The following is a 57,671-nucleotide window of genomic DNA, read 5'->3' on the forward strand; positions in this document are numbered from 1 at the left end:
GCTCACGCAGCGAGCCGTACAGAAGCAGGAACCTCGGCGAATGGGTCGACGGCGCCGCGGGCCGCAGGTGCGCGACGTCCGGCACGTGAAACAGCGTGGCGTCGAGTTGCGGCAGGTCTTTGAGGGAGTCGGTCATGGGGCGGTTCTCTCGTGATCTCGGGCCCGGCACTCGTACCAGCCCTTCGACCGGTTGACGATACGCACGACCAGCAGCATCGTCGGCACCTCGATCAGCACGCCGACGACGGTTGCCAGCGCCGCGCCGGAATGAAAACCGAACAGGCTGATCGCGGCCGCGACCGCCAGCTCGAAAAAGTTGGATGCGCCGATCAGCGCCGACGGGCAGGCCACGCTGTGCTTCTCGCCCACCGCGCGATTGAGCCAGTACGCGAGCGCGGAATTGAAGAACACCTGGATCAGGATCGGCACCGCGAGCAGCGCGATCACGAGCGGCTGCCGCAGGATCGCTTCGCCCTGAAACGCGAACAGCAGCACGAGCGTGGCCAGCAGCGCGGCGATCGACCACGGGCCGGCCTTCGCCATGGCGGCGTCGAACGCCGCCTGCCCCCTCGCGAGCAGCATCTTGCGCCACAGCTGCGCGAAGATCACCGGAATCACGATGTAGAGCACGACCGACGTGAGCAGCGTCGCCCACGGCACCGTGATGGCCGACATCCCCAGCAGCAGGCCGACCAGCGGCGCGAACGCGATCACCATGATGCTGTCGTTCAGCGCGACTTGCGACAGCGTGAACAGCGGATCGCCGCCCGTCAGCCGGCTCCATACGAATACCATCGCCGTGCACGGCGCCGCGGCGAGCAGGATCAGGCCCGCGATGTAGCTGTCGAGCTGATCGGCCGGCAGCATCGGCGCGAACAGATGGCGGATGAACAGCCAGCCGAGAAACGCCATCGAGAACGGCTTGACGAGCCAGTTCACGACGAGCGTGACGCCGATGCCCTTCACATGCCGACGCACCTCGTGCAGCGCGCCGAAGTCGACCTTGACCAGCATCGGGACGATCATCACCCAGATCAGCAGCCCGACCGGGAGATTGACCTGCGCGTACGCCATCCGGCCGATCCGCTGGAACAGGTCGGGCAGCACCTGGCCGAGCGCGATGCCGGCGACGATGCACAGCGCGACCCAGATCGTCAGGTAGCGTTCGAAGAAGTTGATGGAAGGCTTTGCGACAGCCTTGCCCGGCGGGGCGACGTTGGACGTGTTCATCGGACAGGTTCAGCCTTGAAGTCGTTGGCGCTCGCGCGTTTCGGCAGACCGCCGCGCAAATGATCAGGTTTGCGAGATCGCGGTCAACGCCGTCTGGAGTTCGGCATGGCTCATGCGGTCCAGCGGCAGCGCCAGCAACTGCAGCATGCGATAGCCGATCGCCTGACGCGTGAGTTCGAACGCGCGGCGCTTGCCTTCGTCACCGCCCGTCGCATTCGACGGATCGGCGTAGCCCCAATGGACTTTGATCGGGCTGCCGGGCCAGTACGGACAGGTTTCCGCCGCCGCGCTGTCGCACACGGTGATGACGACACACATTTCCGGCACGCCGTCGCCAACGAACTCGTCCCAGCTCTTGCTGCGGTATCCGGCCACGTCGACGCCGGCGTTCGTCAGCGCTTCCAGCGCGAACGGATTGAGGCGACCGCTCGGCGCGCTGCCGGCGCTGTAGGCACGCACATCCTTGCCGAGCTTCGCGGCCCAGTGATTGAGCATGCCCTCGGCCAGCACGCTGCGTGCCGAGTTGTGGGTACAGAGGATCAGGATGTTGGCGGTCATGGGCGATGCGCGCGAATGCGCGTCAGGATTGCCGGTTGCGGTTGCTCTTTGCCGACGGCGAACAGACGGAAACCGGCGAACACGGATTCCCGCCGCAACAGTTCTCCGTGAGATAGCCCAGCAGCCCGTTCATCGTGTCGAAGTTCGCACAGTAGAAGACGAAGCGGCCTTCCTGGCGGCTGGTGACGAGCTGCGCATGCGCGAGTTCCTTCAGGTGAAAGGACAGCGACGATGGCGGCACGTCGAGCAGCGTCGCGATCCGGCCGGCCGGCATGCCTTGCGGCCCCGCCTGCACGAGCGCGCGAAAGACGGCAAGCCGGGATTCATGCGCGAGCGCGGCAAGAGCGGCAATGGTCTGGTTCGTTTCCATTGTTCGATAATAATCGAAATATGGAAACCAGGAAAGCGACGCCGAACCACGGCGTCGCCGGAATGGTCTGCCCCCAAGACAATGCGCGCCGTGCGCCGTCAGCGCCCGATCAACCGCGTGTGACTCGGCAACGCGACCGTGAGATCGGTGTCGCCCGCTGCCGGCCGCGACACGTCACGCGTCGTGGCAAGCCATTGCGCGAACTCGGCGGCGGTCATGCCGACGGCCTCGGCCGAACTCGATGCGGGCGTGCCCGCCGGCTCGCTTGCCGCGTGTGCGGCCCGTTGCGCATGCGTTGCCGCACCACGAGATGGCGGGGCCGCCGGCGCGTTCGACGCCGCGTCCGGCGCCTTTTTGCCACGCGACATGGCGGCAGGCTTCGCCGCCGAACGTGCGGCGGCAGCAACCGGCTTCGCGGTGACCGGCGATGCGGGTTCGGCAGCCGGCGCCGCAGCTTGGGCCACGACGGCATCCGATGCGATCGCCATCGCCACGGCCACCGGCGCATCGCCCGACGGCGCGCGGCCGGCATGCAGCGCACGCGATGCCGCGGATGCCGCTTCCGCCGCCTCCACCGCGAGAGCCGCTGGATGGGCAACCTCGCCGTCCGCGGTCGTCGCACGATCGGCCGGCACGATCGCCACTTCCGCCGCCCTGCCGGTCGCCTGCGCCACCTGCGTCGCGGCAACGGCCGCCGTCGGCGCCGCCAGGATTGCCGCCGAATAGACGGCACCATGCTCCGCCGCATGCTGACGTTCATCGACGAAATGCGTCGCGAAAACGCACGTCGCGCCGAACAGCGCGCACGCCATCAGCGTGAGCCGCCAGTGGCGGCGCAGCGGGTGCGGCCGGACCCATGCCCGGTTATCCGAACCGAAATCCTCCGCACGCACCGCCTTCTCGGTCTTGCGCGACTTCGTTGCGCGAACAACCATGTCGGCTTGCCCGGCCGCGGGCATCGCCGCGCAGCGCGTGCCCTTCAGGTCGAACACGTTCGGTTTCGGCCGCCGGCTCGCCACGAACGGCCGGCGCCGCCGGCCGTACGGCGGCGGCACATCCGAGAACGGATGCGCGAGCGGAATCGCGTAATGGCCGGTGATGTCCTGCATGCTCATGATGTCGACGACGCATTGCGCGACATCCGCCGCGGCAATCCGTGCTCCCGTAGTTGAACGAATGACCCCGAGTATCGCCGTCGCGCCGGTTTCGGTAAATCGGACTGCGTTACCTTCGATCCGGACGGTAGTCGGCCTGGTCCTACCGATGCGCGACCGGCCCGGCGGACGGCACTTAGAACCGGCCGCGCAAGCCGATGAACACTTCGTTCGACGACAGCTTCGACTTCAGTTGTTCGTCGCGCGCGTTGACGCGGTTCGCGAACGTGTTGAAGCCGGTCTCGACTTATGTTTCCTGTCAGACCGGTCCCAAACACGCGCTTTCCGTGGCAGCGCCCTGCAGTTTCGGACTGGACTGATTTTCTTCAGACTCCGAAACGACCACAATCGGCCTGCTTGTTCTCCGTCTCCAGGAGATCAGGCTCCATAGTCGATACTTTTCCCGCCTTCTCCGGCGGGACTTTTTTTGGACGGCATCACACCACTCCCTGCCCGGAGCCTTCCGGCCATGATCCCGCTTCTTTCCCTCCGGTCGCGAACGCACGCCACCACCGCGCCGCACCGGCTTCGCCCGCCCGCACCGTGACCGACGCCCCTTCGACCGCGATCGCGATCCTGACGATCGACCATCCGAGCCGCGGCATGTTCGACGACCGGCTGCGCCGCGCGGGCCATGGCTACGATCGGCTGCGCATCGACGACATCCTGCGCCGCGCCGGCTACCGGCCGTTGCGCTTCGAATATCTGACCGATCTGCTCGCGGCCTGCGACACGCGCGCGTTCGATCTCTTCATCGTGCAATGCGAAACGGCCTGCCGCCGCACGACGGACGCGATCCGCGCGCTGCGCGCGCGTTTCGCCGACACCGTGGCGATCGTGTCGATCAGCCAGCGCGATGCGGATCTCGCGCAATCGGCGTGTTTCGTGGCCGGCGCGAACGAGCATCTGCCGTACGCCGCGTCGCCCGATGCGCTGATCGGCAGCATCGCGACGTGGCTGCGCTGGTCCCATCACCGTGCGATCCATCATCGCCACTGGCGGATCGGACAGTTCGAGTTCGATACGGCCGCGCGCAGCGTGACCGTCGCCGGCCGCGAGCACGTGCTGACCGAGAAGCACTTCCAGATCGCGACCGCGTTCTTCCTGAACATGGGCCGCGCGCTCGATCGCGCGCACGTGAGCCAGCTCGTGTGGGGCTCGCTCGTCGCGTCGCAAAGCCGGCGGCTCGACACGCACGTCGCGTATCTGCGCGACCGGCTCGAACTCGACGGGCGGCACGGCGTGCGGATGATGACGATGTACGGCTTCGGATACCGGCTCGTCACGTGCGAGCCGGACGAGCCGCCCGGGCCGGACCCGCGCCGGGCCGACGGCACGCGCGCCGCGCAACCCTGACGGGCAGCGTTGCGTACCGATCGGACTCCATTATCATGGGGGCACCTTGGCCGACCGCCCCCGCCCCGATGGACCACCGCGCCGCACCCGATCGATCCCGCCTCGCCGCCGGCCCGTCCGCCGATCCCACGCCGGCCGGCCGCCGCCAGCGCGCGCTGCTGTATGCCGGCGGCGCCGCCGTGACCGTCGCGATCCTGCTCGCCAGCGGGCTGATGCTGTACACGATGGCGAGGGAAGCGATCCAGGAGCGCTATACGGGGTTCGGCGTGCGGCATTTTCTCGTCCAGTTCGAATTCAAGCTGCGCACGACGGGCATGGACATGCTCACCACCCACGACGAAAGCGTATGGCACACGCGCACGGCCGATCCGGCCGCGGTCGCCGCGCTGGCCGCCGGAAACGGGCGGCTCGAACTGCGCGACAACCCGCGATTCCCGTCGATGCTCGTGCTCGCCGACCTGTCGCCCGAGCGGCCGGCCGCGTCCTATGCGCGCTATCTCGCGATGGCGAGCGACATGAGCTACCGGGTCGGCGCGTACGTCGCGAAGCAGGACGCCGGCCGGCCCGTGGCCGGCTACGCGTACAGCCCCGACCGCCGCTTCGCGATGGTGATCCCGAGCCCGGAACCGGGCACGGCTCCGGCCGAACCGGCGCCCGCTCCCGCGTCGGCGCTGCTGGCCCAGGTCGCCGCCGATCTCGATACGCCCGCGCCGCGCCGGTTCGTGTGGCATGCGCCGGCCTACGACCCCGTGCAGCGCCGCGACGTGTTCCGGATCGTCGGCGCCGCGTACGACAACGGCGTGCCGCTCGAAGTGCTCGTGTCGACGCTGCCCGTCGACGTGCTGCGCACGCGGCTCACGACTGAAGTCCCCACCAACGCGGCCATCATCGCGAATGCGCACGGCGACACGCTGCTGCGCGTGGGCGCCGCCGAGCACGACGCGGCGACGGTCTCGGCACTCCAGCGTCTCGCGGCACGCACGCGCCCGGCGGCCGGCAACGGCACGCGCGCCGCTTACGCCGACGGCCTGTTCGCGCTGAGCCAGCCGATCCCCGACACCGGCTGGACGCTCGTGCAGGCGTTCTCGCTGCGCTCGCTGCTCGCGGCGATCGGCGTGCGCGCGGGCGGCTACGCGGCGATCATGCTCGCCGCGATCGCGCTCGTCTGGTGGCTGCTGGTGCGGTTCGACCGCCGCGTGCTGAAGCCGGACGAAGCGCGCCGCCGCCGCGTGATCGACAGCGAGAACCTGAACCGTACGATCGTCGAGGCCGCGCCGTCCGGCATCGCGCTGCTGTCGCTCGCGGACGGCGCGGTGCTGCTGCAGAACGACACGATGCGCGACTACGACGCGCGCCGCGCGGGCGGTCCGTCGCTGCCGGCGCGGCTGCTCGAGCGCTTCGACCGCTCGGCCGATACCGACGCGTGGCAGTCGGGCCTGCATGTGTCGCTGCCCACCGCCGACGGCAACGCGGTCGATCTGCTCGTCAACCTCGTGCGCACGCGCTATCGCGACGCGGACGTCGTGCTGTGCAACTTCTCCGACATCACGTCGCAGAAGAACGTCGAACGCGCGCTCGACCACGCGCGGCAGGCCGCCGACGCGGCGAACAGCGCGAAATCCACGTTCCTCGCGACGATGAGCCACGAGATCCGGACGCCGCTGAACGCGATCCTCGGCAATCTCGAGCTGATCGGCCGCGAGCCGCTCGCCGATACGCAGCGCGAGCGGCTGCATACGGTCGAGGGCGCGTCGTCGGTGCTGCTCGACCTGATCAACGACATCCTCGACTTGTCGAAGATCGAGGCCGGCCAGATGACGATCGAGGCGATCCCGTTCGATCTCGCCGACACCATCCGGCAGACCGGCGCGATGTTCGAGCCGCTGGCCGCCGCGAAGGGGCTGCAGTTCGACGTGTTCGTCGACGATGCGCTCGCGCCGCGCTATCTCGGCGATCCGACGCGCATCCGGCAGATCGCCGCGAACCTCGTCGGCAACGCGATCAAGTTCACGAACCACGGCGAGATCACGCTCGAGGTGTACCTGCGCGACGACGCCGATCCCGCGTCGCCGATCGCGATCGGCGTCAGCGACACGGGCATCGGGATGACCGACGAACAGCGCGCGACGCTGTTCCGCCCGTTCACGCAGGCCGATACGTCGATCACGCGGCGCTATGGCGGCACGGGCCTCGGGCTCGCGCTGACGAAGCAGCTCACGCAGATGATGCACGGCGCGATCGACGTGAAGAGCGAAGCCGGCCATGGCAGCACGTTCGTCGTCACGCTGCCGCTGCGGGCGGCGACGAGCGAGCAGATCGCCGCGCAGGACGCGGCGCGCGCCGACGATGCCGCGTTGCCGGCCGTCGCCGCGCGCGTGCTGGTGGTCGACGATCATCCGGTGAACCGCAAGCTGCTGCAGGGGCAGCTCGTCACGCTCGGCTATGCGGCGGACGCCGCCGAGGAAGGCGCGGCCGCGTTGCGGCGCTGCACCGATACGCGCTACGACCTCGTGATGACCGACCTGAACATGCCGGGCATGGACGGCTATACGCTGGCCCGCGTGCTGCGCGCGCAGTATCCGGGCCTGCCGGTGGTCGCGGTCACCGCGCATGCGAGCGCCACCGAGCATGCGCGCTGCGCGGAAGCGGGGATCGTCGCGGTGCTCGTGAAACCGGTGCTGCTCGACATGATCGACCGCACCGTGCGGCGCTATGCGAAGGGGGCGGCCGCAAGCCGGCCCGAGCGGAACGCGCTGGTCGATCTGGCCGAAGGCCCGTTGCCGCCGGACGTGCACGAACTGTTCGGCGACACGCTCGAGCGTTCGCTCGCGGCGATCCGCGATGCGCTCGCGCGCGGCGACGTGCCCGCGCTGCGGGCGGAGCTGCATTCGCTGCGCGGCGCGTTCGCGACGATCCACGAGCATGCGGTGGCCGACGCGGTGCGCGACATGCAGGACGCCGTGCAGGCCGGCGATACGGCTGCGCTCGAACCGCTGGTCGACCGCACCGCGCACCTCGCGCGCGACACGCTCCGGCGACGCGCGGCGCAGGCGCCGCACGCACCGCAAGCCTGATCGGCCGCCGTCCGGCGGCTGTCTTTCCTCCTCCCGAGTCGTTTCGCGGCCGCGCGGGCGCGGCGGCGCGTTCGCGGGTGTAGGACACGCCCTACAAACATCGCATCTCGAATAAGTTTTGGACGACAGATTCGGACGAGTCCGATCAATACCATGGGCCCATCAACCTTACGAGCTGAAAGGATGGGGGCAATGAACAAGGCATATCGCAACATCTGGAACACGGCGACGGGCACCTGGACGGCCGTGGCGGAAACGGCGCGCTCACGCTCGAAGGGCGCCGCGCGCATGGCGCGCCGGGCCGTGGCAGCGCTCGCGCTGGGCAGCGCATCGATCGGCGGCGCATTCGCGGCCGATGCGTGCAGGACCGAGGATGGGAAAGGCTTGCTCGATGCGGCTGGCGTGTGCAACGTCACGGCGTCGCGCATGATCGGCGCGAATGCGATCGGCACGACGGCGACGCTCACCGATGACTACTTCAAGGTGAACGGCACCGGTACCGTGGCCAACGCTGCAACCACCAACTCCATTGCAATCGGCGTAGGCGCTGCCGCGAACGCCGCCACGGTAGTCGGCGCCGCCAATTCGATCGCAATCGGCTCCAACGCAGTGGCCAACGGCTCCAACTCGATCTCGATCGGGACGAGTGCGCGCCATTCAGGCTCCGGTGCGACGGTCGTCGGTGCCAACGCGGCCGCGATGGGTGGCGGTTCGGGCGTCGCCATCGGGAATAGCAGTTCAGCGGCAGGCAGTGGTTCGGTCGCGATGGGCCCGAACGCCACCGCTACCGGCGGGGGCTCGACCGCAATCGGCAGCCGGAGCTCGACCACGAACAACAACAGCGTGGCGATCGGCAATGGCTCCGCCGGCAGCGCGATCAATACCACCGCGATCGGCAGCAACGCCAAGGCCACTGGCGACAACGCGACCGGGCTCGGCCAGAGCGCGTCCGCGAGCGGCCTGGGGGCGATCGGCATCGGTTTCCGTGCGAATGCGCGGGCGGACCGCTCGGTCGCGATCGGCATGGATTCCGTCGCGAATCGCGACAACACCGTCTCCGTCGGCTCGGCCACATTGCAGCGCCAGATCGTGAACGTCGCGGCCGGCACACAAGCGATGGACGCGGTGAACGTCAGCCAGCTCCAGCCGGTCGTGACCGCGCTCGGCGGCGGCGCCGCCATCGATCCGACGACGGGCGCCGTGACCGGCCCGACGTACACGCTGACCAACGGCGGCACGCAAACGACGGTCGGTGGCGCACTCGGCGCACTCGATGGCGCACTCACGACCGCCAACGGCAACATCGCACGCAACACGGGCGACATCGCCGACCTGGCCAGCCAGATCGGCAGCGGCACGGTCGGCCTCGTCCAGCAAGCCGGCGCGGGCGCGAACATCACGGTTGGCGCGAACACCGACGGCGCGGCCGTCGACTTCACCGGCACGGCCGGCGCGCGCAAGCTGACCGGCGTCGACGCGGGCGCGGTCACGGCAACGAGCAAGGACGCGGTGAACGGCTCGCAACTGCACGGCGTGTCGAGCAGCGTCGCATCGGCCATCGGCGCCGGCTCCACCGTGAACGCCGACGGCTCGATCTCCGCACCGAGCTTCTCGCTCGGCGACGGCAGCGGCGGCACGACCACGGTTCACTCGGTCGGCGACGCGGTGACGAACCTCGATGGCCGCGTGACCGTCAACGAAGGCGCGGTCGCATCGCTGGCCGACCAGATCGGCAACGGCAAGGTCGGCCTCGTCCAGCAAGCCGGCCCGGGCGCGAACATCACGGTCGGCGCGAACACCGACGGTGCGGCAGTGAGCTTCGTCGGCACGGCCGGTGCACGCAAGCTGTCGGGCGTCGCCAACGGCGTGAACGACGACGATGCGGTGACGATCGCGCAGTTGAAGGCCACCGGCCTCATCGACTACACGGGCAAGGAAATCGCGGCCGTCACGTATGACGACATCTCGCTCGGCAGCGTGACCTTCGGGGGGACGGGCGGCACGAAGCTGCTCAACGTCGCGCCGGGCCTGATCGCGGCGGGCAGCATGGAAGCCGTGAACGGCGGCCAGCTGCACGACCTTCAGGAGCGGTTCGCGCAGGAGTACGCACGACTCGACGGCCGCGTCGGTAACCTCGAATCCGGCGGCGGTTCGGGCGGTGGCGGCGGTGGCGGCGGTGGCGGCGGTGGCGGCGGCAGCGACGGCAACGTCGGCCGCGGCACGGGCGGCGACGGCTCGCTCGTGGTCGGCGACGGCTCCGCAGCCTCGGGCGAGAACAGCTCGGCGGTCGGCCAGGGTTCGAACGCGTCGGGCAGCAACAGCTCGGCGATCGGTCAGGGTGCGGTGGCCTCGGGCGACAGCAGCACGGCAGTCGGCCAGGGTTCGAAAGCGACCGGCAACGGTTCGGTCGCGATCGGCGCGGGCTCGGTGGCGGATCGTGACAACAGCGTATCGGTCGGCTCGGCCGGTCACGAACGTCAGATCACGAATGTCGCGGCCGGTACCGCACCGACCGATGCCGTGAACGTGCGGCAGATGAACAACGCCGTCAGCAGCGCCCGCAAGGATGCAATGGGCGGGGTGGCCGCGGCAATGGCCGTCGCGGGCTTGCCACAATCGACGCTGCCGGGCCGCACGTTCGTCGCGATGGCGGGCAGCACTTACGGTGGCGAGGTCGGCTCGGCGCTTGGCGTGTCGTACATGACGCGCGACGGCAAATGGACCATCAAGGCCGGGGCAACCACCAGCAGCCGCGGCGAGTTCGGTGGTGTCGTGGGCGGTGGCTTCTACTGGTAAAACCCACGCCTCCGCCGGCGACACGGGCCAATCGATCGACTCCATCCGATACGGAGCATCGACGCGAAGCGGGAGAGCGATCTCCCGCTTTTTTTTCGCCGACGGCACGACGCCGTCGCGTCCGGCTTGCCTGCACGCCGTACGCTCATGCTTTCGCCCCGACCTCCCCTACACGGTACCCACCGCGACACGCTCCGGCGGCGCGCGGCGCAGGCGTCGCAAGCCTGATCAGCCGCCGTCCAGCGGCTGTCTTTCCCCCTCCCCAGTCCTTTCACGGCCGCCCCATCGCGGCGGCCCGTTCGCGCGTGTAGGACACGCCCTACAAACATCGCTTCGCGAATAGGTTTTGGACGACAGATTCGGACGAGGCCGATCCATACCATGGACCCATCAACCTGACGAACTGAAAGGAGTGGGTCAATGAACAAGACGTATCGCAACATCTGGAACACGGCGACGGGCACCTGGACGGCCGTAGCGGAAACGGCGCGCTCGCGCTCGAAGGGCTCGGCGCGCGCGGCGCGCCAGGCCGTGGCAGTGCTCGCGCTGGGCAGCGCATCGATCGGCGGCGCGTTCGCGGCCGATGCGTGCACGACCGAGGACGGGAAAGGAGGCTCGCTCGATGCGGCCGGCGTGTGCAAGGTCACGGCGCCGCGCACGATCGGCACGAGTTCGATCGGCACGATGGCCGCTCTTGAAGATACCTTCTTTAAAGCCAATCCCGGTGCTAGCGCTGGCGCAGCGACGGCTGACGGGAGTGGCGGAATCGCCGTAGGTGCGTTATCGCATGCGACTGGTGAGTTGTCGGTCGCTCTCGGCTACCAAGCAAATGCATTGGGTGAGCGGACGATTGCAATCGGCTCTGGCTCAGGCGTGAATGCTGCCGCACAGTACGGTATCGCCATTGGGCGTCTGGCCACGGTCTCCGACGCGGGCGTGAACAGCGTGGCCTTGGGGCAGGCCAGCGTCGCGGATCGACAGAACACCGTCTCTGTCGGTTCTACGGCCCTGCAACGCCAGATCACGAACCTCGCAGCCGGCACGCAAGCGACTGACGCGGTGAACGTGAGCCAGCTTCAGCCGGTCGTGACCGCTCTCGGCGGCGGCGCCACCATCAACTCGACGACGGGCGCCGTGACCGGCCCCACGTACACGCTCGCCAACGGCGGCACGCAAACGACGGTCGGTGACGCACTCGGCGCACTCGACGGCAACATCACGACGATCAACAACAAGCTGGCCACGGTCGTCACCGACGATTACGTGAAGGTCGACACGACGTCGGGCGCCACGGCCGCACAAGCCGGCGTCAGTGCACTCGCAGTCGGTGCAAACGCGCAAGGCACCGGTAGCCGAGCAACGGCCGTCGGCAACAACTCGGTCGCGAGCGACGCGAATAGCGCCGCATTCGGCATGGGCACGACGGCTTCGGGCAACGCGAGCACCGCCATCGGCGCATACGCGTCCGCCACGGGTTATCACTCGTCGGCACTTGGCGTGGCTTCCATCGCATCGGGATCGGAATCCGTTGCGATCGGCACCAACTCACGTGCCGATCGCGACAACAGCGTGTCGGTCGGTTCTTCGACACTGCAACGCCAAATCACCAACATGGCCGCCGGCACGCAGGGCACCGACGCCGTGAACGTGTCGCAACTTTCGCCGGTCGTGACCGCTCTCGGCGGCGGCGCCGCCATCGATCCGACGACGGGTGCCGTGACCGGCCCGACGTACACGCTGACCAACGGCGGCACGCAAACGACGGTCGGTGGCGCACTCGGCGCACTCGATGGCGCACTCACGACCGCCAACGGCAACATCGCACGCAACACGGGCGACATCGCCGACCTGGCCAGCCAGATCGGCAGCGGCACGGTCGGCCTCGTCCAGCAGGCCGGCGCGGGCGCGAACATCACGGTCGGCGCGAACACCGATGGCACGGCCGTCGACTTCACCGGCACGGCCGGCGCGCGCAAGCTGACCGGCGTCGACGCAGGCGCGGTCACGGCCACCAGCAAGGACGCGGTGAACGGCTCGCAACTGCACGGCGTGTCGAGCAGCGTCGCATCGGCCATCGGCGGCGGCTCCACCGTGAACGCCGACGGCTCGATCTCCGCGCCGAGCTTCTCGCTCGGCGACGGCAGCGGCGGCACGACCACGGTTCACTCGGTCGGCGACGCGGTGACGAACCTCGACGGCCGCGTGACGACGAACGAAGGCGCGGTCGCATCGCTGGCCGACCAGATCGGCAACGGCAAGGTCGGTCTCGTCCAGCAGGCGGGGCCGGGCGCGAACATCACGGTCGGCGCGAACACCGACGGCGCGGCGGTGAGCTTCGTCGGCACGGCCGGCGCACGCAAGCTGTCGGGCGTCGCCAACGGCGTGAACGACGACGATGCGGTGACGATCGCGCAGTTGAAGGCCACCGGCCTCATCGACTACACGGGCAAGGAAATCGCGGCCGTCACGTATGACGACATCTCGCTCGGCAGCGTGACCTTCGGCGGGACGGGCGGCACGAAGCTGCTCAACGTCGCGCCGGGCCTGATCGCGGCGGGCAGCATGGAAGCCGTGAACGGCGGCCAGCTGCACGACCTTCAGGAGCGGTTCGCGCAGGAATACGCACGACTCGACGGCCGCGTCGGTAACCTCGAATCCGGCGGCGGCTCGGGTGGCAGCGGTGGCGGTGGCGGCAGCGACGGCAACGTCGGCCGCGGCACGGGCGGCGACGGCTCGCTCGTGGTCGGCAACGGCTCGGTTGCTTCGGGCGAGAACAGCACGGCGGTCGGCCAGGGCGCGGTTGCGTCGGGCGACAACGGCTCGGCGTTCGGCCAGGGCTCGGCGGCCAGCGGTTCGAACAGCTCGGCCATCGGCCAGGGCTCCGTCGCATCGGGTTCGGACAGCACGGCCATCGGCCAGGGTTCGAAGGCAACCGGCAACGGTTCGGTGGCGATCGGCGCGGGCTCCGTGGCGGATCGCGACGACAGCGTGTCGGTCGGCTCGGCCGGTCACGAACGTCAGATCACCAACGTCGCGAACGGCACCGCACCGACCGACGCCGTGAACGTGCGTCAGCTGGATCAGCGTATCGGCGAAACGAACCGGATGATCAACGACGTCGCGAAGAACGCGTACGCCGGTGTCGCGGCGGCGATGGCGATGCCGAACCTGACGCCGTCGCAACCGGGCAAGACCGTCGTCGCGGCCGGCGCCGCGAACTACAAGAGCGGCTCGGCGATCGCGGCAGGCGCGACCTACCGGACGCGCGACGGCAAGTGGCTGATGAACGGCGCCGTGTCCGTCACGTCGACGGGCGACGCAGGCGTGCGTGCACAGGTCGGCTACGAGTTCTGACCGGACGGCTCCGCGTCGCGCGGAGCCTCTACCCGAAGCGGGGGAGCGATCCCCCGCTCGTTCGGCCGACGGCCGGTGACGGTTCCGGACGAGCCGCCACCGGCCGTCGGCGCTATGGCTTCGCGTGCGGCCTGCTTGCACGCCGCACGCGGATGCTCTCGCACCGATCTCCATCGCACGGCGCCCACTGCGCGCCGCAACATGCAGGTACACCGACATGCCAGGAAATTTCCCCATTCGCATCGTGATCGCCGACGACCATCCGGCGGTCGTCATCGGCGCACGCTACGAACTGTCCGCGACGAATACGCTCGCGGTGGTCGCGACCGCCGGCAACTCGACGGAACTGATGGAAGCGCTCGCGAGCCATCCATGCGACGTGCTCGTCTCCGACTACGCGATGCCGGGCACCGAATTCGGCGACGGCCTCGCGATGTTCACCGCGATCCTGAAGCGACACCCGAATCTGCGCATCGTCGTGATGACGATGATGGAGAACGCGGTGGCGCTGCGCGCGCTGATCGAACTCGGCATCGCGTGCGTGGTCAGCAAATCCGATATGACGAGCCACCTGACGATGGCGATTCACGCAGCCTATACGAACGGCCGCTACCTGTCGCCTTCGATGGACCGGATCCTGCGCGCCGCCGGCAACGCGGGCGGCAAGGCGCCGGCGTTGTCCGCGCGCGAGCTCGAAGTGATTCGCCTGTTCGCGTCGGGCCTGTCGGTCAACGCGATCGCCGATCAGTTGAGCCGCAGCAAGAAGACGATCAGCACGCAGAAGAGTTCGGCAATGCAGAAGCTCGGAATCGAGCGCGACGTCGATCTGGTCCGCTACGCGATTTCGTGCGGGCTCGTGTCCGATTACGGTTACGCGACGACGCTGCCGGCCGTCGACGACCATCCGCGCTGACGGTACGACGACCATTCCGGCGCACGGCCGGCCAAGCCCCCCGGCGCGGATGATCGCGCACCAGCTTCTGCCGATGCGCGCGGCACGCCGGTCAGTCCGGCTCGGCGCGCCCTTTCCCCTCTCCTTCCTGCTCCGCCGCCTTGCCCTCGCCGCCCGACGCGGCGACGATGCCGTTCTCCATCGCGTAGCGCAGCAGGTCGATATCCTTTTCCACGCCGAGCTTCTGCATCGCGCGCGCCTTCTGCGTGCTGATTGTCTTCTTGCTGCGGCTGAGCTTGTCCGCGATCTCGTTGACGGTCATCCCCGACGCATACAGCCGCACGACCTCGATCTCGCGGCTGCTCAGGCTCGGCGCCTGGTCGACGATCCGCGCGCTCGAATGCGCGGACAACGTGCGCACGACTTTCTCGACCGACGGCGAATAATAGGTGCCGCCCGTGGCGGCCGCATGCACGGCCGGAATCAGGTGATCGATCGCGTCCGATTTGCTGACGATGCACGCGATGCCGAGCCGCACGAGCGCGCCGACCACCGCCGCGTTGTCGAGCATGGTGAGCACGACCAGCTTGACGTCCGGGTAGTTGCGTTGCAGGTAGGAGAACAGCGCGATGCCGTCGCCGTGCACGTTGTCGGGCATCGCGTAGTCGGATACCAACACGTCGCATACCTTCGCATCGAGCAGCGCGATCAGCTCGGTCGAATTGCCGGCCGTGCCGGTGAGCCGGATCGTCGGCACCGACGACAACCCGTGCTGAACGCCGACGAGCAATGCCGGGTGGTCGTCGGCCAGTACCACACGTATCTGATAGCTTCCCATAGTCGTCCGAGTATTCACCGCTGTCGCGGGCGGCCGAACGGCTGCCCGATGGCCGGCGACGGCGCATGCGCGCCGTTCTTTCTGGATCGTGATTGGGCGCTAGTTTCGCATGAAACCGGGGCCGGCCGCCAAGGTCGGACGGGAGCCGCCCGCCGCGCGGCGCGCCGCCAATGAAAAAAGCCGCCGGCTCGGTCGGAGCGGGCGGCTTGGCATGCCTGCCGGGACAGCGGGGTGCGGCGGTCGATCGCGCCCCGCTCCTCCATCGGCTCGTGACCGACGAAGGCCCTGGCGGCGCCGGCGAACCGGCGCCGCGCGATACGTCAATGCGTCATTTCACGTCCAGGCGGATCTCGACGCGGCGGTTCTGCGCGCGACCGGCCGCGGTCGCGTTGGACGCAACCGGATCGGCGGCGCCGAGGCCTTCCGCGACGAACGATCGGGCCTGCAGCCCGTTCGCGCGCAGATACTCGACGACGGTGCGCGCCCGCGCTTCCGACAGCGCGCGGTTATGCGCGGCGCCCCCGGTCGAATCGGTGAAACCCGTGATCGACACGCGCGCGAATTCCATGCCGCGATTGGCCGCGATGAAGCGATCGAGATCGTTGCGGGCCTGCGTGGTCAGCGCCGCGCTGTCGGTCGCGAAATTCGCGTCGCCCTGCAGCAGCACCTGGCGCGGCTGAACCGGTTGCGGCGCCGGCTGCTGCGGCGCCGGTGCCGGCGCGGGCTGCGCGACGGGCTGCGGCTTGCCGCAGATGAACGTGATTTCGCGCGGATCCTTCATCGGCGCGCGGCTGTAGACGCGGTCGATCATCTCGAGCGGCGTGAAGCCCTGCCCGCGGCAGAACTCTTCCGCCGCGCGCGCGCACGCATTCGCGCTGCCGAGCAGCCCGTCGCAGCTCACGCGGAAGATGTTGTCCGGCTTGCCCGGCACGGATACCGCGCGAATGTCGTAGGTGAGCCCCGATTGCGTCGTACACGCACCGAGCGCCATCGCGAACGCGCCGATCGACGCGACGCGCAAAAGCTTTGAAGTCATGGTCTTGAAATGGCGTCCGCCCGCGGGCGGACGCGCTTGTCTGAGAAGGTTGAAAATCGGAACGGCATCGCACGGGCGGGGCGCTCGGCCCCGCCCCGCGCCTTACCACTGGTACGACGCGCCCACGCCAACCGTGTTGCCGCCGCTCGACAGACCCACGCCGGCCTTCATCTTCAGGTTCTGCGTGATGCGGGCCTCGCCGCCGAACGCCACCGCCTGATAGCCCTTGTAGGTCGCGCCGCCGACACCGAACGACAGCGTCTTGCCCGGATCCACGCCCGGGATCATCGTCAGCGCGGTGGCTGCCGCGATCCCCGAGTACGCGTTCCTCGACACGTCGTTGATCTGGCCCGTCAGACCGCCGACCGCACGGTCGAGCTGGCCCCGCGTCGCCGCGTCGTGCTCGTTGATACCGTCCGCGATGTTGACGATGCGGCGGTTGGTGCCGGGATCGGTGCCGTCGCCGAACGAGACGGTGTTCGCCTCGTTCGCCACGGCGCCCGAGCCGATCGCCACCGAACCGCTGCCGCTCGCGTTCGAGCCCTGGCCGATCGACGTCGCGTTCTCGCCGTTCGCGGCCGAGCCCGCGCCGATCGCCGTGCCGCCGCCGGCAGCCACCTTCGAGCCGGAGCCGATCGCCGTGCCGTCGTTCACGCCGGCGCCGACCGACGCGCCCGAACCTGCCGCCACGTTGCCGGTGCCGGTGCCGGGGTTCGCCGCCGACGAGCCGCCTGCGGTCCGGTCGGTCGCGCCGAAGTACGGGTTGGTACCCGTGCCGCCGCCATTGCCGTTGCCCGGGCCGGGGCGCAGCTCGAGGCCGCCGACGCGGTCGTCGAGGTTGCCGATCTTGTCGTTCAGCGCGCTCAACTGCCCGAAGTTCACCGCGTCGTACTGGCTCGTGCCGTCCGCGACGTTCGTCAGCTTCACCGGCGCGGGCGCCCCCGTTCCGCCGAGCGTGACGCTCGTATGGTTCAGGTTGTCATACTTGACCGCCATCGAATCCGTCACACTGGAGCTGGCCGCGGCCTGGATCGCGCCTTCGATCGTCTTGTAGCGATCGCCGTTGACTTCGATCGACGTGCCGATCAATTGACCGTTCGGGCCGACCGTCGTACCGCCGCCGATCGTGTCCGCGATGCTCTGCGCCGTGCCGTACAGCTGCGAACCGTTGATTGCGTCCGTGCTGGTCGCGTTCACCGCGCCGGCCTTCACGTTCGTCACCGTCGTGCCGTTCGTGCCCTTCAGCTTCACTTCGTCGAAGTCCGCCGATTCGTCAGCGTTCTGGCTGTACGTCACGGCGAGCGACGTCACGCCCGCACCCGGGTTCGTCGGATCGACCGGTGCGACGAGGCCAGCGTCCTTCAGCTGCGCGACGTTCACCGCGTCGGTGTCGTCCGTGCCGGCCGCGACGTTCTTCAACTGCACCGGGCCGGCCGACTTGCCGCCGCCCAGCGTCACCGCGTTGTAGTTCGGCGTGCCGTTCGCGTTGCGGTCGTACGTCACCGCGGCGATCGATTGACCCGTCACCGGATCCACCAGGCCCGAATCGGCAAGCTGGTTGTTGATCACCGTGATGTTCTTCGTGTTGGTCGCAACACGGCCATCGAGGTTGTCGAGCGCGTCGCCGACGTTGCGGTAGTCGACCTTCGCCGCGGCGTTGGCCGGATCGGTCAGCGAATACGTCGGCGCCGTCACGTTGCCGTTGGCGTCGACGGCCGAGCCGCCGCCCAGCGAATCCGCGACGCTCTTCGACACGCCGTACAGTTGCGAGCCGTTCACCGCGTCCGTGCTGGCCGCGTTCACCGCGCCGGCCTTCACGTTCGTCAGCGTCGTGCCGTTCGCGCCCTTCAGCTTCACTTCGTCGAAGTTCGCCGAACCGTCCGCGTTCGTGCCGTACGTCACCGCGAGCGATGCCAGACCCGCACCCGGGTTCGTCGGATCGACCGGCGCGACGAGGCCAGCGTCCTTCAGCTGTGCGACGTTTACCGCGTCGGTGCCGTCCGTGCCGGCCGCGACGTTCTTCAACTGCACCGCGCCGGCCGATTTGCCCGCACCCAGCGTCACCGCGTTGTAGTTCGGCGTGCCGTCCGGGTTGCGGTCGTACGTGACCGCGGCGATTGCCTTGCCGTCGTCGCCGATCAGGCCCGAGCCCTTCAACTGGCTCACGTTCACTGCATCCGCGTCGGCAACGCCAGCCTTCACGTTCGTCAGCGTCGTACCGTTCGTGCCCTTCAGCTTCACTTCGTCGAAGTTCGCCGAACCGTCCGCGTTCTTGCCGTACGTCACCGCGAGCGACGTCACACCCGCACCCGGATTCGTCGGATCGACCGGCGCGACGAGGCCCGAATCCTGCAACTGACCCAGGTTCACCGCGTCATCGCGGTTCACGCCGTTCGCCACGTTCGACAGCGTCACCGGGCCGGCCGACTTGCCACCGCCCAGCGTCACCGCGTTGTAGTTCGGCGTGCCGTCCGCGTTACGGTTGTAGGTGACCGCAGCGATCGACTTGCCATCGTCGCCGATCAGGCCCGAGCCCTTCAACTGGCTCACGTTCACCGCGTCCGCGTCGGCAACACCGGCCTTCACGTTCGTCAGCGTCGTACCGGCCGTGCCACCGCCCAGCGTGACCTTGTCCTTCGTCGCGCTGTCGTACGTCACTGCCAGCGACGTCAGGTTGCCGCTGCCGTCGTTGCCAACCAGGCCCGCGTCCTTCAACTGACCGAGGTTCAGCGCGTCGCTGTCTTCCTTTGCGTTCGCGACATGCTTCAGTTGCGTCAGGTTCGTGCCGTCGCCCAGCGTCACCGAACCGTAGTTCGGCGTGCCGTCCGTGTTACGGTCGTACGTGACCGCGGCAATCGACTTGCCGTCACCACCGATCAGGCCCGAGCCCTTCAGCTGGCTCACGTTCACCGCATCCGCGTCGGCAACGCCAGCCTTCACGTTCGTCAGCGTCGTGCCGTTCGTGCCCTTCAACTTCACTTCGTCGAAGTTCGCCGAACCGTCAGCGTTCTTGCTGTACGTCACTGCCAGCGACGTCACACCCGCACCCGGGTTCGTCGGATCGACCGGCGCAATCAGACCGGAGTCCTGCAACTGACCGAGGTTCACCGCGTCCTGACGATCCGTACCATCCGCAACGTGTTTCAGTTGCGTCGGGTTCGTGCCGTCACCCAGCGTCACCGAACGGTAGTTCGGCGTGCCATCCGTGTTGCGGTCGTACGTCACCGCAGCGATCGCCTTGCCGTCGTCGCCTATCAGGCCCGAGCCCTTCAACTGGCTCACGTTCACCGCATCCTTGTCCGCAACACCGGCCTTCACGTTCGACAGCGTCGTGCCGTCCGTGCCGCCGCCCAGCGTGACCTTGTCCTTCGTCGCGCTGTCGTACGTCACCGCCAGCGACGTCAGGTTGCCGTTGCCATCATCGCCGACCAGACCCGAGCTCTTCAGCTGGCCGAGGTTCAGTGCGTCGCTGTTTTCGGTTGCGTTTGCAACATGCTTCAGTTGCGTCGGGTTCGTGCCGTCGCCCAGCGTCACCGAACGGTAGTTCGGCGTGCCATCCGCGTTACGGTCGTACGTCACCGCGGCAATCGCCTTGCCGTCGTCGCCGATCAGGCCCGAGCCCTTCAGCTGGCTCACGTTCACTGCGTCCTTGTCTGCGACGCCTGCCTTCACGTTCTTCAGCGTCGTGCCGTCCGCGCCGCCAGCCAGCGTCACCGAACCGAGGTTCGGCGTGCCGTCCGTGTTGCGGTCGTACGTCACCGCGGCAATCGACTTGCCGTCGTCGCCGATCAGGCCCGAGCCCTTCAGCTGGCTCACGTTCACTGCGTCCTTGTCCGCAACACCGGCCTTCACGTTCGACAGCGTCGTGCCGTTCGTGCCGCCGCCCAGCGTGACCTTGTCCTTCGTCGCGCTGTCGTACGTCACTGCCAGCGACGTCAGGTTGCCGCTGCCGTCATCGCCGACCAGGCCCGCGTCCTTCAGCTGACCGAGGTTCAGCGCGTCGCTGTCTTCGGTTGCGTCTGCGACGTGCTTCAGTTGCGTCGGGTTCGTGCCGTCACCCAGCGTCACGGAACGGTAGTTCGGCGTGCCGTCCGTGTTACGGTCGTACGTGACCGCGGCAATCGACTTGCCGTCGTCGCCGATCAGGCCCGAGCCCTTCAGCTGGCTCACGTTCACCGCGTCCTTGTCTGCAACACCCGCCTTCACGTTCTTCAGCGTCGTGCCGTCCGCGCCGCCGGCCAGCGTCACCGAACCGAGGTTCGGCGTGCCGTCCGTGTTACGGTCGTACGTCACCGCGGCGATCGATTTGCCATCGTCGCCAATCAGGCCCGAGCCCTTCAACTGGCTCACGTTCACCGCGTCCGCGTCGGCAACACCGGCCTTCACGTTCGTCAGCGTCGTGCCGTTCGTGCCGCCGCCCAGCGTGACCTTGTCCTTCGTCGCGCTGTCGTACGTCACTGCCAGCGACGTCAGGTTGCCGCTGCCGTCATCGCCGACCAGGCCCGCGTCCTTCAGCTGACCGAGGTTCAGCGCGTCGCTGTCTTCGGTTGCGTCTGCGACGTGCTTCAGTTGCGTCGGGTTCGTGCCGTCACCCAGCGTCACCGAACGGTAGTTCGGCGTACCGTCCGTATTACGGTCGTACGTCACCGCGGCGATCGCCTTGCCGTCGTCGCCGATCAGGCCCGAGCCCTTCAACTGGCTCACGTTCACCGCGTCCTTGTCTGCAACACCCGCCTTCACGTTCTTCAGCGTCGTGCCGTCCGCGCCGCCGGCCAGCGTCACCGAACCGAGGTTCGGCGTGCCGTCCGTGTTACGGTCGTACGTCACCGCGGCAATCGCCTTGCCGTCGTCGCCGATCAGGCCCGAGCCCTTCAGCTGGCTCACGTTCACCGCGTCCTTGTCCGCAACGCCGGCCTTCACGTTGGTCAGCGTCGTGCCGTCCGCGCCGCCAGCCAGCGTCACCGAACCGTAGTTCGGCGTGCCGTCGGTGTTACGGTCGTACGTCACCGCAGCGATCGCCTTGCCGTCGTCGCCTATCAGGCCCGAGCCCTTCAGCTGGCTCACGTTCACCGCGTCCTTGTCCGCAACACCGGCCTTCACGTTCGACAGCGTCGTGCCGTCCGTGCCCTTGAGCGTGACCACTTCGAAGTTCGGCGTACCGTCGCTGTTCTTGCCATAGGTGACCGCCAGCGGATCGGTGCCGCCGCCCCCGCCGCCCAGATTGGCCAGCGCATCGAGCGCATCGCCCACGTTGCGATAAGTGGTGCCGCCGATGGTGTACGTCGGGTTCACGATGGAACCGTCCGCACCAACCGATGCATTGCCGCCGAAAGCCGCCACGGCCTCCTTCAACTGGCTCACGTTCACCGCGTCCGTGTTGTTCGTACCGCGCGCGACGTAAATGATCTGACGCTGCTGCCCCGTCGAACCCACCGACACCGAGTTCAGTCGATCCGCCACCGAGTTCGAGCCGAGTGCGACCGAGTTCGTCGCCGCCGCCTGCACCTGCGCAGCGCGGCCGATCGCGACCGAATTCGTCGCTGCCGAAGCGACGTTCGACAACGTGCCGAACGCGATCGAATCAGCGCCCGCCGCGCTGGACGTATTGCCGATCGCAAACGCGTTGGAGCCGGCCGCATTCGAATTCAGGCCAAGCGCCACCGCATAGTTGCCGCCAGCATTCGCACCGTTGCCGAGTGCCGTCGCGCCCGTGCCGGTCGCGTTGCTGTTGGCGCCGAAGGCCATTGCGTTGTTGGCCGTTGCCTTCGCACCGGCACCCAGCGCGATCGAGCTGGTGTTGGTCGACGTTGCGCTCGCACCGATCGCGATTCCGGTCGTGCCGGTCACGTTGGAATCGGCGCCGATCGCCACGCCATAGGATTTGTCGGCGACCTTTGCGTCGTCCGAACCGTCACCCGCGCCATCGACCTTCACATACGGGTTGTCGACGGTTGCGATAGCCTCGTTCAACTGGCCCAGGTTCACCGCATCGGTCTTCTCCGTACCGGCCGCGACGTTCGCGATCTGGCGCGCCTGCGCTGCCGATCCGACGGAAACCACGTTGGCTCGATCAGCCACGCTGCCCGTGCCCAATGCCAAGGCGTTCTGCGCAGTGGCGCTCGCACCATAGCCGATGGCCGTGGCGCCCACCGCCGTCGCCGCGGACCTTGCGCCCAGCGCAGTCGCGTTCGAGCGAACGGTATTCACGCCCGTCGAAGCCAGAGCCTCGGAGCCGATCGCCGTCGAGGACGATCCCACGGCGGAAGCGGACGAACCAAGCGATACCGCGTAGTCCCCCACGGCTTGCCCGGGCGCATTCAGGGAGTCGCTGAGCGCTGCATTACCAATGGCAATATCTCGATTCCCCGTTACCGATGCGGCCGTACCGATACCATTCACTTTGATATATGCATCGTCCAGGGCGGCCGTCGTACCGATCGAATCGGTCGAGAAACGCTTGTCGAGTGCGGCCACCTTGGTGTTCACTTCGTCGATAGCCGATTTCGTGCCGGTCGACACGCCGCTGACCAGTGCCGTAACCTGGCCGACCGTCGCCGCATCCGACGCGGCATTGCCGTCAGCCAGGTTGGTGATTCGACGCGTCAGGCCGGTCGACGAATTACCCACCGATATCGTGTTGATCTGGTCCGCCACCGAGCCGAGGCCGAGCGCAACCGCGTTCAGTGCCGTCGCTTGCGCGGCCACACCCGTGCCACGGCCGCCGATATACGGGTTGCCGTTTGCCACGCTCTGCTGCAACTGCTGCACGTTGACCGCGTCGGTCGCCGCGACACCCGCGGCCACGTTCGACAGCGTCACCGGGCCGGCCGACTTGCCGCCGCCCAGCGTCACCGCGTTGTAGTTCGGCGTGCCATCCGCGTTACGGTTGTAAGTGACCGCGGCGATCGCGCTGCCGTCGTCGCCGACCAGGCCCGAACCCTTCAACTGGCCCACGTTCACCGCGTCCGTATCCGCAACACCGGCCTTCACGTTCGTCAGCGTCGTGCCGTTCGTGCCCTTCAGCTTCACTTCGTCGAAGTTCGCCGAACCGTCAGCGTTCTTGCCGTACGTCACTGCCAGCGACGTCACACCCGCACCCGGGTTCGTCGGATCGACCGGCGCAACGAGGCCCGAGTCCTGCAACTGGCCGAGGTTCACCGCGTCATTGCGATTCACGCCATCCGCCACGTTCGACAGCGTCACGGGTCCGGCCGACTTGCCGCCGCCCAGCGTCACCGCGTTGTAGTTCGGCGTGCCGTCCGCGTTGCGGTTGTAAGTGACCGCGGCGATCGCCTTGCCGTCGTCGCCGATCAGGCCCGAGCCCTTCAGCTGGCTTACGTTAGCGGCATCCGTATCGGCAACACCCGCTTTCACGTTCGACAGCGTCGTGCCGCCCGTGCCGGCCAGCGTGACCTTGCCCTTCGTATCGTCGTCGTATGCCACTGCCAGCGGGTTCGCAGTACCAGCGTTATCGGCCACGTACTTCTTCAACTGGTCGACGTTCACCGCATCGGTCCCGGCCGTGCCGGCCTTGACGTTCGCGATCTGACGTTGCAATGCAGCCGAACCGACGGAAACGGTGTTGTCGCGATCCGCGACGGAATCCACGCCGAGCGCGACCGAGTTGACCCCCTGCGCATTGGCACGGAAGCCGAGGCCGACCGCTGACGCACCGCCTGCAGACGAACTCTGGCCGAGCGCTATCCCGTTGATGCCGGTGACCCGGGCGTTGCTGCCGACCGCGGTGGCATTGACGGCACTGCCGGCGGCGACGTTACCGATCACCACACTGTTGGCATTCGTGGTCGCGGCCTGGCTGCCGATTGCAACCGAGCCCGTGCCGGCCGAGGTGGCGTTCGGGCCCGTCGCGACCGAGGCACTACCGGCGGCAGAGCTGCCCGTGCCCACTGCCACGCCGGCGCCGCCGCCCATCGCGCTGGCATTGGAACCCAGAACCGTCGCACCGGAACCGATGTGTTTTGCATTGGTACCGATCGTGATCGTGCCGACACCACCGGCCGTTGCGCTATTACCGATCGCGATCGAGCCGGTCGCGCCTGAAACATCACCATCGATGACGCGGGCATTGGTACCGATGGCTACGCCGTTGGTCGGAACAAAACGGCCGCTCGCGACGACCCCGGCACCATCGCCGAGCGCCACGCTGCTGTCGCCAGCCGTCCTCGCCGACGCGCCGATCGCGACGGAGTGAAAACCGGCGCCCGTCGTTGCGGATCCGACCGCGACGGAACTGGAGCCACTGGACGTCACGTTTTGTCCGATGGCAACCGCATTGGCACCCGTCGCATTCGCGTGATTGGCGCTCGTGCTGTTGACCATGAAATACGGGTCGCTCGCGGCAATCGCGGCATTCAGCTGATTCACGTTGACCGCGTCCGTACCCGCCGTACCGGCCGCGACGTTCGTGATCTGGCGTTGGCTCGCCGCCGTGCCCACGGACACGGAATTGGCGCGATCTGCAAGGGAAAAAGTACCGAGCGCGACCGAATTTGTCGCATTTGCCGCCGCGCCACGCCCCAACGCCGACGAGTTCGATCCGGTAGCCGCTGCGCCTACGCCAACTGCGGTCGTTTCGGCGGCGGTCGCGCGCGCGAGCGTACCGATCGCCACCCCGTTCGTTGCGTTGGCCACCGTATTGCCGCCGAGCGCGACTGCCGAGATAGCCGTGGCGCTTGCATTCGCGCCGATGGCGGTGGCGCTTTCATTGGCGCTGGCCGCCACGTCCGCCGCATACACCCCGGTACGAATATTCACAAACTTGTCATCCGTCGCCGCGATCGCGGCGTTCAGCTGATTCAAGTTGACCGCATCCGTGCCCGCCGTACCGGCAGCCAGGTTCTGGATGCGATTGGTCCGCATGTTGACGTTATTGGCGAAATCCGCCGGGCCCGCGATATGCACGCCGGCGCCGCCATGCACCACGAGGTGGCCATCCTTGCTGCCGCTGATACCCGCCAGAGTAGCCGGCGTCGTGGCACCCACGTTTGTCCCGGCCGCCGTGCTGTTATTGCCCAGTGCAAACGAGATCGGGTGCCCCTGATAGAGGGCCGAATCCGGTGCCAGGTTACACCCGCTCACCGCGGCACCCACGCTGTATCCCGAGCCGAAACTCATCCCGGTTGTCGTGCCGCACAGCGCCAACCCGCCATTCCCGTTCGCGGCCGTCTGCGCACCGGCTTCGACTGCAAACCCGCTCCCGCCGACGCCCGCCATGACCGCGACCGCGGCCGTGACCGACGAACGCATCGTCGAGTTCGATTTCTTTCGCGCGCGCGCCGTTTCGGCCGCCGCGACCCATGTACCCGTCGTCGGATTCCAGACGGTGCGGTATGTCTTGTTCACGTTGATTGCCTCTATACGAAAGTGTGAGACGAAATTCGAGCTACGTGAGCCAATATATTTTTCGCAACGCCTTTCGATAATCAGACAGCCAGACGCGACCAAACTTATTTACTCAGACTGGTCCGAATATGACGATGCCTGACACTTCTGCGAGGAAAATGCGACGCGGCGCGCGCCCGAAACGCACGATCGTTTGACATGCGCGCCGCGCGCGCCGTATAAACGCGGCGCGCAGGCTCGCATCGAAAATAGGACCAGTCCTACCGCCGTCGCCGAATTGCTTCGGACTGCCCTACATACCGGCGGCCCTGCCATCACGATAATTGGCTCGTTCCCCGAGCCGGCAGTGCAATCGCCTGCCATTCCACACGGCTTACGGATATCGCTATGCGGCGCGCCTGGCCGACGGCATTCGCCGTCCGTCTCGCGCGCGGCCCCGATTTGCGCATTGACTTCACGGTATTCGTCCCATGCCCATCCGAAACCTGTTCGCGTCCCCGGTGGACGCCAACGCGCCGTTCGCGTCGATCGACGGCGAAGCGCGCGACCTGAGCCTGCTGCACCGCTACCAGCGCTTCACGCTGTACGGCGGGGCCGCGGTGCTGTCGCTCGTGATCCTGTTCGCGACGAGCGTGCTGCTCGACGGCTCGGTGCGCGACTACATCGCGAAGCGGCGCGAGCTGTTCGCCACGCACAAGGCGCTCGTCGAACTCGAGATCGACGCGAAACAGGCGTCGGTGCGGCGCTCGGTGATCAACGCGGAGCTGCTGTGGAACAGCCATCCGCGCCATTCGCGCAGCGCGGCCGAGGCGCTCGCGCGCGACGGCCACGTCGTGCTGTCGCCGTTGCGCAACGTAAGCGAAATCTTCGTCGCCGTGACGCCCGACGCGCTGGCCGGCAACGAAACCGACGAATACGTTCAACTGATGGAGCGGCTGACGATCTCGGTGGCGGCCGCCGAACGGCAATCTGGGATGCCGCTGTCGGGCTACGCGTACAGCCCCGACCGCAACGTGCTCGCGATCACGCCGCCGCCGTCGATGCCGTATCGCGACGTGCTCGAGCGCATCGGCGTGGCCGACACCCGCGCGCTGATCGACCGCCTCGCGTTCAACGTCGCCGACTGGTCGAACCCGGCCGTCGCCCGCTACTGGCGCGCGACGCGCCGCATCGCGTGGGAGCCGCCCGCGATCGACCCGCTCACCGGCAAGAAGGTGTTCCGCCTCGTCGAGCCCGCGTTCGACGGTCCGCGGCATTTCATGACCTTCGTCAGCGATCTCGACGTGAACGTGCTCGACGACCGGCTCAAGCAGGCGCCGGAAGACGCGGTGGTGATGCTGGTCGACCAGGCCGGCCGCGTGCTGCTGGACGAGGACCGCACGCGCGCGTCGATCGACGGCGCCGCGCTGATGCGTCACGCGCTCGCCGAGAACGGCTGGCGGCGCGGCCTCGACCGCTTCGACGAAAGCTATCTGCACGGCGTGTTCACGATCAGCGACCGGATTGCCGACACGGGCTTCGCGATCGTCTATGCGTACTCGTGGCGCACGATCGCGATCGCGATCTGGCCGACGATCGTGCGCGAAACCGGCGTGGCCGCGCTGATCCTGGCCGTGCTGTGGGCGCTCGTGATCGCGTTCGACCTGAAGGTGTTCGCGCCGGTGTTCCGCCGCTCGCGCCGCGTGTTCGAGACCGATGAAATGAGCCGCGCGATCATCGCGACGTCGCCGTTCGGCATCGTGCTCGTGTCGCTCGACACCGACGCGGTGCTGCTGCGCAACCGGATGCACGAGCTGTACGAAAGCGCGGCCGGCGCGCCGCCGCTGCACGAGCGCCTGCTCGCGCGCTACCGGCAGGGCGCGGGCAGCGCGCCGGTGCAGCTCGACGTGGAATTCCCGGTGACGCTCGACGACGGCCGCGCGCGCGACCTGCTCGTCAACTTCGTGCGCGTGCGCTACCGTGGCAAGGACACGCTGCTGTGCGGGTTCTCCGACATCACGACGCGCGCCGACACCGAGCGCGCGCTCGACAGCGCGAACCGCGCGAAATCGACGTTCCTGGCAACGATCAGCCACGAGATCCGCACGCCGCTGAACGCGATGCTCGGCAACCTCGAGCTGCTCGACAAGGCGCCCGACCGCAATCGCGAGAAATCGCGGCTGCATGCGGTCACGTCGGCCGCGCGGATGCTGCTCGACATGCTGAACAACGTGCTCGACATGACGAAGATCGAAGCCGACCGGATGACGCTCGAGGCGACCAGCTTCCGCATCGACGAGCTGGCGCGCGACATCGCCGAGCTGTTCGAGCCGGTCGCGCGCGCGAAGGGCGTCGCGCTGCGCGTGGACGTCGATGCGCAGGCGGCGCGGCCGTATGTCGGCGATCCGCTGCGGGTGCGGCAGATCGTCGTCAATCTCGTCAGCAACGCGATCAAGTTCACCGATCGCGGCGCGGTCGCGCTGTCCGTGACGGCGCCGGTGGCCGACGGCACGCCGGTGATGATCCGCGTCAGCGATTCCGGCATCGGCATGACGCCCGCGCAGCTCGAACGCGTGTTCGAGCCGTTCGCGCAGGCCGATGAATCGATCGCGCGCCGCTTCGGCGGCACGGGCATCGGCCTGCCGCTGAGCAACAAGCTCGCGGAGTCGATGGGCGGGCGCATCGCCGTGGACAGCGTGCCGAACGTCGGCTCGACCTTCGTCGTGTCGCTGCCGCTGCCGCTCGATCATCAGCACGGGATGCAGCCGGCGCCGGCCGGCGGCGACACGCCGGACCTGCGCGTGCTGTTCGTCGACGACAACCCGGTCAACCGCTCGCTCGTGCACGACCAGCTCGACGTGCTCGGCTATCGCGCCGACGTGGCGTCGAACGTGGCGCAAGCGCTCGATCTCGTCGAACGGCACGACTACGCGATCGTGATGACCGACCTCAACATGCCGGGCCTCGACGGCTATGCGCTCGCCCGGATGCTGCGCGAACGCGGCCGCGCGCTGCCGATCCTGGCCGTGACCGCGCATGCGGAGCCGGACGAGTTGCGGCTGTCGAAGGAAGCTGGCATCGACGAGATCGTCACGAAGCCGACGTCGCTGCGCTCGCTCGAACAGGCGATCGCGAAATATACGGGCCCGTGGCGGCCGGGCCGCGCGATCGCGGCGGCGCCCGCGAGCACGCGCGGGCCGCTGCCGCGCGACCTGGGCGCGGCGCTGGTCGATGCGACCAACCGGGCCAATGCCGCGATCGTGCGCGCGCTCGAATACGGCGATCTGAAGGCCGCGCGCGCGGAGATTCACAGCATGCGCGGCGCGTTCGCGATGATCGGCGAGCGCGACGTGTCGGGCCTCTGCGCGTCGCTGGAAGCGCTGGCGCTGGCCGGCGACGCGGTGGCGTTCGCGCGGGAGTTCGAACAATACCGCGGTTGCGCGCAAGCCGCGCTCGCGCGGCGCGCCGGCGCCCACGCGCAGCAGCGTGGCGATCCGCTTGCGGCCAGGGCGGCGGCGGCGGGCACGAAGCAGGGAGCATGAAGGAGGCGCGAAGCGGGAGGACGGCTCGCTTCGCGTCATCTGAACGATGAGCGGAGGACGTGCGCGGCAACCGCCGGCGGGGATTCGACGCTCGCATAAGGCAGCGTGAGGAGTAGTGCTACAACCAACGTAGCTTCGCGCAACGGCCGGGCCCAGCGACCGCCGTCGAATCCATGCCACGGCACCGCGCGAATCAAGCTTAACGTGGCCGGCCCCTGCATCCAATAGGACTGAACCGATTCGTGTTGGGATTTCTTCCCGTCGGTGGAAACGGTTCGTCAGGGTGCGTCGACGCGGTCGATCGACACGCTTTTCAACACATCGGTGAAGAAACGACGAATCGGCCGGCCGGCGCAGCCGCCGCGAAATCGTTGAGCAGCAAGGACGCGAGGCACTGGCCTGATGGTCAACGCGGCCGAAACCGCGCGCACCCCTTGCCCGCGGCCGTTCAATCTTGGCTACAGTAGTTGCACGTTTTCGCCTGGATGAAGTAACGATCGACATCCGCCGCGTCAACGAGCGCGGCCTGCGGGTGGGTAGAACACCTGCAGGCCGCTGACCACCACCAACTCAACAAAGGAGTTGACCATGGCTGACGCGAATCATAGCGCACCCATTCGTTTCCAAGACTGCTTCGTCAACACGCAAACATCCATTCAATCTCGCCGCGTCGTTCCGCATCTCAGGCTCGCCGATAGGGCGCCGCCCGTCATGCATGTGTGGATGAAGCTGTCCGGACGATGGATCGAGGCGGCGGGCTTCGCGCCCGACCAACCGCTGCGGATCGAGGTGTCGCACCGGCGGCTGGTGATTACGCCGCTCGATGCCGCGCAGTGTTCGGCGATCACGGGAGAAGCACGATGAATTACGACGATCAGGATGACTACACCGGCGCCGTGCCGGCCGATTTCGATTTCTACGACGTCGGGGAGCTGGAGGCCAAGTCCGTCCTTGCACTGAAACTCAACGCGCTGATTGCGTCGCGCGGCCTGAGTGACGAAGAGGCCGCGGCGCTCGCGGAAATGGCCCGGCCGGTGGTCACGCCCGAGCAGCGCGAGCGGCTCAGGAACGTTTCGCTGGATCAGCTGATGCTGACGCTGGCGGCATTTGGCCAGCATGTGGAAATCGTGGTGCGGGCGGCGGGAGAATCGGGCCCGGCCGGCATCACGGCGACGGTCTGACCGCGTCGCGCAACGACGAACGGGGCGGCAGCCGAAGCGTGCCGGTGCACGTACGAGGCAGGCGCCCCTTTCGATTCGACGTCGCCGGTTGTCGCGTCCGATCGAGTCAGGCCTGAACCGTCGACGTCTCGCGTGCATTCATCGTCACGGCGAGCGGCGGAAAGGTGGCCGCGCTGCGCATCGCGCCGTAGAACTTGTTCATCACGATGTCGATGCCGTAATTGTCGAGCGTCCGGCCCAGCCCGTACGAGTACAGCGTCTCCGGCCGCAGCGGAAAGCAGCGATCGAGCAGGAAGCGCGCGCCGGCCGGCGAGATCGTGTACGCACAGATCCCGTAGAACTCGAGCAGGTTCATCACCAGCACCGGGCCGCGGTCGTTCCGGAAATCGCCGATCGCATCGTCGAGCGCCGCTTCGTCGAAGCGCATCGTCACCGGCGCGCGGCTGTTGAAGATCGAACCGCGCAGGATCGAATCGAAGTTGTAGCCCCATGCGATGAAATCGTGCCGGCCGCGATTGTCGCGCAGGAATTGCAGCGTGGCGTCGTGGAAATCGGGCCGGAAGATTGCATCGTCCTCGGCGATCGTTACCCGCTCGCGGCCCGACGCGATGTCGCTCCACAGCCGATGCGTGGTCATCGCAATGCCGAACGCACCGCGCGTGTACGGCAACCCGGGCGCGAACAGGCCGGATGCGGCGATTGCGGCGTCCGAGAGCGCGTGTCCGTCGATCGCGTCGACGAATTCGAAATCCAGATGCGGGTTGTTCGCGCGGAACGCGTGCCGGCGCGCGTGGCTGCGGCGCAGCGAAATGACCTTCACGGTCGGGCGCACGACCGGGTCCGCCGCAAGCAGGGTGGACGCGTTCGTCGCCATCATTGCCAGCCCGTCACGACCGAAATGCCGAATACGATGCCGAGCACGATACCCACCGCACGGCCTTGCAGGATCGGCTTCAACGCCTCGGGCTCGAAGAACGGATCGATTGCGTCCATCCGGTTGCGCCATGCGGCGAACGCAGGCGGCACGAGCAGCACGAACGCCATCAGCACCGCCGAGACCAGCGTCACCGCCAGGCCGCCGGAGCTCCAGCGCGTGCCGGCCTCGATCACGAAGTGCACGAGCGCGACGGTCGCCGCGCTCGCGATCGTGCCGACCACCGCGCCCTTGACCACATTATCTGCATCACTCATCGATTGTCCTCCATCGCCAGTTCATGCCGCTTGATATCGGCGGATGCTGCGTATTACAGGCGAGTCGGACGCGAATCTCTATCGGACGGGTCTTATTGTCCGGCGGCGGGGTGCAGGAATCGGACCAGGCCTACACGGCGTGCGGGAGCCTATGTGGCCCGCTTCCCGGCCGGCGGCCCGCCAACACTCCTCGTGTCGGCGCTTTTAAGACTGGGCCGATTGAGTGGCCAACGGCGTGCCCATAAAGTGGAACGCGTCACGGCGCAAGACCGTCCGCGGCAACCGGCATGACGCCCGCGACGCCCTTGCATCGCGAACGTCTCGACACGAACGTCCTGACGGCGCTTCCCCGAAGCAACGTTTTTTCCCAACCGCGGCATTCGCCGCACGCAATCGGACGACACCATCATGAAACAACGCGCCACCGTCCTGTGCCGGCGCGGCGACCGGATTCTGCTGGTCGCCCGACCGCACGCCCGCTGGACACTGCCCGGCGGCCTACCCAAACCGGGCGAATCGCTGAGCGACGCCGCGCGCCGCGAACTCGCGGAAGAAACCGGGCTCGTCTGCCGGAACCTGCGCTACCTGTTTCGCGCGGCCGGCAAGCACAAGCTGCATCACGTGTTCCTGGCGGATCTCGATGCGCACGCGCGAGCACGTCCGTCCGCGGAAGTCGCGCACTGCGCGTGGTTCGACCGGATGGAGATGGCGTCGATCGATTGCAGCGGGCCGACGCCCGCGATCGTCGAACTCGCACTCGACGGGACGCGCGTCGCCGGGCCCGTGGCCTTCATGATTCACGTCGAAGCGGAGACCGCAGTGGGATGACGTCGTTGCGGTTGGCGCACGGCGTGGTTCCGGTGGCGGGAAAAAGGCGGCCGATTGCCGGCGAAACGACGCACCGAAGAAAAAAGCTCGGCGGGCTCACAGCCCGCCGAGCCTCGTTTTCTTCGGCGCCTGTTACTGCTCGATCGTCGCCTGCGCGGCCAGCTTGTCGACCAGCGCGGCCATCGCGTTTTGTCGCGCCTGCTGCTCCAGTTGCTGTCGCAGCACCGGTTTGGCCTTGTCGAAGCTCGGCACGACCACCGGGCGCTTGTCGGCGAGCTTCACGAACGCATACGCATTGCCGATCTGCACCGGGCCCGACACCGCGCCCGGCTTCAGCGACGTCATGGCCTGCGCGAGCGGCATCGGCAGCCCGGCCGTGTGGCCTTCGGCAAGCGGCGTCTTCAGTTCGCTCCACTCGGCCACGCCAGCGTTCGCGGTCGTGTTGTACTTCTTCGCGACCGCGTCGAAGGCCGCGCCCTGCTTCAGCTCGGCTGCCACCGCATTCGCCTTCGCGACATCGGGCACGGCCACCACTTGCGCGCGGTATTCGAACTGCGCGGCATTCGCGACGATGTAGTCGTAGCGCGCCTTCACCTGCGCATCGGTCACGCGCTGCGCGCCCAACGCATCGCGCAGATACAGATCGGCCGCCGCGCTCGCACGCGCGCGCGACACGATGCCCTGGACTTCGGGCCGGCTGCCGTAGTTCGCCTTGTCGGCCGCCTGCTCGATCAGTTGCCGCACGATCAGGTCGCGCTTCACCGCATCGCGCAACGCCGGCGTATCGGGCTGGCCCGACGCCTTCACGATGGTGTCCACGTCGCTCTGTACGATCGGCGCGTTGTTCACGACCGCGACGATGCCTTTCGGCAGCGGCGCCGCGCCGGCTTCGGCGGCGACCGCGCCCGTCATGCCGGTGGCGCAGACGAGTGCGATCACGGCGGGAATGGCTTGAATACGAGTCTTCATGATGGAGTCCTTGATAATTGACCGCGCACGAAGGCTGCGCGTATGAACGATGAAACGCGATGGCGCCGACGGCGTCGCGCGCTCGAGGGTGTATCGAAATCGCCGACGACGTCGGGCGTATTCCCTGTCTGCCCGCGGCGCGCCACGTTCGTTGCCGTGCGTCGAACACGGAAAAAGGACGCCGCCCCACCTCGGGCGGCGTTCGGAACGAAGACGAGCTTCGGATACGAGGTATCGAACGGATCACCATGCAACCGTTCGACCGGCACATTGTGGGCAGACGCAGACGACGACACAATCGGCCTGGTCCTACATCGGCGCACGTTTGCGTTGCACGCTCGATCCGCACGATCCACACGAATCGCGACGTGCCGCATGAATGGCGCTTGAATCAGACGAGTCTGATTGGAACGCATCGGGCCGATACGAATAATGAATTGATCCCGGCTTTCGGTCGCGCATGCATCTCGCGCCGGCCGCGAGCGATTTCATTTCATCTTCCCGTATCGAGGATCCCGTTTGAATCATCGAATCAACCTGACGCAGGTCGTCACGGCAGTCCGGCGCGCGGCGCTGCCGCTGTTCGCCGCGGCAATCGCGAGCGGCGCGACCACGGCCGCCGCCGCACCGACGCAGGACCCGCGCGACTTCGATTATGCGCATCAGCAGGCCTGGCAGATCGAGTCGGGCGATTCGCAATCGCCGATCGACATCCGGTCGGGCACCGTCGTGCAGGCCGAACGCATGCCCGGCGTGAACGACGCGATCGTCGTGCACGTCGCCACGGGCGGCGCGACCGTCGTGGACAACGGCCACACCGTGCAGGTCGTGCCGAAGCAAAGCGACGTGATCATCCGCGGCCGTCACTTCCGGCTGCTTCAGGCGCACTTCCACGCGCCGGCCGAGCACACGATCGACGGCCGGCGTTATCCGCTCGAAGGCCATTTCGTGTTCCGCGCGCAGGACGGCCGGCTTGCCGTCGTCGCGGTGCTGTATCGCAACGGCAACGAGAACGCGCAGTTCGCGTCGATCGTGCGCGCGGCGCGGCGCGGCGTCGCGTCGCCGCTGGCGTCGTTCGACGTGGCGGCGCTGATGCCGGACGATCTCGACAGCTATTACCACTACCTCGGCTCGCTGACGACGCCCCCGCTCACCGAGAACGTCGAATGGTATGTGCTGCAGGACACGATGGAGCTGTCCGCGGCGGACATCGACGCGTTCACGCGGCACTACTCGCACAACGCGCGCGCCACGCAGCCGCTGAACGGACGCCCGCTGTTGAAGTACCAGCGGCACTGAACCCACGCAACATCGCTCATCCAAGGAGAATGTCCATGTCGAACCCATCGAAGTGCCCGTTCAACCACACCGCAGGCAGCGGCACGACGAACAAGGACTGGTGGCCGAATCAGCTGAACCTGAACGTCCTGCATCGGCATTCGGCGCTGTCCGATCCGATGGACCCGGATTTCGACTACGCAGAAGCGTTCAAGAAGCTCGATCTCGCCGCGGTGAAGCAGGACCTGCACGCGCTGATGACGACCTCGCAGGACTGGTGGCCGGCCGACTTCGGCCACTACGGCGGCCTGTTCGTGCGCATGGCGTGGCATAGCGCCGGCACCTACCGCACGGCCGACGGCCGCGGCGGCGCCGGCGGCGGGCAGCAGCGCTTCGCGCCGCTCAACAGCTGGCCGGACAACGTCAGCCTCGACAAGGCCCGCCGCCTGCTGTGGCCGATCAAGCAGAAGTACGGCCGCAACATCTCGTGGGCCGACCTGCTGATCCTGACCGGCAACGTCGCGCTCGAATCGATGGGCTTCAAGACCTTCGGCTATGCCGGCGGCCGCGTCGACACGTGGGAGCCGGACGACGTCTACTGGGGCTCGGAAAAGATCTGGCTGGAACTGAGCGGCGGCCCGAACAGCCGCTACACCGGCAAGCGCGAGCTCGAAAGCCCGCTCGCCGCGGTGCAGATGGGCCTGATCTACGTGAACCCGGAAGGCCCGGACGGCAACCCCGACCCGGTCGCCGCCGCGCACGACATCCGCGAGACGTTCGCGCGCATGGCGATGAACGACGAGGAAACGGTCGCGCTGATCGCGGGCGGCCACACGTTCGGCAAGACGCACGGCGCCGGCCCGGCGTCGAACGTCGGCCCCGAGCCGGAAGCCGCGGGCCTCGAAGAGCAGGGGCTCGGCTGGAAGAGCACGTTCGGCACGGGCAAGGGCAAGGACACGATCACGAGCGGCCTCGAAGTCACGTGGACGTCGACGCCGACGCAGTGGAGCAACGATTTCTTCAAACACCTGTTCAGCTACGAATGGGAGCTCACGAAGAGCCCGGCCGGCGCGCACCAGTGGGTCGCGAAGGATGCGGACGAAGTGATTCCCGATGCGTACGACGCGTCGAAGAAGCATCGCCCGACGATGTTGACGACCGACCTGTCGCTGCGTTTCGACCCGGCCTACGAAAAGATCTCGCGCCGCTTCTACGAGAACCCGGCCGAGTTCGCCGACGCGTTCGCACGCGCATGGTTCAAGCTCACGCACCGCGACATGGGCCCGCGCTCGCGCTATCTCGGCCCGGACGTGCCGGCGGAACACCTGCTGTGGCAGGACCCGATCCCGGCCGTCGATCACCCGCTGATCGACGCCGCCGACGTCGCCGCGCTCAAGGCGAAGGTGCTGGCCACCGGCCTGTCGGTGTCGCAGCTCGTGTCGACCGCATGGGCGTCGGCGGCGACGTTCCGCGGCTCGGACAAGCGCGGCGGCGCGAACGGTGCGCGCATTCGTCTCGCGCCGCAGAAGGACTGGGAAGTGAACCAGCCGGCGGCGCTCGCGGCGGTGCTCGAAACGCTCGAAGGCGTGCGCAAGGCGTTCAACGATGCGCAGACGGACGGCAAGAAGGTGTCGCTGGCCGACCTGATCGTGCTGGCCGGCGCGGCGGGCGTCGAGCAGGCGGCGAAGAACGCGGGTGTCGCGATCACGGTGCCGTTCGCGCCGGGCCGGATGGATGCGTCGCAGGAAGAAACCGACGTCGACGCGATGGCCGTGCTCGAGCCGGTGGCGGACGGGTTCCGCAACTACCTGAAGCACGCGTACAAGACGCCGGCCGAGGCGCTGCTGGTCGACAAGGCGCAGCTGCTGACGTTGACGGCGCCGGAGATGACCGTGCTGGTCGGCGGCTTGCGGGTGCTCGGCGCGAACGTCGGCGGCTCGAAGCACGGCGTGTTCACCGATCGTCCGGGCACGCTGACGAACGACTTCTTCGCGAACCTGCTCGACATGGGTACGGAGTGGAAGCCGGTGTCGGGCGCGAACGACGTGTTCGAGGGGCGCGACCGTGCGACGGGCGCGGTCAAGTGGACGGGCACGCGCGTCGACCTGATCTTCGGCTCGCACTCGCAGTTGCGCGCGCTGGCCGAGGTGTACGGCAGCGCGGATGCGAAGGAGAAGTTCGTGCGCGACTTCGTCGCCGCCTGGAACAAGGTGATGAACCTCGACCGCTTCGATCTCGCGTGATCGACGGCTTCACGCCGCTCACGTAGCAAACGAAAACGGCCAGTCTCGCGACTGGCCGTTTTCATCATGGGTTCAACCTGACGTCAGTCCGCCAGCCGCGCAGCCAGCGCCTCAACGCGCTGCGGATCCGCATTGACCGCCAGCGCGATCCTGCGGCCGTACTCCGGATCGGCCTTCTGGAAATACGACAGCATCGTGTACTTGACGTTCTCGTCCTTCACCTGCCCGAGATCGCCCGCGAGATTCGCGATCAGATCCTTGCGCTCGTTCTCCGGCAGCGATCGATAGAACGCACCGGCCTGCGCGAAGTTCCGCGTCCGCGCGATCGCCGCCTGCTGCGTCGTGCCGGTCAGCGGCAGCCGGCTGTACTTGTACCGCGCATCCGCCGACAGATCCTTCGCCGCGCTCGGCTCGTAGTTCACGGTGCCCTTGGTCATGCCGCCGTTCATCGCGCCGTCCTGGTTGTGGTTCGCCACGTCGGCGCGCGGGCGATTCACCGGCAATTGCAGCCCGTTCACGCCTACCCGATGCAGCTGCGTATCCGCATATGCGAACAGGCGGCCTTGCAGCAGCCGGTCTTCCGACGGCTCGATGCCCGGCACCAGGTTCGACGGTGCCATCGCGGCCTGCTCCGTTTCCTGGAAGATGTTCGCCGGATTGCGGTCGAGCGTCATCGTGCCGATCTTGATCTCGGGAACGTCCGGCCAGATCTTCGTGGCGTCGAGCGGATCGAACTCGAAGCGCGCGAGCTGCTCGGGCTTCAGCACCTGGATATACAGATCCCATTTCGGGAAGTTGCCGGCGGCAATGGCCGCCTGCAAATCACGCGTCATGTGATTGAAGTCCTTGCCCTGAATGCGCTCGGCTTCCTTCGCGTCGAGATTGTGCTCGCCCTGCAAGCTCTTCCAGTGGAATTTCACGTAGTGCACGTCGCCGCGCGCGTTGACGAACTTGTACGCGTGCACGCTGTTGCCGTCCATCTCGCGATAGCTTCTCGGCGTGCCGTAGTCCGAATAAAGGCGCGTGAGCATGTGCGTCGCTTCGGGTTGATGCGAGAAGAAATCGAAGAAGCGGTTCGGATCCTGGATGTTCGTGTCCGGCGCCGGCTTCAGCGAATGGACCATGTCCGGGAACTTGATCGCGTCGCGGATGAAGAACACCGGCAGGTTGTTGCCCACCAGATCCCAGTTGCCTTCCGACGTATAGAACTTCGTCGCGAAGCCGCGCGGGTCGCGCAGCGTCTCCGGCGACGTGCCGCCGTGGATCACGCTCGAGAACCGGACGAACACCGGCGTGTCGGTGCCCGGCGCGAACACCTTCGCCTGCGTGTAGTCGGAAATGTCGCGGGTCGCGATGAAGTGTCCGTATGCGCCGGTGCCGCGCGCGTGCACGACGCGCTCCGGAATGCGCTCACGGTCGAAACGCTGCAGTTTCTGGATCAGGTTGACGTCCTGCAGCACCACGGGGCCACCGGGGCCGGCCGTCTGCGAGTTCTGGTTGTCGCCGACCGGCGCGCCGTTGTCGCGTGTCAGTGTCGATGCGCTCGCGTCGAAGGTCAGGACGGTCGCGCATACCAGCAAAGCGGTACGCCATGCGGCTTGCGTGTTGTACATCTGTCGACTCCATGTTTGAAATGGGGCCTCACTGTAATTCGCATGTAAGCCGGCCGTGAATTGACTTATTCGTATCGGCTCGATTGGCGATCGCTATCGTCGTGGTTCGCGGCGGCACGATCGGCGAGTGAAAAAAGTGCGCCGGCTCGGACCGGTCCGAGCACCGGCCGATTTTCAGACTGGGCCGATTCATTTCACGCAGCCGCGCATTCGACAATGCCTGCACCCTGCCCGATCCGCTTGCCGGTCCCGCCGGCCGGGAACTCGACCACTCAGGAGCAAGCACCATGAACGATGCAGGATCGCCCATCCGCCATGCCGCCGACGTCGCGGCCGATACGCCGCACGATGCCGGCGGCCACACGCTGCAACGCGGCCTCAGCTGGAAGGACGCGTTCTGGGTCACGAGCGGCGTGCCGGCCGGCGTGCTGTTCACGATCGGCGGCGTGTCCGCGACGATCGGCCACCCGGCGTGGGCCGTGTGGATCGCCGCGATCACGATGGGGCTGATTCAAAGCGCGACCTACGCGGAGATTTCCAGCCTGTTTCCGCATAAATCGGGCGGCGCGTCGGTGTACGGCGCGATCGGCTGGGTTCGTTACAGCAAGCTGATTGCGCCGGTATCCGTGTGGTGCAACTGGCTCGCGTGGTCGCCGATGCTCGCGCTCGGCTGCGGCCTCGCAGCGAGCTATGCGCTCACGAGTCTCTTTCCCGCCGATGCGGCCGTGCTGCACTGGCAGCTCAAGGTTGCGGACCTCGGCTTCATCAAGCCGGGGCTTTCGCTGCGGATCAACGCGACGTTCATCATCGCGACGATCCTGCTTCTCGTCACGTTCAAGCTGCAGCACAGCGGTGCGTCGAAGGCCGCGCGTACGCAGCGCATTCTCGGCATCGCGTCGCTCACGCCGCTCTTGATCGTCGGCATCGTGCCGTTCGTCACCGGCGACGTGCCGATGTCGAACCTGCTCCCGTTGCTGCCGCTCGGTCACGACGCGCAGGGCAACCTTACGGCCGCGACCTTCGGCTCATGGAACGGGCAGGGCGTGACGATGGCGCTCGGCGCGATGTTCATGGCCGGCTGGGCGTCGTACGGTTTCGAGACGGCCGTCTGCTACACGCGTGAGTTCCGCGATCCGCGGCGCGATACCGCGAAGGCGATCTTCTGGTCGGGCGCGCTGTGCCTCGTCGTGATGACGCTCGTGCCGATGGCGTTCCAGGGCGCGCTCGGCACCCAGGCGATGCTCGATCCGTCGATTCGCGACGGTAGCGGCGTGGCGGCCGCGATGGCAAAGATCGTCGGCGGCGGCGCGTGGGTCGCGAATGCGGTCGTCGTGATGCTGATGCTGTCGATCCTGCTGATCGTGATGACGTCGATGATGGGTTCGTCGCGCACGCTGTACCAGGCGTCGGTCGACGGCTGGCTGCCGAAGTACCTGTCGCACGTGAACGAGCACGGCTCGCCCACGCGCGCGATGTGGACCGACCTCGGCTTCAACCTCGTGTTGCTGATGATGTCGGACTACATGACGGTGCTGTCGATCTCGAACGTCTGCTACATGCTGTTCGTATTCCTGAATCTTCAGTCGGGCTGGATCCACCGGATGGATCGCGGCAACTGGGATCGGCCGTTCCGCTGCCCGACGTGGCTGCTCGTCGCGGGCTCGATCTGCGGCTATGCGAACCTCGTTTATGCGGGCGCGGGCGCCGATCTGCAAGGCGAAGGCACGCTGCGCAACGGGTTGATCGCGATGTTGCTGATCGTGCCGGTGTTCCTGTATCGCCATTACTGGCAGGACCGCGGCCGCTTCCCCGCGCAGATGCAGCGCGACATGGAGCTCGCGGTGCCGACGCGCAGCATGTGGCTGAATCTCGCGCCTTACGCGGCGCTGATCGGCGCGGTGCTGGCGGTCGCCGGTTCCCATTACTTCGCGTGGGGCCGTTGAGCATTCGTTGCCGGCTTCCGGCCGGCGGCGATACGCGCGGCCTGCCGGGCCGACCTTCGCCGGGACAAGACCCGGGAGCGGGCGTTCGATGGTGGCCGGTGGGCGCGGCCACGTCACGATTCACATGCTGATCGTGCTGCATGCTCCAAAACGCTGCCAGATGCGAGCATCGAGCGCCCGCCCCCGGGTCCACACGCGCGGACGATACCGATCTCCGCACGATGCTGTTTCATCGCGACGGCACGACATCGCAAACCGGCCGCACAGAACAGGACCAGTCCGACCGGCAAGCGCTGCCGATCTTCCCGTTGCCTGATGGTCCCGCGCATTCCTCGTCAATAGAATGAATCGAACGAATCCGATTCGCACCGCGAATCATTCGTCCGATCTCGAATAACTTGACGTGAACCACCCGAGGCGCCTCCACACGCGTATCTCCATGCGGGCCGCATGGGCAAAGCCGGCATGTCGTGAGGCGACGTGAAATGCTGAAAAAACTGCTCAGAAACCGGGCGCTCGCCGTGCTCGTCGCCGACATCGCGATGATCGTCACGATCGCGGTCGTGATGCTGGACGAAACGACCATGTCGCTCGCGGCGCTGCGAACGGAAACCGTGCTCGTCGCGACGAGCGTGCTGTGCGCGACCTTCCTGCTGGGCCTGATCGACCGCGACCTGAGCGACAACGGCGCGCGCATCGCGCGTTATCTGCTTCGCGCGCTCGCGCTATGGCTGATCGCGCAAGGCAGCGTGTTCGTCATGATGATCGCGATGGCCGCGGTCAATGTCGCGTCGTTCGCGTGGTTCGTTCGCTGGACGCTGGGTGTCGCGGTGTCGCTGATCGCGTTTCGCATCGCGCTGTTCGTGTGGCGGTGCCGCCGCGTGCGCGCGCCCAAGCGTTATCGCGCGATCGCGCTCGCGGGGACCGACGAGCGCATCGCGCAACTGGCTTCCGCGGTGGAACGCATGGCTTCGCCGTACCGGTTCGTCGCGATCTATCGGGTTTCGCCGGACGCCGGGGCGAGCGCCGGCGAGCTTCCGGTGCACCGCGACCTCGCGACGTTTGCGAGACACGCGCGGCAGCTTCGCGCGAGCGAGATCTGGATCGCGTTGCCGCTGAGCGAAGAGCGCGCGATCGTCGACGTGATCGAGGAATTCCGTCACGACTTCGTCGATCTGCGGCTGCTGCCCGACGTGAGCCAGCTCGCGCCGTTCGGCAGTCAGGCCGACGAAGTGCTCGGCCAGCCGGCCATCTCGCTCGCCGTGTCGCCGCTGACGCCGCGCGCGCGAATGCTGAAGGCGGCATTCGACCGTACCTTTGCCGCGGTCGCGCTGATCGCGCTGATGCCGCTGCTGCTCGTCATCGGCGTCGCGGTGAAGCTGTCGTCGCCGGGGCCCGTGTTCTTTACGCAGAAGCGGCGCGGCGCCGACGGTGAAACCTTCGACATCTACAAGTTCCGCACGATGAAGCTGCACGTCGAGCGGGATGGCACGGTCGTGCAGGCGATGCGCAACGATCCGCGCGTCACGGCCGTCGGCGCGCTGTTGCGACGCACGAGCCTCGACGAGCTGCCGCAGTTCATCAACGTGCTGCTCGGCGACATGTCGGTGGTCGGCCCGCGCCCGCACGCGGTCGAGCACGACGCGCAATACCGCACGATCGTCGACGGCTACATCCATCGCTACCGGATCAAGCCCGGCATCACCGGATGGGCGCAGGTCAACGGGCTGCGCGGCGCGACCGAACGCGTCGAAAGCATGCAGTCGCGCATCGAGCATGACCTGTACTACCTGCGCAACTGGTCGTTCGCGCTCGACCTGCGCATCATCGGCGCGACCGTGCTGAAAGGGATCGTGCATCCCAACGCCTACTGAGCGGCCCGCCGCGTTCGCGTGACCGGCGAACGCGGCGCGCACTCACCCGAACCCCGCTCGCGCCCGGCTACCCCGGGCCGGGCGCGCGCGGCCGCCGCACCCCGGCGCCGCCATCAAGGAATGATCAGATGAAGACCTCGAACGTTTCGACCGCGGCCGGCGCACGCCGGCGTGCGGTACACGCGATACGCACGGCGTCGCTTGCAGCGCTGGCCGGCCTCGCGCTGTCCGCGTGCGCGCTCGCGCCCGGCATGCGAATGGACGATCACCCGTTCGTCCAGGAACTGCGCGCGACGCGCGCGCCCGATGCGGCGCCGGGCATCGCGCGCGCGGACGCACCCGCGCATCCGGCCGACGACGGCGCACCCGCACGCGCGGACGCGTCGCCTGCGCGCCTGCCCGTGCCGATCGTGCAGATCGACCCGCAGCTGATCCAGCGCCAGCGCGCCGAGAAGGCGGCCGCGACGGCCGCGCTGTCGGCGCTCGACGCCCCCGCCGCTTCGCGCTATCGGATCGGCCCCGGCGACGTGCTGCAGATCACCGTCTGGGACCACCCGGAGCTGGCCGCCGCGCAGCCCGGCTCGCCGCAGACGCCGCCGCGCGCGGCCGATCCGGTTGCCGGGTTCGTCGTCGACGATCGCGGCAATCTGACGTTTCCGTATGCCGGCAAGCTGAAAGTCGCGGGCCTGAGCGCCGCCGACGCCCAGGCGCGCGTCACGCAGGCGCTCGCGCGCGTCTATCGCGACCCGCAGGTGACGCTGCGCGTCGCGTCGTACCGTTCGCAGCAGGTCTATATCGACGGCGAAGTACATGCGCCGGGCGCGCAGGCGGTCAACGACGTGCCGATGACACTCGCCGACGCGCTCGCCCGCGCCGGCGGCTTCACGCCGGCGGCCGACCAGAGCGACGTGACGCTCGTTCGCGACGGTGTGCCGGTGCGCATCGACGTCGCGAAGATGATTCGCGAGCACCGCAATCCGGCCGACATCGTGCTGCGCGGCGGCGATCTGCTGAAGATCGCCGCGCGCGACGACAACGGCGTGTACGTGATGGGCGAAGTCAACCGCCCGCTGCGCGCGCTCCCGAAGCGCAACGGCCGCCTCACGCTCGGCGACGCGCTGCTGCAGGCCGGCAGCATCAACTCGAACACGGCGGATGCCGCGCAGATGTTCGTGATCCGCGGCGATGCGCGCGGCACGCCGACCGTATTCCATCTCGACGCGCGCTCGCCGGTCGCGATGGTGCTCGCGAACGAGTTCGAGCTGGAACCGAACGACACCGTCTACGTCGACGGCAACGGCCTCGTGCGCTTCAGCCGCGTGCTCGCGCTGCTGTTGCCGAGCGTCAACACGGGCGCCGCCGCCGCGCTGGCAACCAAATGAGCGCGCGCCCGTCCCTGCTCGTCGTGTGCGAAGGCAATCTGTGCCGCAGCCCGATCGCCGCCGCGCTGCTGGCGGCACGGCTGCCGCACGCGACGGTCCGCTCCGCCGGCCTCGCGCCGCGCACCGGCCATCCGGCCGATCCGCTCGCCCGCGCCGTCGCGCGCGAGCTCGGTCTCGATCTCGACGCGCACGTGGCCGGCCCCGTCACGGCCGACCTGTGCCGGTACGCGGACCTGATCCTCGTGATGGACCGCGCGCAGCAGCGCGATGTCGAAGCGCGCCACCTGTTCACGCGCGGCCGCGTGTTTCGCCTCGGCGAGCACGCGATCGCGCCCGGCGGCACGCGCGCCGGCTTCGACGTTCCCGATCCCTATCGCGGCACGCGCGCCGACTTCGTGCGCTGCGCATCGCTGATCGCCGCCGCCGTCGACGGCTGGCGCCCGCTCATCCTCGCGCGCTGGCCCGACCGGCCGGCCGCCCTTTCCCCGTCGACCTCATCATGACCGCATCGCCTTCCCGCGAACCCGCTGCCGAAAGCGAGTTCGATCTCGTTCACGCGCTCGACGTGCTCGGCGGCGCACGCTGGACCATCGCCGCCCTGACCGCCGCCGGGCTCGGCGTCGGCGCGCTGTACGCCTTCCTCGCGCCGCCGACCTATCAGGCCGACCTGATGATCCAGACCGACGACGGCGGCGACAGCGCGGCGAAGAACCTGCTCGGCGACGCCGCGTCGTTCTTCAACGTCAACGCGCCGGCCTCGGCCGAAGCGCAGATCCTGTCGTCCCGGCTCGTGGTGACGCGCGCCGTGGACGATCTGCGCAGCTACATCGTCGCGAAACCGAAGCGCTTTCCGCTGATCGGCGATTTCGTGTCGCGCCTGAACGACGGCGTCGTGCAGCCGGGCCTGCTCGGCATCGGCGGCTATGCATGGGGCCAGGAACGCGCGAACGTCACGCGCTTCGACGTGCCGAGGCGCGCGCAAGGCGACACGTTCAGCCTCACGCGCATCGATGCGCGGCGCTATCGGCTGTCCGGCCGGGATCTGCCCGATGACGCGATCGGCCACATCGGCCGCGCGGAAACCTTTGCCACGCGCTACGGCCCGCTGTCGATCGAGGTCGCCGGCTTCGACGCACTGCCCGGCACGCGCTTTCGCCTGATCCGCAACGGCCGCGCCGACACGATCGACGCGCTGCGCACCGCGCTCGACGTGCAGGAAAAGGTCAAGCAGTCGGGCGTGCTCGTCGCGACGCTGCGCGGCGACGATCCGGCCGCGCTGGGCGCCACGCTCAACGCGCTCGCGCAACGCTACGTCGAACAGAACGTCGAGCGCCGCTCCGCGGAGGCCGCGCACTCGCTGGCGTTCCTCCGTGACCAGTTGCCGACCGTCAAGCGGCAGCTCGAGGAGGCCGAGCAACGCTATGCGACGCTGCGCAGCAGCGGGCATTCGATCGACCTCGCCGAGGAAGGCAAGCTCGCGCTGCAGCAGGGCGCGGACCTGCAGACCCGCGTGCTCGAGCTGCAGCAAAAACGCGACGAGCTGTCGCGGCGGTTCCTGCCGTCGCATCCCGACATGGCCGCGCTCGACGCGCAGCTCGCGACGCTGCGGCATCGGCAGGCCGCGCTCGACACGGATCTCGCGCGGCTGCCGCAGCGGCAGCGCGACGAAGTGCGCGCGCAACTCGACGTGAAGGTCGGCACCGATCTCTACACGGCGCTGCTGAACAACATCCAGCAGCTCGAACTGGTCAAGGCCGGCAAGACCGGCAACGTGCGCGTCGTCGATACGGCCGTCGCGCCGGACGATCCCGTGCGGCCGAACCGTCCGGTCGCGATCGGCGTGGGCGCGCTCGTCGGGCTCGCGCTCGGGATGCTGATCGCGTTCGCCCGCGACTTCCTCTATGGCGGCCTGCGCAGCGTCGACGAGATCGAGCGCCACGCCGGGCTGCCGGTGCTGGCGGTCGTGCCGTCCGCCGCCGGCCAGCGCGCGATGATGCGCGCGATCGAGCGTCAGGACGCGGGCCCGCACCTGCTCGCGCTCGCCGAGCCGTACGAGCCGGCGATCGAAAGCCTGCGCAGCCTGCAGACCGCGCTGCATTTCTCGCTTGCACAGGACGCGCGCCCGGTCGTGCTGATCACGGGGCCGGCGCCGGGCGCCGGCAAGTCGTTCGTCGCAGCGAATTTCGCGGCGGTGCAGGCGGCCGACGGCAAGCGGGTGCTGCTGATCGACGGCGATCTGCGCAAGGGGCGCCTGCATCAGTATTTCGGTGTCGCGCGCGACAACGGCCTTGCCGATGCGCTCGCGGCACACGCGGCGCACGACGGCATCGTGCATCGCGCGGTCGAACCGAATCTGGACTTCATCGCGACGGGCGCGTTGCCGCACGCGCCGGCCGCGCTGCTGCAGCGCGCGAGCGTCGGCGCGCTGATCGGGCAATGGCGCGCGCAGTACGACATGGTCGTGATCGACGCGCCGCCGGTGCTTGCCGCCGCCGACGCCAGCTGGCTCGGCAAGCACGCCAGCGCGATCCTGCTGGTCGCGCGCGCCGGCCAGACCAAGGCCGGCGAACTCGCCGAAGCCGCGAAGCGTGTCGCGGGCCACGGCGGCGTGGCGCCCCGTGTCGTGCTGAACGGCATCGACGCGCGCGGCGGGCGCTGCGCGTACGGCACGAAATACGGCGGCTACCGCTACACCGAATACCGCTATGCGAACGAACCCGAGGACGCGTCCGCGCGCGGCTGGCGCGCGGCGCTGCGCCGCCTGACCGGGAGAGCGGCATGACGGTCGCCGATCTGGCCACGCCCCCCTCCCGACACGCGGCCGCCCATGCGCCCACGCGCGCACCCGAGCGCGCCGGACCGCCATTGCGCATCGCGATGGTAGTCGAGGCGGCCGGCGGCGGCGTCGCCGTGCATCTCGTCGACCTGATCGCCGGCCTCCACGCGCGCGCGAACGTCGAGATCCATCTGATCGCGCCGCGCGGCGCGCGTTTCGACGAAGCCATCCTGGCCGACACGCCCCTGCGTTGCGCGTCGTTTCATCGGCTGCCGTTCCGCCGTTCGGTCGGCCTGCACGACGTCGGCGCCGCACGCGCGCTCGCCCGGCTGCTGCATGAGATTCGGCCGGACGTGGTCCACAGCCACAGTTCCAAAGCCGGCGCGCTCGCGCGCCTGTGCGGCGGGCCGTGGAAACAGATCTACACGCCGCACGCCGTGTATACGCTGAACCCGACGCTGTCGGCCGTGAAGCGCCGCGTCTACGGCGGCATCGAGCGCTGGCTCGGCAATCGCCGCTCCGACGCGGTGATCGCCGTCTCCGGCGACGAAGCCGACCACCTGCACGCCCTCGGCATCGCGCGCGACCGGATCCGCACGATCCCGAACGGCGTGACGCCGCCCGCGCTGCTGCCGCGCGAAGCCGCGCGCGCCGCGCTCGGCGTGCCGGACGACGCGTTCGTCATCGGCTTCGTCGGCCGCTTCGATGCGCAGAAGGGCGTCGACCGGCTGGTGCGCATCGCGCGCACGCTCGCCGCACGCGACGACGGCCGGCTGCACATCGTCGCGATCGGCTCCGGCGACTTCAACCGCGCCGCGGGGGCCGAAGCGGACGACCTGCCGCTGAACCTGCGCGTCGCGGGGCGTATCGACAACGCGCGGCGCTACTTCTCCGCGTTCGACGTCTTCGCGCTGCCGAGCCGCTACGAAGGGTTCCCGTACGTATGCATCGAGGCCGTCGCCGCGCAGGTGCCGATCGTCGCGACCCGCGTCGCGGGCGCGGCCGAACTCGTCGACGGCCACCAGGTCGGCCTGAGCGTCGCCAACGACGACGACCCGCGCGAATTCGCCGCCGCGCTCGCGCATCTCGCCGGCTCTCCGGCACGGCTCGCGAGCATGCGCGAGCAGTGCGCGCTCGCCGCCCGTCATTACTCGGCGGACACGATGGTCGAGCGCACGCTCGCCGTCTACCGCGAACGCCTCGAGGAGGTCCCCCGATGAGCGCCCCCGTTCATGTCGCGCTGCTGCACGCATATAGCACGCGCAATTCCGGCGACGGCCTGCTCGTCGACCTGTCGATCGGCCTGCTGCGCGACGCGTTCGGCCCGCACGTGCGGGTCACCGTGGTCGCCGCCGATCCGGCATCGTTTGCGCATCTGCCCGACGTGCATCCGGCGCCGGTGCTCGCGGCGCGCGGCGCGGCCCGCGTCGTGCAGGCAAGCGCGGCGCCGCTGCCGGTCGCGCTCAATCCTTCGCTCGGCGCGCTCGGCCACCTGCTGGACGGCGTCGACCTGATCGTCGGCGTGGGCGGCGGCTACCTGCGCGCGCGCACCGCGATCGAGGCGCTGAAGCTCGAAGCCGGCCACCTGCTGCAGATGCGGCTCGCGCGCGCCGCGCGCAAGCCGACCGTCTACCTGCCGCAAAGCATCGGGCCCGCCGCGAACCGGCCGTGGCTCGCCGCGCATCTGCGGACGATGCTCGGATCGTTCGACGACGTGTTCGTACGCGACGACCGGTCGGTCGCCTTCCTCGCCGGCAACGCGAACACGCGCCGCGCGCCGGACCTGGCGGTACTCGAGTTCGCGCGCCGCCACGCCGGCGTCGCCGCGCGTCGCCCGGCGGCGGACACGCGGCCCGCGCATATCGCGATCGTGCTGCGCAAGCCGCCCGCGTGGAACGACGCGCAGCGCGCGCGCTATCACGCGTCGACCGTCGCGCTGATCGCGCTGCTGCGTCCCGCGTGCCGGCTGACGTTCGCGGTTCAGAGCACCGGCCGCGGCAACGACGACAGCGCGTACTACCGCACGCTCGGCATCGACGCGCCGAGTTCACTCAAGCATGTCCTCGCGCACGACACCCCCGACGCCGTCGTATCGGTGCGCCTGCACGGCGCGCTCGAATCGATCCTGCACGGCGTGCCGGCATACCACCTGAGCTACGAACGCAAGGGTTTCGGCGCATACGCCGATCTCGGCGTGGCCGACTGGGTCGCGAACGCGGCGGATTTCGACGCGGCGGCCGTCGCGCGAACGCTGCTCGCCCCCGGCGCGCTCGCGCGCTTTCGCGACGCGACGCACGGCGGACTGACGCGCCTGCAGTCGGCGCGCGACGCCCTCGTCGCGTCGCTGCGCGACGCCGTGTCCCGGCCGGCCGCGCGATGACGGCGCTCGGCTCCCGGCTCGCGCTGCGCATCGCCGCGCTCGCGATGAAGTTCGCGTTGACGCTCGCGGTCGCGCGCACGCTCGGCTTCGATGCCGTCGCCGCCTACGGCTTCGCCGTCGCCGTGTCGGTCGTCGCGTCGAAAGTGCTCGGGCTCGGCTTCAGCACCGAGCTGAACCGGCGGCTTTCAGGCGATGCGCCGGCGGATGCGATCCGCACCGCGACGCGCGTGTTCGCGCGCTACGGCGTCGTATATGCGGCGCTCTGCGCACCGCTCGCGGTGCCCGGCTGGGCGGCTCGCGTGCTGCACGTCGCGGCGCTGCCCGACCTGCCGCTCGTGCTCGTTGCATGGATCGCATGCGCCGAACACGCGGCGCTCGAAATCAATACCTATCTGTTTTCGCTGCATCGCGCCCGCGTCGCGTCGTGGCTGCTGTTCGTGCGGACCGGCGCGTGGGCCGGCGTCGCGATCGCGGCGCTCGCGGCCGGTGCGATCGGGTCGGTCGAAGCGCTGTTCGTGCTGTGGCTGACGGCCGATGTCGCGGTGGTCGCCATCGGCTGGGCGGTCATCTCGCGCATCGCGCGCGCTCAGCCCGCGTCGCGCACGGCTGCCCGCGCGCCCGCGGGCAGCCTGGCGGCCGTGTGGCGCGACGGCCTGCCGTTCTTCGTCGCATTGCTGCTGATGTCGGTCCTGCAATATCTGGAACGCTTCGTCGCGGCCGGCGCGTTGCCGGCCGCGGAACTGGGCCGGTACGTGTTCGTCTGGTCGATCGCGAATGCGATCCAGACCGTCGCGGCGGCGACCGTCGTCGTGGTCGCCGCGCCGCGCTTCGTGAGCGCGCTCGGCGCGGCGCGCGCCGCGTTCCGACGCGAACTCGCCCGCTCGATCGGCGCATCGTTCGCATTGACGGCCGCCGCCGCCGTCGCGATCGCCGCGCTGCACGGGCCGGTTTTCCAGCTCGCGCACCAGCGCGCCGGGACACTGCAGACGGCCGGCCTCGCGATCCTGTCGACGTCGTTCGTGCTGCGCGCGCTCGCCGACGTGCTGTGGGCGGCGGCCGTCGCGCTGCGCGCGGGCCGGCCGGTCGCGCTCGCGATGGCGGCGCTGACGCTCGCCTGCCTGCCGGTGTCGATCGCGCTGGTTCGCGGCCTCGGCGCGCTCGGCGCGGCGTACGCCCATCTCGCCGCGAGCGTCGCGATGACGGCCGCGCTCGCGTGCATCGTCGCGTCGCGCCGTGCCCGCACGGCCGGCGCGTTACCGGGAGCCGCCGATGCTTCGTAAGCTGATGGCAAGCGGGCCGCTGCTGAGCCGCCGGCTCGTCGATGCGATCGCCGCGTGCGTCGCGCTGCTGTATCTCGCGGTCTATGCGAACGCACGGGCGCTGCTGCCCGAGTTCATCTTCCGCGATGCCGACAAGATCGATACGCAGATCAGCGGCGGCGCGACCTACGACGGCACGTCGTTCGATGCGGTCGGCCGCTTCTATCGCGCGCTCGGCGGCGCGGGCACCAGCGTGTTCGTCGCCGCGCTCGGCGTGCTGTTCATCTGGCTCGCGCTGCGGCAGACGCGTCGCGCCGGCTCGCTGTTCGCCAACCTCGTGCTGATCGCGCCCTGCCTGTTCTTCAACCTGTTCGTCGCCAGCAAGGACACGCTCGTCGTGCTGATCGCGGTGCTGGTCGCGCTCGCCGCGCGCCGGCTCGGCACGGTGCGCACGCTGGCCATCGCCGTCGTGCTGTATGCCGGCTACGCGGCGCTCATCCGCAGCTATTTCGCGCTGATCGTGCTGTGCGCGGGCAGCGCGTGGGCGTTCCGCCGCGCGCCGTTGCCGCTGAAGGTCGTCGCGCTGCTGCTGGCCGGCGCGGCATTCGTCGCGCTGCCCGATTCGGTCTACACGCTGCTTCAGCACCCGCGCGACGTGGCGGTCGACTATCTCGTGTACGAATCGCCGTTCGGCGCGCGGACGAGCTTCTACAATCCGTATCCGCCCGATTCGTTCCTGCATTTCGTCGGCAACTACGCGTACTCGGTCGCGCGGCTCAACCTGCCGATCCTGTTCTCGTTCGACGTGAAAGGCATCTCGATGCAGGGCTTCATCGCGCTCGTGCTCGCATCCGCGTGGCCGCGCGTCGCGCCGCCGGCCGACACGCGCGCCGCGTCGCTGCGCGGCGGCGACACGCTCGCGTGCCTGATACTCGCGCACGTCGCGGTGTCGATGCTGTTCGAACCCGATCTGGGCAGCTACACACGGCATCTGTCGAGCGTCGCGCTGTTCGCCGCCGTGCTGTGGCCGTTGCGCACGGCTCGCGCGGCGGCCCCGTCCGCGCCGCCGGCCGCGTCAGTCGGGCCCGCGTAGCGGGCCCCGGCGATCGCGCAGCGCCCGCGCCACCGCGTCGAGCGCCGGCTTGGGTGTCCCGTCCGCGCGGACGAGGCCGTAGTTCCGCTGCGCGGCATCCGGCCCGTTCGGCGTGTCGGCCCATTCGTAGATCGAGATCAGCGGCGTCATCGATTCATTCGACGCGGCGAGCAACGTCGTCAGGCGTTTCGCCTGGCGCGCGTCGCCGGCGGGGCCGACCGACGTCGCGCCGTCCTCGGTGATCGCAACCGGCAGCCCATAGCGCGCCTGCACGTCGCGCGCGGCCGCGCGAATCCGCGCCGGCGCCATGCCGTACGCGTGGTACGAAATCGCGTCGACGCATCCGGCCAGCGACGGCACGAGCGGCTTCAGCAGCCGATCCGGCACCGAGCCGGCGAACGGCGCGCGCGAGAATGCGAAGCCGATCACCGGCACATGTGGGCGGCGCTCGCGCAAACGCACGCAGACGGCCCGCATGAACGGCGCGAACGTCGAATCGACCTCGCCGGTGGGCCAGTATTTGTCGAGATCGGGCTCGTTCCACAGCTCGATGGCCAGCAGTTGCGCGCGGTATCGGTCGGCAAGCCGCGTCACCGTGTCCGCCAGCGTCGCGCCCGCTTCGGCGAGCGCAGCCATGCGCCGTTCGGCCGGCGCATCGCGCGGCGCGAGCGGTTCGAGCGTGCGGATGGTCAGCAGCACCGGCAATTGCGCGTCGTGCGCCGCCGCGATCGCGGCATCGACTGCGCGGCGATACGCGGGCCGATCCAGCCGGTCGGTCCAGACGCCGATCCGCACGAAATCGAAGCCGGTGACGCGGATGCGCCGGGCGTCGTCCGCGGTGAACGACGGCAACTTGACCTGCACGCCCACGAGCGGCGCGCCATCGTGCGACGGCGCCGGCCAACGCACGCGCTCGCCGGCGCACGCGCATCCGGCCGCCAGCGCGAGCGCGGCGATCAGCGGATAGCGAAAGACGGCATGCATGGATGTCCTGCGATGAAGCGCGACGTGCCGATGCACGAACACGCGGAAGCGGAAAAAAGGCGTGTCGCCGCGGCCATCGCGAGCCCGGCGGCGAAGGCCGTCGGCGCCGCATGGATCGCGATCGCCTTCCAGGCGATCGGCCGCCTCGCGGCGAGATCGGACAGCGACATGATCGCGCACGCGAGCGACGCGAACGCGACCGGAATCACGCAGATCCGGATCAACGGAATGAAGGGTCCACCGAGCGGCTGCGGCGCGGCGGCGTCGGCCCGGTACGGATGGTGTCGTTCATCGAGCGTCCTTCTCGCGAAGAAACGACCGCACGGCGGCGGCCATACGCGTCGAACGCGCACGCGCGAATGCCCGGTGCTCGCATCTGGCAGCGTGATTTTCCGAACGGAAGCCGACATGAAACCGGCTTGCGGCCGCGCCCACCGGCCGCCACGGGACACTCGCGCCTGCACACTCGTCGTGCCGGTGAAAAAAGGGCCGCCCGTTACAGGCGGCCCAACCCAAATCACCACCGGCGGCCCACCCGCCGCCGACGAATTCATTATTGCGTAACGGCCCGACGACGTGAATCAGCCGGGTCCTATTTCCGCGCGATGCCGTCGCTCAGAGCAGCAACAGCGCACCCGTCGCGACCAGCGTCGGCCCGATCGCCGCGGCGAGCAGGCCGGCCACGCTGACCGATTCGTCCGCGAAGCCGCGTCGCACGATCGCGAGCCCGGCGGGATTCGGCGCGTTGGCGATCACCGTCAGGCCGCCGCCCGCGACGGCGCCCGACACCAGCATGTATTTCGCGCCGTCGGGCATGCCGGCGATCAGCGAGCCGAGATAAGTGATCGCCGCGTTGTCCATCACGGCGGTCAGGCCGAGGGCGCCGGCATAGAGCGCGTACGCGTCCATCGATGCGACGATCGGCTGCAGCCACCACTGCTGCAGGCCGCCGAGCACGACGAGCCCGCCGAGGAAGAACGCGACGAGGAGGCTCTCGCGCAGCATCAGCGGCGACTGATGGCGCTCGTACGCGGCCGTGAAGCCGAGAAAGAACAGCAGCAGACCGATGAACACGACCGGATGATGCGCGCCGAGCACGACGCCGACCAGAAAACCGACGTGAACGAGCGTCACGCCCGCCGGCACTGGCTCGCCCTGCGCCGCCGACGCGGCCGCCGGCGCGCCGGCCAGCGCACCGCGCATCAGCGCGACCAGCACCGTCGCGTTGACGAACACCGCGACCGCGGCCTTCCAGCCGAACTGCGCGGCCATGAACGCGCTGTCCCAGCCCCACGCGGCCGCCACCATCAGCACCGGCGGCGCCGCGTAGGCCGTCAGCGTGCCGCCGATCGACACGTTGACGAACAGCACGCCGAGCGACAGATACTTCCAGCGCTGCGCGAGCGGCGCGCGGAACAGCCGGTCGCGCAGGATCAGCGCGGCGAGCGTCATCGCGGCCGGTTCGGTCATGAACGAGCCGAGCAGCGGAATCAGCGTGAGCGACAGCCAGACCGCGGCGACGTTCGTGTCGACCGGCAGCACGCGCGCGATGCGCTGCACGATCCCGGCGACGGCATCGAGAATCGGCCGGCTCGCCGCGATCACCATGATCGTGAACACGAACAGCGGCTCGGTGAATTCGCGCGATTGCGCATAGTCGAGCGCGAGCGCCGGGCCGGCCAGCACGGCCATCGCGATCAGCAGCACGAGCGCCCAGAAGCCGAACACGACTTCGACCTCGCCGAGGAGATGGAACAGGCCCGCATGGCGCGGATGACGATGCGCGAGCCGTTCGAAGCGCTTCGCGACGAAGGTGTGCAATAGCGCGAGCGCGAACACGATCGCGCCGGCGAGTTCGACGGTATGGGGCATGGCGGATTCCTGGAAGACCGGCGAGCGGCTGTGCCGGACAGTCAATGGTGGTAAGCGAACGGGCCGGCGCAATGCCGCCCGTTCGTCGACCTCCGAAGGCTATCGCGTGCACCATCGCGACTAAATCGGACCAGTCCGATTCCGCTGGCCGGGTTACAGCCGATCATCGCGATGCCCGCGATCAGGAACGTATCGCTGTACGCCATCGGCAGCGCCTCGCGCATCACGCCCCACGCATCACGCGCCGATTCACGAGCCGGAGCGCACGCTCGTGCACGCCGGAAATCGCCCCGCCCGGCTGCACGTCCGCCCCTGCCGCGGTTACGCCACGGCCGTCACCGCGCGCTCCGCGTCGAAGAAGGTTGCCCGCGCAACCTCATCCGCACGCGCATACGCGCGGTTCACGCCGCTGATCACCGCACGGATCGACGCGGTCGTCAGGTTCGCGTCGACGCCGACACCGAACGCGCTGCCGCGCACGCCCGTGCCGGCCAGCTCGGCGATCGCGATCGCCTTCGCATCGGCGCCCTGCGACAGCGCGCGTTCCTCGTAATGCTGGATCCGCAGCGGCGTGCGCAGCGCATGCATCAGCGCGTCGAGCGGGCCGTTGCCCTCGCCGCGCAGCACACGGCGCTCGCCGTGCACATCCGCGGTCAGCACGATCGTCTCGCGGCCGTCGCGCTCGGTCAGCTCATGGCCGACATAGCGCAGCGGCGTATCGCTTTCGACGTATTCCTGCTGGAACAGCGACCAGATCTGCGCGCTCGTCACCTCGTGCCCGCTGTCGTCGGTCAGGCGCTGCACGGCCGCGCTGAAATCGACCTGCATGCGGCGCGGCAGCGCGACGCCGTAACCGTGTTCGAGCAGGTACGCGATACCGCCCTTGCCCGACTGGCTGTTCACGCGAATGATCGAATCGTACGTGCGGCCGAGGTCGCTCGGATCGATCGGCAGGTACGGCATTTCCCATACGGCGTCGGCGCGCTGTACCGCGAAGCCCTTCTTGATCGCGTCCTGGTGCGAACCGGAGAACGCGGTGAACACGAGATCGCCGACGTACGGATGGCGCGGGTGGATCGGCAACTGCGTACATTCCTCGGCCGTGCGCGCGACTTCGTTGATCCGCGAGAAATCGAGACCCGGATCGACGCCCTGCGTGTACAGGTTCAGCGCGAGCGTCACGAGATCGACGTTGCCCGTGCGTTCGCCGTTGCCGAACAGGCAGCCCTCGATCCGGTCGGCGCCCGCCATCACCGCGAGCTCGGCCGCCGCGACCGCGGTGCCGCGGTCGTTGTGCGGGTGCACGGACAGGATCAGCGAATCGCGGCGCGCGAGATTCCGGTGCATCCATTCGATCTGGTCCGCATAGTAATTCGGCGTGCCGATTTCCACCGTGGCCGGCAGGTTCACGATCGATTTGCGCTCGGGCGTCGGCTGCCATACGTCGAACACCGCATCGCAGACTTCCTTCGCGAAATCGAGTTCGGTCGCCGTAAACGTTTCCGGGCTGTACTGCAGCGTGAATTGCGTGTCGGTCGCCGCGTCGGCGCAGCGCTTGATCGTGCGCGCCGCGTTCACCGCGAGCTGCTTCACGCCGTCGCGGTCGAGGCCGAACACGATCTTGCGGAATTCCGGCGCGGTCGCGTTGTACAGGTGCACGATCGCGCGCTTCGCGCCGCGCAGCGATGCGAAGGTGCGCTCGATCAGGTCGTCGCGCGCCTGCGTGAGCACTTCGATCGTCACGTCGTCGGGAATGTGGCCGCCTTCGATCAGTTCGCGAACGAAGTTGAAATCGGTTTCCGACGCGGACGGGAACGCGACCTCGATCTCCTTGAAGCCGATCGCCACCAGCGTCTTGAACATCCGCATCTTGCGCGCGCCGTCCATCGGCTCGAACAGCGCCTGGTTGCCGTCGCGCAGGTCGGTGCTCATCCAGATCGGCGCCTGCGTGATCGTGCGCGACGGCCACGTGCGGTCGGGCAGGTTGACGGGCGTGAACGGTCGGTATTTCGTCGCGGGGTTCTTCAGCATCATGATGTCGGTCCTCGGTCTGTTCGTCGGTAAAGCGCGGCGCGGCGGCCATCGGCGTCAGGCGCCGGCTGCCCGCGCAGCGGTGAAAACGGCGGAAAGCGGTAACAAAGCGGCACAACGGCAAAGCGGTACGGCAAACGACGGCCTTGACGGTTGAGCGACCGGGACGAAGCGGAGAGACGACGAAGGAAAGACGAACTCAGGCGCCGGTCGACAACCGGGGCCAGGTCGGTGATGCGGGGAAAATCTGGCGCTTCAGGAAAGAAGCAGATGGAAAGCGCGCAGCCGCGGACCCAGCCCGGAGAAGCGGGCTAGTAGTCGTAGCGGGAAGAGGAACCGGGCGGCGTGCATGACCGGCATCAAATCACAGGGCAGCCACGGCTGTCAACCGGGCGCAGAATCAGTCCAGTCCGATAGGCGCCGGCATCCTCCCTGGCTATGCTTCACGGGTGCGGCACCGGTGAAGTCCTATTCATGTTCGGAGTGAGTCGGTCCATCCTCTTCGCCAGTCGCCGCACACTCCTCCCTTGCAATCGCGCTTCGGTGTGGGCGTTCGACGGTGGCCGGTGGGCGCGGCCACGACAGAGATACCGATGTTGAAACGAAACGCTGCCATATGCGAACGCCGAGCGTCTGCTCCGAAGCGCGATTGCTTCCCCCGCCGCCTCCCCGCTCGCGCATCGTTCACGAAAACGATATACGCATCGATATAGTTTCCCGAATATATCGAAATCGCGCTCATTAAAAACATTTCACTCAATCGATTAGCCTGCCTTTTCGATTTCCTGAACAATAACCATTCTCGTTCGAATATTTTTTTATTTATTTTTCGTCATGCTTTGTACGTCGCGTTTCAAACGGCAAACGTTTGCGCGGCAAGGTTCAGGCCTTATCCAATACTTATCAGGAGGCAAGCATGGCCGATTCTCAAACGTCATCCAACCGCGCCGGCGAGTTTTCGATTCCACCGAATACCGATTTCCGCGCGATTTTCTTCGCGAATGCCGCCGAGCAACAGCACATCAAGCTGTTTATCGGCGACAGCAAGGAACCCGCCGCGTATCACAAGCTGACGACGCGCGACGGCCCGCGTGAAGCCACGCTGAATTCGGGCAACGGCAAGATCCGTTTCGAAGTGTCGGTGAACGGCAAGCCGTCGGCCACCGACGCGCGCCTCGCGCCGATCACCGGCAAGAAGTCGGACGGCTCGCCGTTCACGGTCAACTTCGGCA

36 protein-coding genes and 2 pseudogenes (2 of these 38 cut by a window edge) are annotated in these 57,671 nt (G+C 68.2%); 22 read left to right on the forward strand and 16 right to left on the reverse strand.

The genetic code is table 11. The features are described 5' to 3' along the window. From arsH to WS64_RS25105, 5 genes are all read right to left on the reverse strand, one after another. Nucleotides 1-136: the 5' end (the start) of an arsenical resistance protein ArsH gene (gene arsH, locus WS64_RS25085; protein ID WP_060968038.1), read on the reverse strand. 587 nt of this gene lie to the left of the window's left edge; 136 of the gene's 723 nt are visible here — the first part of the coding sequence; it begins with the start codon at nucleotides 134-136; its stop codon lies beyond the left edge, outside the window. Next, nucleotides 133-1,230, reverse strand: a complete 1,098-nt coding sequence (gene arsB / locus WS64_RS25090) for an ACR3 family arsenite efflux transporter (RefSeq protein ID WP_060968039.1) — start codon at nucleotides 1,228-1,230, stop codon at nucleotides 133-135. The genes arsH and arsB overlap by 4 nt, the downstream gene beginning before the upstream one ends. A gap of 63 nt (nucleotides 1,231-1,293) precedes the next feature. Further along, nucleotides 1,294-1,788, reverse strand: coding sequence for an arsenate reductase ArsC (locus tag WS64_RS25095; protein ID WP_060968040.1), 495 nt, complete (start codon nucleotides 1,786-1,788; stop codon nucleotides 1,294-1,296). 22 nt (nucleotides 1,789-1,810) lie between these two features. After that, a complete protein-coding gene (locus WS64_RS25100) occupies nucleotides 1,811-2,158 on the reverse strand; it encodes an ArsR/SmtB family transcription factor (protein WP_059576298.1) in 348 nt (115 codons plus the stop codon). 98 nt (nucleotides 2,159-2,256) lie between these two features. Next, a complete protein-coding gene (locus WS64_RS25105) occupies nucleotides 2,257-3,267 on the reverse strand; it encodes a serine protease (RefSeq protein WP_244166648.1) in 1,011 nt (336 codons plus the stop codon). A 588-nt stretch (nucleotides 3,268-3,855) separates the two neighbouring features. Here WS64_RS25105 and WS64_RS25110 point away from each other — a divergent pair. The 5 genes from WS64_RS25110 to WS64_RS25130 all read left to right on the forward strand — a co-directional run bounded on the left by WS64_RS25110 (nucleotide 3,856) and on the right by WS64_RS25130 (nucleotide 14,805). Continuing rightward, nucleotides 3,856-4,668: a winged helix-turn-helix transcriptional regulator gene (locus tag WS64_RS25110; protein WP_059638842.1), complete on the forward strand. Its 813-nt coding sequence runs from the start codon at nucleotides 3,856-3,858 to the stop codon at nucleotides 4,666-4,668. A 35-nt stretch (nucleotides 4,669-4,703) separates the two neighbouring features. Then, complete coding sequence (locus WS64_RS25115; RefSeq protein ID WP_244166649.1) at nucleotides 4,704-7,742, forward strand: ATP-binding protein; 3,039 nt, start codon at nucleotides 4,704-4,706, stop codon at nucleotides 7,740-7,742. A 192-nt stretch (nucleotides 7,743-7,934) separates the two neighbouring features. Further along, nucleotides 7,935-10,538 (forward strand): ESPR-type extended signal peptide-containing protein, encoded by a 2,604-nt coding sequence (locus WS64_RS25120; protein ID WP_060968043.1) that lies wholly within the window; start codon nucleotides 7,935-7,937, stop codon nucleotides 10,536-10,538. 420 nt (nucleotides 10,539-10,958) lie between these two features. Beyond that, on the forward strand, nucleotides 10,959-13,892 hold the full coding sequence (locus WS64_RS25125; RefSeq protein WP_060968044.1) for an ESPR-type extended signal peptide-containing protein: 2,934 nt from the start codon (nucleotides 10,959-10,961) through the stop codon (nucleotides 13,890-13,892). Between the two features lie 217 nt (nucleotides 13,893-14,109). Next, nucleotides 14,110-14,805, forward strand: a complete 696-nt coding sequence (locus WS64_RS25130; protein WP_059638838.1) for a response regulator — start codon at nucleotides 14,110-14,112, stop codon at nucleotides 14,803-14,805. A gap of 91 nt (nucleotides 14,806-14,896) precedes the next feature. Here WS64_RS25130 and WS64_RS25135 read toward each other — a convergent pair whose 3' ends face one another. The 4 genes and pseudogenes from WS64_RS25135 to WS64_RS35545 form a co-directional block, all read right to left on the reverse strand. Then, a complete protein-coding gene (locus tag WS64_RS25135) occupies nucleotides 14,897-15,622 on the reverse strand; it encodes a LuxR C-terminal-related transcriptional regulator (protein ID WP_060968045.1) in 726 nt (241 codons plus the stop codon). Nucleotides 15,623-15,950: 328 nt separating this feature from the next. Next, a complete protein-coding gene (locus WS64_RS25140; protein ID WP_060968046.1) occupies nucleotides 15,951-16,658 on the reverse strand; it encodes an OmpA family protein in 708 nt (235 codons plus the stop codon). A 102-nt stretch (nucleotides 16,659-16,760) separates the two neighbouring features. Then, nucleotides 16,761-24,845, reverse strand: a pseudogene (locus tag WS64_RS25145) (YadA-like family protein); the annotation flags it as partial. 186 nt (nucleotides 24,846-25,031) lie between these two features. Continuing rightward, a pseudogene (locus tag WS64_RS35545) lies at nucleotides 25,032-26,021 on the reverse strand (YadA family autotransporter adhesin); the annotation flags it as partial. A 470-nt stretch (nucleotides 26,022-26,491) separates the two neighbouring features. Between WS64_RS35545 and WS64_RS25150 the strand changes: the two are divergent. The 3 genes from WS64_RS25150 to WS64_RS25155 all read left to right on the forward strand — a co-directional run bounded on the left by WS64_RS25150 (nucleotide 26,492) and on the right by WS64_RS25155 (nucleotide 30,723). Continuing rightward, entirely contained in the window at nucleotides 26,492-29,542 is a 3,051-nt protein-coding gene (locus tag WS64_RS25150) for an ATP-binding protein (protein WP_060968047.1), read from the forward strand. Between the two features lie 588 nt (nucleotides 29,543-30,130). Next, nucleotides 30,131-30,406: a SymE family type I addiction module toxin gene (locus tag WS64_RS33520; protein ID WP_081103917.1), complete on the forward strand. Its 276-nt coding sequence runs from the start codon at nucleotides 30,131-30,133 to the stop codon at nucleotides 30,404-30,406. After that, nucleotides 30,403-30,723, forward strand: a complete 321-nt coding sequence (locus tag WS64_RS25155; protein WP_060968048.1) for an XRE family transcriptional regulator — start codon at nucleotides 30,403-30,405, stop codon at nucleotides 30,721-30,723. The genes WS64_RS33520 and WS64_RS25155 overlap by 4 nt, the downstream gene beginning before the upstream one ends. Before the next feature lie 106 nt (nucleotides 30,724-30,829). On the opposite strand, the gene WS64_RS25160 is transcribed toward WS64_RS25155, so the two are convergent. Continuing rightward, entirely contained in the window at nucleotides 30,830-31,600 is a 771-nt protein-coding gene (locus WS64_RS25160) for a glycosyltransferase family 25 protein (protein WP_060968049.1), read from the reverse strand. After that, the gene (locus WS64_RS25165; protein WP_060968050.1) at nucleotides 31,597-31,914 is read right to left on the reverse strand and encodes a hypothetical protein; all 318 of its coding nucleotides are present in this window, start codon (nucleotides 31,912-31,914) and stop codon (nucleotides 31,597-31,599) included. Before WS64_RS25165 ends, WS64_RS25160 begins: the two co-directional genes overlap by 4 nt. 408 nt (nucleotides 31,915-32,322) lie before the next feature. Here WS64_RS25165 and WS64_RS25170 point away from each other — a divergent pair, with 408 nt between their 5' ends. After that, complete coding sequence (locus WS64_RS25170; RefSeq protein ID WP_059576363.1) at nucleotides 32,323-32,742, forward strand: NUDIX hydrolase; 420 nt, start codon at nucleotides 32,323-32,325, stop codon at nucleotides 32,740-32,742. A 132-nt stretch (nucleotides 32,743-32,874) separates the two neighbouring features. On the opposite strand, the gene WS64_RS25175 is transcribed toward WS64_RS25170, so the two are convergent. Continuing rightward, on the reverse strand, nucleotides 32,875-33,711 hold the full coding sequence (locus tag WS64_RS25175) for a peptidylprolyl isomerase (protein ID WP_059641021.1): 837 nt from the start codon (nucleotides 33,709-33,711) through the stop codon (nucleotides 32,875-32,877). 519 nt (nucleotides 33,712-34,230) lie between these two features. Here WS64_RS25175 and WS64_RS25180 point away from each other — a divergent pair. Beyond that, nucleotides 34,231-35,010: a carbonic anhydrase gene (locus WS64_RS25180; RefSeq protein ID WP_081103918.1), complete on the forward strand. Its 780-nt coding sequence runs from the start codon at nucleotides 34,231-34,233 to the stop codon at nucleotides 35,008-35,010. 35 nt (nucleotides 35,011-35,045) lie between these two features. Continuing rightward, entirely contained in the window at nucleotides 35,046-37,232 is a 2,187-nt protein-coding gene (gene katG, locus WS64_RS25185; RefSeq protein ID WP_060968051.1) for a catalase/peroxidase HPI, read from the forward strand. An 83-nt stretch (nucleotides 37,233-37,315) separates the two neighbouring features. Here the strand turns inward: katG and WS64_RS25190 are convergent, their stop codons facing one another. After that, nucleotides 37,316-38,845 carry a catalase gene (locus WS64_RS25190; RefSeq protein WP_060968052.1) on the reverse strand — a complete coding sequence of 510 codons (1,530 nt, stop codon included), beginning with the start codon at nucleotides 38,843-38,845 and terminating at the stop codon, nucleotides 37,316-37,318. Nucleotides 38,846-39,132: 287 nt separating this feature from the next. Between WS64_RS25190 and WS64_RS25195 the strand changes: the two genes are divergently transcribed. From WS64_RS25195 to WS64_RS25235, 9 genes are all read left to right on the forward strand, one after another. Beyond that, entirely contained in the window at nucleotides 39,133-40,788 is a 1,656-nt protein-coding gene (locus WS64_RS25195; protein WP_060968053.1) for an APC family permease, read from the forward strand. 485 nt (nucleotides 40,789-41,273) lie between these two features. Continuing rightward, nucleotides 41,274-42,662: an undecaprenyl-phosphate glucose phosphotransferase gene (locus WS64_RS25200; RefSeq protein WP_060968054.1), complete on the forward strand. Its 1,389-nt coding sequence runs from the start codon at nucleotides 41,274-41,276 to the stop codon at nucleotides 42,660-42,662. Nucleotides 42,663-42,790: 128 nt separating this feature from the next. Further along, nucleotides 42,791-44,044: a polysaccharide biosynthesis/export family protein gene (locus WS64_RS25205; RefSeq protein WP_059645271.1), complete on the forward strand. Its 1,254-nt coding sequence runs from the start codon at nucleotides 42,791-42,793 to the stop codon at nucleotides 44,042-44,044. Beyond that, a complete protein-coding gene (locus tag WS64_RS25210; protein ID WP_060968055.1) occupies nucleotides 44,041-44,547 on the forward strand; it encodes a low molecular weight protein-tyrosine-phosphatase in 507 nt (168 codons plus the stop codon). Before WS64_RS25205 ends, WS64_RS25210 begins: the two co-directional genes overlap by 4 nt. After that, nucleotides 44,544-46,826, forward strand: a complete 2,283-nt coding sequence (locus tag WS64_RS25215; RefSeq protein WP_059645266.1) for a polysaccharide biosynthesis tyrosine autokinase — start codon at nucleotides 44,544-44,546, stop codon at nucleotides 46,824-46,826. The genes WS64_RS25210 and WS64_RS25215 overlap by 4 nt, the downstream gene beginning before the upstream one ends. Next, the gene (locus WS64_RS25220) at nucleotides 46,823-48,040 is read left to right on the forward strand and encodes a glycosyltransferase (protein ID WP_060968056.1); all 1,218 of its coding nucleotides are present in this window, start codon (nucleotides 46,823-46,825) and stop codon (nucleotides 48,038-48,040) included. Before WS64_RS25215 ends, WS64_RS25220 begins: the two co-directional genes overlap by 4 nt. Then, entirely contained in the window at nucleotides 48,037-49,200 is a 1,164-nt protein-coding gene (locus tag WS64_RS25225; protein ID WP_060968057.1) for a polysaccharide pyruvyl transferase family protein, read from the forward strand. Before WS64_RS25220 ends, WS64_RS25225 begins: the two co-directional genes overlap by 4 nt. Next, entirely contained in the window at nucleotides 49,197-50,480 is a 1,284-nt protein-coding gene (locus WS64_RS25230; protein ID WP_060968058.1) for a polysaccharide biosynthesis protein, read from the forward strand. Before WS64_RS25225 ends, WS64_RS25230 begins: the two co-directional genes overlap by 4 nt. Continuing rightward, complete coding sequence (locus WS64_RS25235; protein ID WP_060968587.1) at nucleotides 50,470-51,552, forward strand: hypothetical protein; 1,083 nt, start codon at nucleotides 50,470-50,472, stop codon at nucleotides 51,550-51,552. The genes WS64_RS25230 and WS64_RS25235 overlap by 11 nt, the downstream gene beginning before the upstream one ends. On the opposite strand, the gene WS64_RS25240 is transcribed toward WS64_RS25235, so the two are convergent. Then, nucleotides 51,535-52,536, reverse strand: coding sequence for a glycoside hydrolase family protein (locus WS64_RS25240; RefSeq protein ID WP_060968059.1), 1,002 nt, complete (start codon nucleotides 52,534-52,536; stop codon nucleotides 51,535-51,537). The genes WS64_RS25235 and WS64_RS25240 overlap by 18 nt on opposite strands. A 12-nt stretch (nucleotides 52,537-52,548) precedes the next feature. Between WS64_RS25240 and WS64_RS34570 the strand changes: the two genes are divergently transcribed. Continuing rightward, complete coding sequence (locus WS64_RS34570; protein WP_155720472.1) at nucleotides 52,549-53,100, forward strand: hypothetical protein; 552 nt, start codon at nucleotides 52,549-52,551, stop codon at nucleotides 53,098-53,100. A gap of 51 nt (nucleotides 53,101-53,151) precedes the next feature. Here WS64_RS34570 and WS64_RS25250 read toward each other — a convergent pair whose 3' ends face one another. Continuing rightward, a complete protein-coding gene (locus WS64_RS25250; protein WP_060968061.1) occupies nucleotides 53,152-54,408 on the reverse strand; it encodes a putative Na+/H+ antiporter in 1,257 nt (418 codons plus the stop codon). Between the two features lie 321 nt (nucleotides 54,409-54,729). Further along, nucleotides 54,730-56,439, reverse strand: a complete 1,710-nt coding sequence (gene leuA / locus WS64_RS25255; RefSeq protein ID WP_208606880.1) for a 2-isopropylmalate synthase — start codon at nucleotides 56,437-56,439, stop codon at nucleotides 54,730-54,732. A gap of 916 nt (nucleotides 56,440-57,355) precedes the next feature. On the opposite strand from leuA, the gene WS64_RS25260 reads away from it, so the two are divergent. After that, nucleotides 57,356-57,671, forward strand: partial view of a fucose-binding lectin II gene (locus tag WS64_RS25260; RefSeq protein ID WP_059574709.1) — the 5' portion only. 74 nt of this gene lie beyond the right edge of the window; only the first 316 of its 390 coding nucleotides appear in the window; it begins with the start codon at nucleotides 57,356-57,358; the stop codon falls past the right edge of the window.

The sequence above is a fragment of the Burkholderia anthina genome, from assembly GCF_001547525.1.
Classification (GTDB): Bacteria; Pseudomonadota; Gammaproteobacteria; order Burkholderiales; family Burkholderiaceae; genus Burkholderia; species Burkholderia semiarida.

Coding starts and splice junctions, on each gene's coding strand:
- WS64_RS25200 (WP_060968054.1), top strand. CDS start 41,274: ATGCTGAAAAAACTGCTCAGAAACCGGGCGCTCGCCGTGCTCGTCGCC.
- WS64_RS25210 (WP_060968055.1), top strand. CDS start 44,041: ATGAGCGCGCGCCCGTCCCTGCTCGTCGTGTGCGAAGGCAATCTGTGC.
- WS64_RS25195 (WP_060968053.1), top strand. CDS start 39,133: ATGAACGATGCAGGATCGCCCATCCGCCATGCCGCCGACGTCGCGGCC.
- arsB (WP_060968039.1), bottom strand. CDS start 1,230: ATGAACACGTCCAACGTCGCCCCGCCGGGCAAGGCTGTCGCAAAGCCT.
- WS64_RS25230 (WP_060968058.1), top strand. CDS start 49,197: ATGACGGCGCTCGGCTCCCGGCTCGCGCTGCGCATCGCCGCGCTCGCG.
- WS64_RS25130 (WP_059638838.1), top strand. CDS start 14,110: ATGCCAGGAAATTTCCCCATTCGCATCGTGATCGCCGACGACCATCCG.
- WS64_RS25160 (WP_060968049.1), bottom strand. CDS start 31,600: ATGATGGCGACGAACGCGTCCACCCTGCTTGCGGCGGACCCGGTCGTG.
- WS64_RS25120 (WP_060968043.1), top strand. CDS start 7,935: ATGAACAAGGCATATCGCAACATCTGGAACACGGCGACGGGCACCTGG.
- WS64_RS25240 (WP_060968059.1), bottom strand. CDS start 52,536: ATGCATGCCGTCTTTCGCTATCCGCTGATCGCCGCGCTCGCGCTGGCG.
- WS64_RS25190 (WP_060968052.1), bottom strand. CDS start 38,845: ATGTACAACACGCAAGCCGCATGGCGTACCGCTTTGCTGGTATGCGCG.
- WS64_RS25150 (WP_060968047.1), top strand. CDS start 26,492: ATGCCCATCCGAAACCTGTTCGCGTCCCCGGTGGACGCCAACGCGCCG.
- WS64_RS25205 (WP_059645271.1), top strand. CDS start 42,791: ATGAAGACCTCGAACGTTTCGACCGCGGCCGGCGCACGCCGGCGTGCG.
- WS64_RS25220 (WP_060968056.1), top strand. CDS start 46,823: ATGACGGTCGCCGATCTGGCCACGCCCCCCTCCCGACACGCGGCCGCC.
- WS64_RS25170 (WP_059576363.1), top strand. CDS start 32,323: ATGAAACAACGCGCCACCGTCCTGTGCCGGCGCGGCGACCGGATTCTG.
- WS64_RS25105 (WP_244166648.1), bottom strand. CDS start 3,267: ATGCAGGACATCACCGGCCATTACGCGATTCCGCTCGCGCATCCGTTC.
- leuA (WP_208606880.1), bottom strand. CDS start 56,439: ATGCTGAAGAACCCCGCGACGAAATACCGACCGTTCACGCCCGTCAAC.
- WS64_RS25165 (WP_060968050.1), bottom strand. CDS start 31,914: ATGAGTGATGCAGATAATGTGGTCAAGGGCGCGGTGGTCGGCACGATC.
- WS64_RS25225 (WP_060968057.1), top strand. CDS start 48,037: ATGAGCGCCCCCGTTCATGTCGCGCTGCTGCACGCATATAGCACGCGC.
- WS64_RS25215 (WP_059645266.1), top strand. CDS start 44,544: ATGACCGCATCGCCTTCCCGCGAACCCGCTGCCGAAAGCGAGTTCGAT.
- WS64_RS25135 (WP_060968045.1), bottom strand. CDS start 15,622: ATGGGAAGCTATCAGATACGTGTGGTACTGGCCGACGACCACCCGGCA.
- WS64_RS34570 (WP_155720472.1), top strand. CDS start 52,549: ATGAAGCGCGACGTGCCGATGCACGAACACGCGGAAGCGGAAAAAAGG.
- WS64_RS25250 (WP_060968061.1), bottom strand. CDS start 54,408: ATGCCCCATACCGTCGAACTCGCCGGCGCGATCGTGTTCGCGCTCGCG.
- WS64_RS25155 (WP_060968048.1), top strand. CDS start 30,403: ATGAATTACGACGATCAGGATGACTACACCGGCGCCGTGCCGGCCGAT.
- WS64_RS25140 (WP_060968046.1), bottom strand. CDS start 16,658: ATGACTTCAAAGCTTTTGCGCGTCGCGTCGATCGGCGCGTTCGCGATG.
- WS64_RS33520 (WP_081103917.1), top strand. CDS start 30,131: ATGGCTGACGCGAATCATAGCGCACCCATTCGTTTCCAAGACTGCTTC.
- WS64_RS25100 (WP_059576298.1), bottom strand. CDS start 2,158: ATGGAAACGAACCAGACCATTGCCGCTCTTGCCGCGCTCGCGCATGAA.
- WS64_RS25235 (WP_060968587.1), top strand. CDS start 50,470: ATGCTTCGTAAGCTGATGGCAAGCGGGCCGCTGCTGAGCCGCCGGCTC.
- katG (WP_060968051.1), top strand. CDS start 35,046: ATGTCGAACCCATCGAAGTGCCCGTTCAACCACACCGCAGGCAGCGGC.
- WS64_RS25095 (WP_060968040.1), bottom strand. CDS start 1,788: ATGACCGCCAACATCCTGATCCTCTGTACCCACAACTCGGCACGCAGC.
- WS64_RS25115 (WP_244166649.1), top strand. CDS start 4,704: ATGGGGGCACCTTGGCCGACCGCCCCCGCCCCGATGGACCACCGCGCC.
- WS64_RS25175 (WP_059641021.1), bottom strand. CDS start 33,711: ATGAAGACTCGTATTCAAGCCATTCCCGCCGTGATCGCACTCGTCTGC.
- WS64_RS25125 (WP_060968044.1), top strand. CDS start 10,959: ATGAACAAGACGTATCGCAACATCTGGAACACGGCGACGGGCACCTGG.